The following is a 56142-nucleotide window of genomic DNA, read 5'->3' as shown; positions in this document are numbered from 1 at the left end:
TATTCCTTCACCCCGGTGGTCGAGTTGACGATGTTGTTGAGCGCCACGGTGATCGGCTGCGTGCCGGCCTGGCTGAAGGACACGCCGAACAGGAAGTCGTTCCAGATCTGGGTGAACTGCCAGATGATCGTGACCACGATGATGGGCAGCGACAGCGGCAGGAAGATCGACCAGAAGATCCGGAAGAACCCTGCGCCATCGACCTTGGCGGCTTTTGTCAGCTCGGACGGGATGGTGACGTAGTAGTTGCGGAAAAAGAGCGTCGTGAACCCCAGCCCGTAGATCACGTGCACGAAGATCAGCCCCGGGATGGTTCCGGCGATCCCCATCAGGCCCAGCAGGCGCGCCATCGGCAGCAACACGACCTGAAAGGGAATGAAACAGCCGAACAGCATGGCCGCGAAGATCAGGTTCGCCCCCCGGAACCGCCACTGCGCCACGACATAGCCGTTCAGCGCGCCGATCAGCGTCGACAGCAGCACGGCCGGGACGGCGATCAGCACCGAATTCCAGAAGAACGGCCGCACCCCTTCGCACTGGATGCCCGTGCAGGCGCCGGACCATGCGGTTGCCCAGGCGTCGAAGGTCACGTCGCGGGGCAGCGACATCAGATCGCCGGTCCGGATTTCCTCAAGGCTTTTCAGCGATGTGGTGACCATCACGAAAAGCGGCATGAGGTAATAAAGCGCAAAGAGCCCTAGGATCACGTAAAGCAGCCAGCGCAGCGCGATGCGTCCCGCGCGCGACCGGCCTCGGGTTTGGGGCAAGGACATGTCAGTCATTTTTCGCCCTCAGCTCGGAATAGAGGTACGGCACCACGATGGTGAAGACGACGCCCATCATGACCATGGCCGAACTGGCCGCCTGCCCGATGTCGCCGCGCGAAAACGCCATGGCGTACATGTAGGTGGCGGGCAGGTCCGAGGCGAAGCCGGGCCCGCCGCCCGTCAGCGCGATCACCAGGTCGAAGCTTTTCACCGCCAGGTGCGACAGCACGATGAAGGCCGACAGGAAGATCGGCGCCATCGAGGGGATGATGATCGCGGTATAGACCCGCCAGGTCGGGATGCCGTCGACCTGCGCGGCGCGGATGATCTCGGTATCGACCGACCGCAGGCCCGCCAGGAACAGCGCCATCACGAAGCCGGAACTTTGCCAGATCGCGGCGATGACGATGGTATAGATCGCCATGTCGGGATCGACGAGCCAGTTGAAACTGAAGGTTTCGAACCCCCAGCCGCGCACCGTCGCCTCGATCCCCAGACCGGGGTTCAGGATCCACTTCCACGCCGTGCCGGTGACGATCATCGACAGCGCCATGGGGTATAGATAGATCGTGCGGATGGCCCCTTCGGTGCGGATGTTCTGATCCAGCAGGATCGCCAGGATCAGCCCCAGGATCATCGAGATCACGATGAAGAGCCCGCCGAAGATGAACAGGTTGTTCATCGCCACGTCCCAACGCGGCGCCGCGAACAGCCGTTCGTACTGGATCGTGCCGTGTATCTCGTACTTGGGCAGCAGCTTGGACCGGGTCAGCGACACCCAGGCGGTCCAGCCGATAAAGCCGTAGACGAAGACCAGGACCGCGATGAAGGACGGCGCGAGCACGACTTTCGGCAGGTGGTGTTCAAGCCAGCTGCCAAGCGGCCTGAGGGTCTGGGACCGGTTGGACATGGGATGCTCCGTCATGGCTGCCTGCGCCGGGATGGGCGCAGGCAGATCTTGCAGGATCAGAGGCTGTTGGCGATGGCCGCCGCCAGCTGCTCGACCGCCTCTTGCGAGGACATGTCAGAGTTGAAATGCGACGTCACAACGTCCGTGATCGCGCCCGACTGCGCCCCGCGCAGTGCCATGCCGTGGGCATAGCTGGGCAGAAGCGACCCGTTGTCCGAGCTTTCGGCCATCTCCTTGGACGACAGGTGCGCGCAGCTGTCGAAGTCGTCCAGCGCCACGTCGGTCCGCGCGGGGATCGACCCCTTGTTCAGGTTGAAGACCTTCTGGAAGCTCTGGCCGACGACCAGCTTGGCCAGCAGTTCCTGACCGGCGACGCTGTCGTCCCCGTCGACGTCGAACATGGCAAAGCTGTCGACGTTATAAAGGAACCCGTCCCCCGGCACCGAGGCACACAGGAAATCGTCGCCCGGCACCTTGCCGGCCGCCAGGAATTCGCCCTTGGCCCAGTCGCCCATGATCTGGAACGCCGCTTCGCCGTTCATCACCATCGCCGTGGCCAGGTTCCAGTCGCGGCCCGGGAAGTTCGGATCGACAAAGCCGCGCATCTTCCGCATCTGATCGAAGACCGCGATCATCTCGGGCGAGGTCAGCGTGGCCTCGTCCAGGTCGACAAAGGCCTTGCGGAACCCGTCGGGGCCGAGGATGCCAAGCGCGACGGCTTCGAACACCGTGGCGTCCTGCCAGGCCTGCCCGCCATGAGCCAGCGGGATGATGCCCGCCGCCTGCAGCTTCTCGGCCGCGGCGTTGAACTCCTCCCAGGTCTGCGGCATCTCGATGCCGTTGGCCTCCAGGACGTCGGCATTGGCCCAGATCCAGTCCACGCGGTGCACGTTCACCGGTGCGGCGCACCAGGTGCCCTCGCACTTCATGTGCGCGGCGATCGAGGCGGGCAGCACATCGGCCCAGCCCTCGGCTTCCGCCACCTTCGAGATATCGGCCAGCACGCCTTCCTCGTACCACTCCTGGATCGCCGGACCCTTGAGCTGAACGGCGGTCGGCGCGTTTCCGGCCAGAACCCGGGCGCGCAGCGCGCTCATCGCGGCGTCCCCGCCCCCGCCCGCGACGGGCATGTCGGTCCAGGTGCCGCCGGCATCGGAAAATTCCTGCTGCAGCACGGCCACGGATTTCGCTTCCCCGCCCGAGGTCCACCAGTGCAGCACTTCGGCCTTGGGTTCGGCGACGGCCACGCTGGCCGCGCACAGGGCGACCGCCGACACGGCGGCAAATACGGATTTCGTCATCTTGGTTTCCTCCCAACAAGATCGGATCCGGGATCGGGTCGTTTCTCCTCAGACCGCGCCCGGACGACGTGCCCCAGTCTTGCCTTGCGCCCCCGCAGCCATGCAACCGGCGCAACCCGGCTTTTCTATTTTTGGAACGAGAAAAAGCGGCGAACTGTTACGGCATGTTACATGGGCGTTGATTCCCTTGCCTTTCGGTCCTTAGGACTTTGACAGGGGAACCGGGCCGCAACGCCCGAGGAGGGAGAGCCGGGCCGTGACCATACCGCGGATCCTTGTGGTCGATGACGATGCCGAACTGCGCCAGATGCTGACGCAGTTCCTGCAGCAGCACGGTTGCATCGCCCTGCCCGCCACCGGCGACGCGGGCATTCGCAAGCACCTGTCCTCGGGTCGGATCGACCTGATCCTGCTGGACGTGATGCTGGGCGACGAAAGCGGTGTCGACATCTGCGCCCGGCTGCGCGCGGAACAATCTGTGCCGATCATCATGATCTCGGCCCTGTCGACCGACGGCGACCGAATGGCGGGCTATGCCGTGGGGGCGGACGACTATATCGCCAAGCCCTTCAACCTCGACCTGCTGCTGGCGCGCATCCGCGCCGTGCTGGCCCGCGCGCGGCGGTCCTCCTCGCTCAGCCATCGGCGGCGGATGGCGGTCTTCCGGTTCGCGGGCTGGACCTACGATTCAAAGCGGGACGAGGTGCTGTCGCCCGATGGCTACCTCGTGACCCTGTCGCGCCGCGAAACGACGCTGCTGCAGGCGCTGCTGGCCAACCCCCGCATCCCCCTGACCCGGCAGGAGATCGCCGCCGCCCTGGATGTCACCGGCGACGCCGACCCGGCGTCGGACGCCCAGGGCCGGGCCATCGACGTTCTGGTCGGGCGGCTGCGGGCCAAGATCGAACGCGACCCGAAACACCCCGACATGCTGCGCACCGAACGGGGCGTCGGCTATGTCTTCGCGGTCGACGTCACGGCAAAGGACGACTGATGCGCGCGCTGCGCAGTCTGCGGGTCGGCGGCGTGCTGCTGGTCATGGCGGCTTTCGGGATGGGCCTTGTGTCGGCGTCGATCTGGTTTCGGTCGAACGGGCTTTGGACGGCGCATCTTGATACCGCGCGCTTCGCCGGGGCGGTGCTGTATGACAGCCTGCAATCGGGGGGTGAACCGCCCGTCGGCGTCACCGTCACCGCCCTGCCCGCACCGGATCAGGCGCGCGCGGACCAGGGACGGTTTGAGACGATCGAAGGCCTGCCCCGCCCCGTCATCGTCACCAACATGTCCATCCGCGCCGGGCTGGACGGGCCCCGCCGCGCCCGCCCCCTGACCCTGGCCATCCTGTCGCCCGACCTGCGCTATCCATTGGCCGCCGTCACATCGCGGTCCGACCAGACCCCGGCCGAGGCCATGGGCACGCTGACCCGCCTGCTGGCCACCTATTGCAGCGATCCGGTGCTGGTCGCCCGGCTGGGCAACGCGCCCTGGGTCCGCATCGACGGCCGTGCGGTCTGGGGCTGTTCCGCCGCGCCGCGGGATTACCGGCTGATCGCGGCGGGCATGGCCCTTGTCGCGCTCGGGGTTTTGACGACGCTTGTTCTCAACAGCGCGGCGCGGTTCCAGGGGTTTGCCACCGCCCTGCGCCAGCGGGGCCGGATCGGCGGCCCCGAGGCCTACGAGACCGACGGGCTGACCGAGCTGCAGGAGATCGTCGCCGCGGTCAACAGCTACCTCGCCACCGAACGCGACCGGCTGGCCGATCGTGCCACCGTTCTATCCGGGGTCAGCCATGACCTGGGCACCCCCGCCACCCGGCTGAAACTGCGCGCCGCCCTGATCCCCGACGCCGAGCTGCGCCGCAAGTTCGAAGCCGACATCGACAGCATGACCGGCATCATCGACAGCGTGCTGACCTACACCCGGGCCGAGCTGGACGCCGAAGCGCCGCGCCGCCTGTCGCTGACCTCGCTGATCGAAGCCATCGTGGCCGATTATCAGGACGTCGGGCAGCCGGTCGATTTCACCGGCCCCGATCCCGTCACCGTGCAGGGCGCGCCGTCGCTGTTCATGTCGCGGCGCGGCACCGGCAGCCTGCCCGATGACGACAAGCTGATCGTCATGGCCCGCCCGGTCACGCTTGGCCGCGCGGTGTCGAACCTGATCGACAACGCCCTGAAATACGGCCGCCGCGCCACCGTTGGCCTGCAGAAGGATGCCGACCGCGCCGTCATTACCGTCGAGGACGAGGGCACGGACCTGACCGCCCCCGAAATCCGCGACCTGACCGCCCCCTACCGGCGCGGCGGCAACACGCAGCAGGTCGGCGGCTATGGGCTGGGGCTGACCATCGCCTCGACTGTCGCCGGCCTGCACGGCGGCACCTTGACGTTCGAGCCCGGGCCGCGCGGGCTGCGCGCCAAGATCACGATCCTGCGGCAGTGACCCCGATGGTCACGCGGCCGGTGCCGTCCAGTAACTGGCACACAGCATCTCGGCCTTGGTCAGCCCGATCCCCGACAGGTACTGGCGGGCGGCGATTGCCTCGCTTCGCTCGGTCGCGACATAGACGAACCGGTCCGCGGCGGGCAGCGTTTGTTCCTGCACGACCGACAGAGGGGTGAGATCGCCGCCTCGCAGGATCCAGTCCACCACGATCCCCGGCGGGTGCTGCAGATCCTGCCGGTCCGCCGCTTGGGGCACGAACAGAACCGCCCGCCCCTGCGCTGTCGCGGGCAGCCGGGCCAAGACCCGTGCCATCACTGGCACCGCCGTTTCATCCCCAACCAGCAGATACCATCCGGCCTCGCCCGGGCCCTTGCCGCCGCCCGGGCCGGTGATCGCGATCTCGGTCCCCGGGCTGACGCGGCGGGCCCAGTCGGTTGTCCGCCCGCCCTCGTGGATGAAGACGTCAAAGACGATCCGCGCCGCGCCACCGTCCCCGATATGCAATTCCCGCGCTGTATAGACGGGACGATGCCAGGCCTCGGCCCCGCCCGGCCACTGGGTCACGCCGCCCGCATCCGTCACGGGCCAGCCCGCGCCGTCGGGGCCGAACAGCAACCGGAAGTGATAGCCCCCCTCGGCCAGACGCGCCAGATCCGGGCCCTCCAGCACCAGCCGCATGTACGACGGCGACAGCCGCGTTACCTCGGTCACCGTGGCAAGGCTCTGGTTCGCGGGCCTGCGCCCGGTCAGGTCCGCGTCCCAGTCCAGCCCGGCGCCGATATCGCGCACCCGCTCCGCCAGCCCGTCGCGCAGCAGCTGCAACCCGACCTGATCGCGCGCATGGATCCGCAGGGCGGTTACCGCGCCGTCGCCGGTCAGGGTGATCGTGCCGAATTGAAAGGTCACCTTCAGTCGCCCCTCACCCTCTTCGATCGGGGTGCCGCGCGCCTCGGCGGCGGTGCGAAACGGCACGCTGGCGGTGGCAAAGGGCACCGCAAGCGCGGCAGAGGCGGAATGCTGGGTCATGGACGGGGCTTTCGACAAAGGGCCGGAAACAGGGGTCAGGCGGTCGTGGCGTCGGCCCGGGCAATATGCTGGATGGCCTTGAACCCTTCGAAGGTCGGCGCCCCCTGATGCAGCTTGCGGGTCTGCCCGGCCTTCGCATGGGCACCCCGGAACTGGTCGCTGCGCGTCCAGTCAAGGAACCGCGCCTCATCTTCCCACACCGTGTGCGAAGCATAGAGGATCACGCCGTCGACCTCGGCCCCCTTGAGCATGTGAAATTCGACGAACCCGGGCACGTCGTTCAGACGGCTTTCGCGCGACAGCCAGAGGTCTTCGAACTCGGCCGCATTTTCCAGCGGGACAGAAAAGCGGTTCATCGCAAGATACATGGGAGATTTCCTTCTGCTCGGGGTGTGGGTTCGGGCCCGCGTCCGGACTGCCCGAAAAAACGCGCGGCGCATATAGTTTATGCTTTTACTCAACTTTATTTGATGGCACAACGCGGCACGTTGTATTGTCCGATAGTTTTCGTCAGGTACACGCGCACCACTCGAAAGGCCCACCATGAAATCCCCTTGCCGTACCGCCCTTCTGGCCGGTGCCAGCACACTCGCCCTTGCCGCAGTCCCCGCCCACGCCCAGGACGACACTGACGCCGTAAGTCTTGACGCGATCGTCGTCACGGCCACCACCGACACCGCTGCTCAGGCCGATGGATACGTCGCCGACTACAACCAGTCGGCCACCAAGTCCGACACGCCTCTGGCCAGGACGCCGCAGTCCGTTTCGGTCGTCACCGCGCAGCAGATCGAGGACCAGAACGCGCAGACGCTTGGCCAGACGCTGAACTATACTGCTGGTGTGCTGGGCGAACCCTTCGGCTCGGACCCGCGCTTTGACAGCCCGACCGTGCGTGGGTTCGAGGCGCGCGGATCGCAATACGTCAACGGCCTGCGCCAGCTGCGCTACATGGGCGCCCCCGCCTACGAGACCTACGCCCTGCAACAGGTCGAGGTTCTGCGCGGCCCGAGCTCATCCCTCTACGGCGCCGGATCCCCCGCCGGGATCATCAACCAGGTGCAGAAACGCGCGCAGGGCTTCGACTTTGGCGAGGTCGGCATCGGCTTCGACAGCAACGGATCCAGCCAGCTGTTCTTCGACTTCAACGCGGCCGCGCGCGAGGACCTGTCGTTCCGCGTCACCGGGATCGCCAAGGACGCCAACACGCAGATCCGCGATCTGGGCAACGAACGCGGCTACCTTGGCCTCGCCGCCCGCTGGACCCCGTCCGATTACACCACGGTCGACGTCATCGCGTCCTACACCAACGACTCGCCGATCTCTCCGGCCGGGGTGCCCTTTGCGCTGACGGGTCAGGGCAACGACCGCTACCTGCGCGAGTTGTATACGGGCGAGCCGGGCTGGGACCGGTCGGATCGCAAGATCTTCAACCTCGGGTTCGAACTGAACCACGAACTGGACAGCGGCTGGACGCTGAGCCAGGGCTTCCGGTACGAAAAATTCGACTGGGAATACTATGGCCACTACGTGACCGGCACCGCCAATGGCGGGACCGAGATCACCCGGGGCGCCAACCGCCAGGTCGAACACAACACCGGCATCTCGCTCGACACCCGGCTGGCGGGCGAAATCGACACCGGCGCCGCGACCCACAACCTGCTGTTCGGGATCGACATCCGCCGGTTCAAGGCCGACACGGTCACCGAATTCTACAACGCGGCCACCGGCGGCGTGGGCAACCTGACCTGGGCGAACCCCACCTATGGCATCCATCCCAACGGCACCGCCTGGTACACCAGCACCCCTGCGATCACGCAGACCCAGGTCGGCGTCTATGCCCAGGACGAGGTCACGCTTGGCCGCCTCTCCGGCTCGTTCGCGCTGCGCTATGACTGGTCCAAGCAGGAGGGCACGACCTTCACCAACTTCGCGGGCGCAGGCGTCGTGAACCAAAGCGACCAGGCCCTGACCGGTCGTGCCGGCATCGGCTATGACGTGGCCCCGGGCGCCATGCTTTATGCCAACTACTCGACCTCCTTCGATCCGGAAATCGGTGTCGATGGTGGCGGCAACACGCTGAAACCGCTGACCGCACGCCAGTGGGAAGCCGGGATCAAGTATGAACCGACCGCCTTTCGCGGGCTGTTCACCGCCGCGATCTATGACCTGAAGCAGGAAAACCTGACCATCAACCTCGGCGGCGCCCTGGGCCGTCGCCAGATCGGCCAGGTGGATTCCTACGGGCTGGAACTGGAAGGCGTGGCCGAACTGGCGCGCGGGCTGAACCTGCGGGCCAGCTACAGCTACAACCAGACCAAGGTCATCGAGGCCGGCGGCGCCAACAACGGCAACGAAATGCCGAACGCTCCGGCGCATCTGGCCAGCATCTGGCTGGACCAGAGCTTTGACAACGGGCTGAGCATCGGCGGCGGCGCCCGCTATATCGGGGCGCGCAAGGGCGATCTGGCGAACACCTATTCGCTGCCGGACGTCACTGTCGTCGACCTGGGCGTCGGCTACACCCGCGACAACATGGAAGCCTCGCTCAACATCGGCAACGTCTTCGACAAGGTCTATCTGTCGAACTGCGGCAGCTTCGGCTGCTACTACGGCCAAGGCCGCACCATCACGGCCAAAGTCAGCTACACGTGGTGATCCGATCCCCCGGGCAGCGCCTGCTGTCCCGCAGATCCTTCCTGTCCGCCGCCGGTCTTGCACTGGCGGTGGGTTTGCCTTTGCGCGCCGCAACCTCCGCGCCCCGGCTGGCCGCCATCGACTGGGCCATGCTGGAAACCGCCGTCTCGATCGGCCACATGCCCGTCGCCGCCTGCGAGCTGATCCGCTTTCGCGACGACGCGCCGGAGCCGGTGATCCCGGCCGAGGTCGTGGACCTGGGCCTGCGCGGCGCCCCGAATTTCGAACTGCTGCAACTGGTGCGGCCCGACCTGATCCTGACGTCGCCCTATTACACCCGGTACGAGGCCCGGCTGGCCGAACTGGCGCCCGTGCTGAACCTGCCCTTCTACACGCGCGGCGAACCGCCCCTGCCAAACATCATCAAGGCGATGCACGGGCTGGCCCACGCCGTCGACGACCCGACAGCCGCGACACGCGCGCAAACCGCCGCCGAGGCCGAGCTTGATGCGATCCGGCGCGATCTGGCCCCGACGGCCGACCGGCCGCTGTGCATCATCAACATCGGCGACGCGCGCCACCTGCGGGCCTTCGGTTTCGACAGCCTGTTTGGCTCCACCGCCGCGCGGCTGGGACTTGCCAACGCCTGGGAGGGGCGGACGCGGTTCAGTTTCCTCGCCCCCGTCCCGATCGAACAGCTGGCCACCATGCCCGAGGCCCGCATCGTCATCGTCGGCGCGATCCCCGTGCAGGCCCGGCGGGCCCTGGCCCGGTCGCGCCTGTGGCAGGCCCTGCCGCAGGTTGCGGACGGTCGGATCCATCAGCTTGAGGAGGTCAACGCCTTCGGCGCCCTGCCCTCGGCCCTGCGCTTCGCCCGCCTGCTGCGCGACGCGCTGACCAATCCTGACGGGGCACGCCCATGACCCGCGCCACCCTGCCCCTGGCCGGCGCCGCAATGCTGTCGCTGATCCTGTGGTCCCTGTCGGCGCTGAACCAGCTGCCTTTCGCGAACTGGCCCGCATTGCCGTTCCGCGCCGCCGAGATGGACCTGACACAGATCCTGCTGGCCTTCGGCCTGATGCCGCGCGGGGTGATCGCCCTGCTGGCCGGCGCAGCGCTTGGCCTGTCCGGCGCGCTGCTGCAGACGGTGCTGCGCAACCCGGTCGCGGATCCGACGACGCTTGGCATGTCGTCGGGCGCGCAGCTGGCGCTGGTGCTGGCGACGATCCTCGCGCCCGAGCTGCTGACGACCGGGCGCTGGCCGATTGCCTTCCTCGGCGCAGGGCTGGCCACCGGCGTGGTGCTGATGGTCGGCGCGCGCCGGGCCTTCGCGCCGGTGACCATGGTGATCGTCGGCATGCTGGTCGGCATGACCGCAAGCGCCATCGCCACCGCCGTGACCCTCAGCCAGGGGCAATACCTGCTGTCTCTGGTGATCTGGAATGGCGGGTCCCTGGTGCAGCAGGACTGGACCGGCGTGCTGACCCTGCTGGGCGTTCTGACCGCCTGCACCCTTGCCGCCTTTGCCCTGGCCCGCCCGCTGCGGGTCCTGTCGCTTGGCATCGAGGGCGCGTCGGGCCTTGGGCTGAACGTGGCCGCCGTGCGCCTGTCGGCCATCGCCGTCGCCGTGGTACTGGCCGCGAGCGTATCCGCCGAACTGGGGCTGATCGGCTTTGTCGGGCTGGCCGCGCCAGCCCTGGCCCGGACGCTTGGCGCACGCAGCATCCCGCAGCGCCTGGCCCTGTCACCGGTGATCGGGGCGCTGATCCTGTCGTTGTGCGACGGCATGGTCCTGACGATCGCGGGCACCAGCGGAGAGATGTTTCCCACCGGCGTGCTCACCGGGCTGATCGGCGGGCCGCTTCTGATCTGGCTCCTGCCCCGGTTGCGCGGTTCGACCCCGCCCGGCACCGAATCCGCCGAAGGCCCCGCCCCCAGGCTGGCCCGCGCCTGGCCCCTGCTGATCGCCATGGCGGCCACGCTGGTTGCCGCCGCGCTGGTGCTTGTCTGGATCGGCCGCGTGCCCGGAGGCTGGGCGATCCTTGATACTGAGAGCTTCGCGACCTTCCTGCCGATGCGCCTGCCCCGCCTGATCGCGGCCGCATCGGCCGGGGTCGCGCTGGCGCTGGCCGGGGCGATCCTGCAACGGCTGACCGCCAACCCCCTGGCCTCGCCCGAGGTTCTGGGCGTCTCGGGCGGGGCGTCGCTTGGCTTTGCCGGGGTCATCTACCTCGCCACCGCACCGGCCGCCGCCTTGATCTACGCGGGCACCATGGCCGGAGGCGTGATCGCGCTGCTGCTTGTCGCGATCTTTGTGCTGCGCCGCGACATGCCGACCGAACGCATCCTGCTGGCGGGCATCGCGGTCTCGGCCTTCGCAACGGCGGTGCTGTCGGCCATGATGGCCTCGGGCGATGCGAAAAGCTGGACGGTGCTGGCCTGGCTCAGCGGGTCATCCTCGGCGGTGACCATGCCCGGCGCGCTTGGCCTGTTGGCGGTGGCGCTGGCGCTGTGGACCACCGCGCTCATGGCGCGCCGCTGGCTGGCGCTGTTGCCCCTGGGCCAGGGGGTCGCCTCGGGCCTTGGCCTGCCGCTGCGCCGCGCCCGGCTGGCCCTGATCATGATGGCCGGGGTCGCGACGGGCGCGGCCACGATCCTTGTCGGTCCGCTCAGCTTCGTCGGGTTGATGGCGCCGCACATGGCCCTCCGCTTCGGCCTTGCCCGGCCCGAACACCACCTGACCGGCGCCGCGCTGATCGGCGCGCTTCTCATGCTGGCCGCCGATTTCGGCGCCCGCATGGCCGGCTTCCCCTACGAACTGCCGCTTGGCCTCTTCGCGTCGCTGATCGGCGCGCCCTGGCTGCTCTGGCTGCTGATGAGATCCCGCTGATGACCCTCTTCTCGACCCAGGCCCTCTCTGTCGACGTCCCCGGGCGCCGCCTGTTGCACGACATCACGCTTGATCTGCCCGCGGGCCAGGTGATCGCGCTGATCGGGCACAACGGATCGGGCAAGTCGACCCTGCTCAAGGCCCTGGCCCGCCAGATGCCCGCGACCGGCGCAATCACCTTCGAATCCCGCGCACTTGGAGACTGGTCCGCCCGCGACTATGCCCGCCGCCTCGCCTTCCTGCCGCAGACCACGCCCCCGGCCGAAGGCATGCTGGTGCGCGAACTCGTGGCGCTTGGCCGCTATCCCTGGCACGGCGCGCTTGGCCGTTTCGGCCCCGACGATCAGGCCGCCGTCGCCCGCGCCCTGGCCGAATGCGGCGTGGAGGCCTTTGCCGACCGGTTGGTCGACACGCTGTCGGGCGGAGAGCGTCAGAGGGTCTGGCTGGCCATGATGGTGGCGCAGGAGGCCTCGACCCTGCTTCTGGACGAACCGATCTCGGCCCTCGACATCGCCCATGCGGTCGATGTCCTCACCCTTGTCCGGGCCATGTGCCACACCCAGTCCCGCAGCGCGATCATCGTGCTGCACGACGTGAACATGGCCGCCCGCTATTGCGACCACATCGTGGCCCTGAAAGCCGGACGCGTCGCATTGCAGGGCACCCCCGACACCCTGATGACCCGCGAGGCCCTGCACGAGATCTATGCGCTGGAGATGGACGTACTGGACCGCGCGGACGGAACGAAGGTCGCGGTTCCGGCGTGAGAGGGCGTCTCGCTGGTCGCCACGGGATCAGACGATCGGAAATATCAGTATTCTGGTAAAAGTGGTGCCCGGGGGCGGAATCGAACCACCGACACGAGGATTTTCAATCCACTGCTCTACCCCTGAGCTACCCGGGCACGGGTCAAGACGGGCGAACCTGTCTTCGGGTTGCGGCGTTCTATGCGGGGGCGTGGGGGTTGTCCAGCCCGATTTTCACGTTTCTCGCAGGTTATTTGCCCGCCCCTCGCGAAACCCCGGCAGGGCGCCCCGGGCGGTGCGGTCCGGGGGCGGATGCCCGCAAGGGGTGCGACAAAATTATTTGATCTGCGTCAATAGCAGCCATTGCCCGCCGATCAGAGTCATTCTAGAACCCGAATAATTCACGCCTCCAGGTCCGGGGGCGCGATGCGTTACCTACCAGCAGGAGGCAAGACATGGCTGACGCAGCCGTTCACGGCCACGATCATGAGGACAACCGCGGGTTCTTCACCCGGTGGTTCATGTCCACCAACCACAAGGACATCGGCCTTCTCTACCTCGTCGTTTCGGCGCTGGCAGGCCTGATTTCAGTCCTTTTCACCGTCTACATGCGCATGGAGCTGATGCATCCGGGCGTGCAGTACATGTGCCTAGAAGGCGCAAGGTTCATTGCCGATGCCGGCGCTGAATGTACCCCCAACGGACACCTCTGGAACGTGATGATCACCTATCACGGCGTCCTGATGATGTTCTTCGTCGTGATTCCCGCCCTCTTCGGCGGGTTCGGCAACTACTTCATGCCGCTGCAGATCGGCGCGCCGGACATGGCGTTCCCGCGGATGAACAACCTGTCGTTCTGGATGTACGTCGCCGGTGTCAGCCTCGGCGTCGCCTCGATCCTGGCACCGGGCGGCAACGGCCAGGCAGGCTCTGGCGTGGGCTGGGTGCTCTACCCGCCGCTGTCGACGACCGAAGGCGGCTATTCGATGGACCTCGCGATCTTCGCGGTCCACGTCTCGGGTGCCTCGTCGATCCTGGGCGCGATCAACATGATCACGACCTTCCTGAACATGCGCGCCCCGGGCATGACGCTCTTTAAGGTGCCGCTCTTCGCCTGGTCGATCTTCGTCACCGCCTGGCTCATCCTGCTGTCGCTGCCCGTGCTGGCCGGCGCCATCACGATGCTGCTGACCGACCGCAACTTCGGGACGACCTTCTTCGACCCGGCGGGCGGTGGTGACCCGATCCTCTACCAGCACATCCTGTGGTTCTTCGGCCACCCGGAAGTGTACATCATCATCCTGCCCGGCTTCGGCATCATCTCTCACGTGATCTCGACCTTCTCGCGCAAGCCGATCTTCGGCTACCTGCCGATGGTTCTGGCGATCATCGCGATCGGTCTGCTGGGCTTCGTCGTCTGGGCGCACCACATGTACACCGTGGGGATGTCGCTGACGCAGCAGAGCTACTTCATGCTGGCCACCATGGTCATCGCCGTTCCGACGGGCGTGAAGGTGTTCTCCTGGATCGCGACGATGTGGGGCGGCTCGATCGAGTTCAAGACGCCGATGCTCTGGGCCTTCGGCTTCCTGTTCCTCTTCACCGTGGGCGGTGTGACCGGCCTGGTGCTGAGCCAGGCACCGATCGACCGGGCGTACCATGACACCTACTATGTCGTGGCACACTTCCACTACGTGATGTCGCTTGGGGCCGTCTTCGCCATCTTCGCCGGGATCTACTTCTACTTCGGCAAGATGACCGGCCGGGCCTACCCGGAAGTCTGGGGCAAGGTGCACTTCTGGATGATGTTCATCGGGGCAAACCTGACGTTCTTCCCGCAGCACTTCCTGGGTCGCCAGGGCATGCCGCGCCGCTACATCGACTACCCGGAGGCCTTCGCCTTCTGGAACTACTGGTCGTCCATGGGCGCGTTCCTGTCCTTCGCCTCGTTCATCCTGTTCTTCGGGATCATGGCCTACTCGCTGACCCGCGGGGCCCGGATCACCCAGAACAACTACTGGAACGAATATGCCGACACGCTGGAGTGGACCCTGCCCTCTCCGCCGCCCGAGCATACCTTCGAAATCCTGCCCAAGCAGGAAGACTGGGACAAGGGCCACGCCCACTGATCCCGGACCGAAGATCGGACCATCAGGGGCCGGGGGGAAACCTCCGGCCCCTTTTCGTAAAGAGGCCCCGATGACCTATCACTGGACCGCCCACGACCGGCTAGAACTGCGCCCGCACCGGTCCCTGCCGATGACGGGCTTTGCGATCGTCATCATGACCTTCTTCGCCTTTATCACGATTCCCCTGACCGCGATGATCGGCACCGTGCTGCTGTGGGGGCTGTTGCCCTTCGCACTGATCACCATCGCCGCCCTGTGGTGGGGCCTGCGTCGCAGCTACCGCGATGCCGAGATCCTTGAGGTGCTGGAACTTGACGGCCACGACCTGGTCCTGACGCGGACCGATCCCGACGGCACGACGCGCGACTGGCGGTGCAACCTGCACTGGGTCCGGGTCACCAAGCACGACACGGGCGGACCGGTGCCGCAGTATGTCACGTTGAACGGCAATGGGCGCGAGGTCGAGATCGGCGCCTTCCTGTCGGAAGACGAACGCCCCGGGCTCTACGACGACCTCACCCGGTTCGTCGACCGGCACCGCAACCGCGGCTAGGCGTCACGACCGGTCCGGCAGGTCGTCATGATCGGTCGAGGTCATCTCTTCCAGCTCGGCCTCGCTCATGCTGTCGTACATCTCTTTCGACGCGCCCTGCAGGTCCTTGACCCTGGTCTCGCCCCGCTTGGCCGACAGGGCCGCCCCCGCCGCCTTCTGCTGAGCTTTCGATTGCGCTTTCATGCCAGGTCCTCCGTTCAAACCGAAAAACCAACCCGGGCCACAGCCGCAATGTTCCGGACGCACTCCCAAACCGCCGCACGACGGGCCGTGGCCGATGCGGCGTCCCTGCTTCAGCTTGCCGAAAATACTCCGGGGGGGCCGCAGGCCGGGGGCAGCGCCCCCTCTGCAGGACCCACCCGGCACGACCAAACCGGGGTGCCGATAAGGCCACCCCAGGCGCTGTCACCACGTCACCACAGGACGACCGGCGGCTTGTGCGCGCAAACGCCGACCCGCCCCGCCGACGGCAGGGCCAAGGCCGCTTGAGATTTCGATATCAGGCTCAGGCCATGGTCCGGCCGGACATTCAGGCCCGACCAACGGGCCCGACGTTCAGGCCAGCCGGGCTTTCACCATCGGACCGACCGATCCAAAGTCCATCTGGCCGGTATAGCGTTCCTTGAGCGCGCCCATCACCTTGCCCATGTCGCGGATCGAGGTCGCGCCGACGGCGCTGATCGCCTCGTCCACGGCCTTGCCCGCTTCCTCTTCGGTCAGCTGGCGGGGCAGGAATTCCTCGATGAAGCCGATTTCCTTCAGCTCCTGTTCGGCCAGGTCGATCCGGCCGCCTTCTTCATAGGCGCGGGCGCTTTCCTGGCGCTGCTTGACCATCTTGCCAAGGATGCCCAGCACCTCGGTATTGTCGACACCGTCTTCGCGGCCTTCACCCCGTGCGGCGATATCCCGATCCTTGATCGCGGCATTGATCAGACGCAGCGTGCTCAGCCGTTCTGCGTCCCGGTCCTTCATTGCCTGCTTCAATGCAGCCATCACTGTTTCGCGAAGTTCCATGCGGTCCTGTTCCCAGTGGTTCAAGCCCGCGACCCTACCCGCAGGTGTCGCGCCACACAACCACGCCGACGTGACGGCACCCCTATCCCGCCGTATAGGCCCAAACCCGCAGGGATCGCCCTTGACCCCCCCGTCGTGCCCCCTTAGGTAAGCGCCAATTTGCCACTCCGACCGAGGCCGCAAAATGCCCCATACATATCAGAAGAAACCGACCGCCTGCCTGGCCCTTGCCAATGGGACGATCTTCATGGGCCGAGGCTTCGGCGCAAGCGGCGTGACCGTGGCCGAGCTCTGCTTCAACACCGCCATGACCGGCTACCAGGAGATCATGACCGATCCCTCCTACGCGGGCCAGATCGTCACCTTCACCTTCCCCCACATCGGCAACGTCGGCGTGACCCCGGAAGACGACGAAACCGCCGATCCGGTGGCCGACGGCATGGTGGTGCGCTGGAACCCGACCGAACCGTCGAACTGGCGCGCCGCGTCGCAGCTGTCGGACTGGCTCGCCTCGCGCGGGCGGATCGCCATCGGCGGCGTCGACACCCGCCGTCTGACCCGTGCGATCCGGGCGCAGGGCGCACCGCACGCTGCGCTGGCCCACGACCCCGACGGCAACTTCGACATCGAGGCGCTGGTCGCCAAGGCGCGGGACTTCCCCGGCCTCGTCGGGCTGGACCTGGCCAAGAACGTGACCTGCGCCCAAAGCTATCGCTGGAACGAAACCAGATGGGCCTGGCCCGACGGGTTCGGCACCCAGAAGGCCCCGAAGCACAAGGTCGTCGCCATCGACTACGGTGCGAAACGCAACATCCTGCGCTGCCTGGCTTCGGCCGGTTGTGACGTGACCGTCCTGCCCGCCACCGCCACCACCGAAGAGGTTTTGGCCCACAATCCCGACGGCGTCTTCCTGTCGAACGGCCCGGGCGACCCGGCTGCCACCGGCGCCTATGCCGTCCCGATGATCCAGGGCATCATGGAAAAGACCGACCTGCCGATCTTCGGCATCTGCCTTGGCCACCAGATGCTGGCGCTGGCACTTGGCGGCAAGACGGTCAAGATGAACCACGGCCATCACGGTGCGAACCATCCCGTCAAGGACAAGGAAACCGGCAAGGTCGAGATCACCTCGATGAACCATGGGTTCGCGGTCGACAGCCAGTCCCTGCCCGACGGCGTGATGGAAACGCATGTATCGCTCTTTGACGGGTCGAACTGCGGCATCCGCATGACCGACCGTCCGATCTTTTCGGTGCAGCACCACCCCGAGGCAAGCCCGGGGCCGCAGGACAGTTTCTACCTGTTCGAACGCTTTGCCGCTTCGATGGATGCGCGCCACTGACATCTGCCTGAGATTTCAGGGAAAGGCCCGACGCACCGCGCCGGGCCTTTTGCGTTGAAAATGGTTAACGCAACACTTTGTTAACTTTGGATTAAGAGGATATTTACCTCCTCCGAGCATGATCGCCGCGACGTATATCGGGGGCGATCATGCAGTCAGACGATCTATATCAGCCGGAAACCGACCCGGCCGAACGCGATGCCACGCAAGCCGCCGTCGCCTGGCCCTTGGACGACATGATCTTTCGACTGGCCGCGGAACCTGCGCCGCCGCAGTCGCTTGCCCGGAAGACGCCCCGGGCCGAGGCTGATACCACCCGCAAGGCGTCCACGCATGGCGTGTCGCGCATCCACCTGTCCCTGACCCCGCCGGATCCGCGTCTGCGCCCGATCCTGCCGCCCGATTTCTGCCTGCGCCACGACTGCCTGCCATGGAAGCGCGAAGACGACCGGCTTTGGATCGCGACCGCCCGCCCCGAAAGCTTCGAAGCCACCGCCGCCCTGATCCGACAACGGCTGCGCGGCCGAGAGCTTGAGATCCTGCCCGCCGCCGCCACCCGCACCGAGGTTCAGGCCGAAATCGCCCGCCTGCATCGCGCGGCCCTTACCGACCGGATGCGTAGCCGCGTGCCCCTGGCCCTGTCCTGCCGGCGCTGGCGGCCCGACAGTCGCGGACGCATGGTGATCTCGGCCGCCCTGCTGGCGAGTGTCGTCGTCGCGATCGCCACGGCGCCCGATGTCATGATGACCGGCCTCATCCTGCTTGCCCTCGTCACGATGCTGATCGCCGCCGGGCTGAAGACCGCAGCCGCCATCGCCCACCTGACGCATCATCGCCCCGTGCCGCCGCACCTTGATGAGCAGGACCTCCCCCGGATCTCGATCCTCGCGCCGCTTTTCCGCGAACGTCGGATCGCCGGGCACCTGGTCAATCGGCTGGACCGGCTCGACTATCCCCGTGACCGGCTGGAGGTTCTGCTGATCCTCGAGGAAGAGGACCATGTCACCCGCGACGCGCTGGCAAAGACCGATCTGCCGCCTTGGATGCGGGTCATCACCGTGCCCGACGGCGCTCCCCGGACCAAGCCAAGGGCGATGAACTATGCGCTGGATTTCGCGGCAGGAGAGATCATCGGCGTCTACGATGCCGAAGACGAACCAGCCCCCGGTCAGTTGAAACATGTCGCTGCGGCCTTCGCCGAGGCGCCCAGGGATGTCGTGTGTCTTCAAGGGGTTCTCGATTACTACAACCCTCGGTCCTCATGGATCGCGCGCTGTTTCACCATCGAATACAGCACCTGGTTCCGACTGGTCCTGCCCGGCATGGCCCGCCTTGGCTTTGCCCTGCCGCTTGGCGGGACAACGCTGTTCTTCCGCCGCGGCCCACTGGATGAAATCGGGGCCTGGGACGCGCACAATGTGACCGAGGACGCCGATCTTGGCTTCCGCCTGGCCCGCGCCGGATACCGGACCCGGGTGATCGACACCACCACCGGCGAAGAGGCCAATGATCGCCCGTTGCCCTGGATCCGCCAACGTTCGCGCTGGCTGAAGGGCTACATCGCCACCTACCTGGTCCATATGCGCACCCCTCTGCGCCTGCTGAAGGATCTTGGGCCGTGGCAGTTCCTGGGATTTCAGGCGCATTTCGTGACCGCGCTGGCGCAATTTGCCCTGTCACCGCTGCTCTGGGTGTTCTGGATGGTCACGCTTGGCATCGACATGCCCTACACCACGCTCGACACGAACCCGTGGATTCAGGGCCTCGCCCTCGCCTTTCTGGGACAGGAGGCGCTGACCATGGGGCTGGGGGTGATCGCCAGCAGACGCGCCGGGCATGACAGGCTCTGGGCCTGGGTGCCGCTGATGCACCTCTATTGGCCGCTTGGCGCAATCGCGATGTGGAAGGCCCTGTACGAGCTTGTTTTCAAACCGTTCTACTGGGACAAGACCGCGCACGGCCATTCCCTGAAACCGGCTCAGCCGACCGTGCCGATGGCGCCGGAATCCAGCTTCAACCGCGTCACGAACGCGCGCGAGATATGATCGCGCAGCCGCTCGCCCGCCGCCTCTTCATCCCGCGCCTCGATCGCGCTGACGATGGCATCATGTTCGGCCAGGGCCACACCATCCCGCCCTTCGGCGGCCAGCGAGGTCAGCGCAAGCAGCGCCATCGACCGGTGGACCAGATCCAACTGCTGCACCAGGAACCGGTTGTGCGAGGCCAGGTGGATCTGCTTGTGAAACCGCCGGTTCGCGCGGCTCAGCGCCTTCGGGTCACCCAGAAGCTTGCGGTCCTCTTCCACCATGTCGCGCAGCACGCGCACCTCTTCGGGGGTGGCGTGGCGCGCCGCCAACCGGGCGGCCAGCGCCTCAAGCTCGGTCCGCACGACATAAAGCTCGGCCAGCTGATTGTGATCCAGCGAGGCGACGATCAGGGACCGCCCATCCCGCGCCAACAGGGATTGCGTCTCAAGCCGTTGCAAAGCCTCGCGAATTGGTGTGCGCGACACGCCGAACCGATCCGCCAGCTCACTTTCGACCAGCCGGTCACCGGGCTTGTAGATCCCCTCGTCGATCGCTTCGAGGATCAGCGTATACGCGTCTTTCTGCACCCTGGGTCATCCCGTCCGGTTGGTCATCGCGACAGCCTATCCGCCCCGCCGCCCCGCCGTAAAGCACGCAGGCTTGCGCCCATTGTCGCGCCCCCCTACACCGGGGCCATGCCGCGCGATCAGTTCTCTCATGTGACGACCTGGGTCTTCGACCTCGACAACACGCTTTACCCGCCCGCCGCCCGCCTTTTCGACCAGATCGAGGTGCGGATGACCGACTGGGTGATGCGCACGCTTGGGATCGACCGCGCCGCCGCCGACCGGTTGCGCAGCGATTACTGGCGCGACCATGGCACGACGCTGGCGGGCCTCATGCGCAATCACGGTGTCGATCCCGGCCCCTACCTGCACGAGGTTCACGACATCGATTTCTCGGTGCTTGATCCCGATCCGGCGCTGGCCGGGGCCATCACCGCCCTGCCCGGTCGCAAGATCATCTACACCAACGGCAGCGCGCCTTATGCCGAACGGGTGATCGCCGCGCGGGGGCTGTCTGGCCTATTCGATGCGATCTACGGCGTTGAACACGCGGGCTTTCACCCCAAGCCCGACGCCCAGGCTTTTGATACGGTCTTCGGCCTCGATCGGCTCGACACGGCGCGCGCCGCGATGTTCGAAGACGACCCGCGCAACTTGGCGGTCCCGCATGCGAAGGGGATGAAGACGGTGCTTGTCGGCCCGGAACCTCTCACGGCCGATCACATCCACCATCACACCGATGACCTGGCCGGGTTCCTGGCGCGGCTGGTCTGACCCGGGACGCTTTGCCGCTTTTCCCTGCGCCGCCCGCAGCCTATCTAGGGCGCAGGAGGGCCGAACATGGCTGATGTCGATATCCTGATTTCCGGCGGCGGCGTCGCCGGCCTGACCGCTGCGGCGCTGTTCGGCCGCCACGGGTTTTCCGTCCTGCTTTGCGACCCTGCCCCGCCCGTGACCGAGGCCGAGGATGCGGGGTCCGATCTGCGCACCACGGCCTTCCTGCAACCCGCCAGGGACCTTCTTGAAGATGCGGGTCTGTGGGGTCGGCTGTCGGCCCATGCGGCGCCGCTGCAGATCATGCGCATCGTCGACGCGGGCGGAGAACTGGCCGAACCGCGCGTCACCCGCGACTTCAACGCCGCCGACATCTCCTCGGGCCCCTTTGGCTGGAACCTTCCCAACTGGCTGCTGCGCCGCGAGATGGTGGCCCGGCTGGCGGATCTTCCAAACGTCGATTTTCGACCCGGCACCGGCACCCGGACGCTTCTGACGCGCGAACGCGAAGCCTTGGTCGGCCTGACCGACGGCACCCGGGTGCGCGCACGGCTTGTCATTGCCGCCGATGGCCGCAATTCCCCGATGCGCACCGCCGCCGGGATCGAGGTGAAGACGACGCGCTATGGCCAGAAGGCCCTGGCCTTCGCCGTCACCCACCCGATCCCGCATGACAATGTCTCGACTGAAATCCACCGCTCGGGCGGGCCGTTCACGCTTGTGCCCCTGCCCGACCGCGACGACATGCCCTGTTCGGCCGTCGTCTGGATGGAGGACGGCCCCGAGGCGCTCCGCCTCTCGCAGCTCGCGACAGCTGAGTTCGAAGCCGCGATGATGGACCGCTCCTGCGGCCTCTTCGGCCCGCTCAGGCTCGCCACGCGCCGGACGCTCTGGCCGATCATCACCCAGGTGGCGGACCGCATGTCTGCCGAACGCCTGGCCCTGATCGCCGAAGCCGCCCACGTGGTGCCCCCGATCGGCGCGCAGGGACTGAACATGTCGCTTGGCGATCTGCGCTGCCTGCGCGACCTGGCGCTCGCCAGCCCCGACACGCTTGGGTCGCGCGAGATGCTCGACACCTATCATCGCCGCCGCCACACCGAGGTCGTGACCCGCGCCACCGGCATCGACGCGCTCAACCGCGCCTCGCAGATCTCGGCGCAGCCGCTGCGCGATCTTCGGGCGGCGGGTCTGTCGGCCCTTTATGGCGCCGCGCCGGTCCGCAAGATGCTGATGCAGATGGGACTTGGGGCGACCGCCAAGGGTTAGGCGGCAGAGGGCTCTGCCCTCCGCACCTCCCGGAGTATTTCCGGCAAGATGAAGGCTGCGGTCTTTTTCGCCGGAAATATCCCGGGGGCGTGGCACAGGCGGGGGCAGCGCCCGCTCTGTCAGATCGGTCCGGGCAGGCGCTCTTCGCTCAGCATCACGTTCGCGTCGACGTTCGCCACCCCCGGCAGTGTCATGATCCGCCGTCGCAGCACCCGTTCGAAATCCGCGATATCGCGCGCTGTGACCCGCAGGCGATAATCATACAGCCCCAGCACATGTTCGACCGTCTGGACCTCGGGGATCGCGCTGACGGCGCGTTCGAAGTCCGCCAGGCTGACCCGGCCCTTGGTGCCCAGCTTCACGCCCAGGAACACCGTCACGCCAAAGCCAAGCGCGGCAAGGTCCAGGTCCAGCCGCGCGCCGGCCAGCACCCCCGCGTCTTCAAGTCGTTGAACCCGTCGCCATGCGGCGGGTTGCGACAGCCCGACCCTTTTGCCGAGCGCCGAGGCCGACAGCCCGGCATCTTCGCTGAGGTGCCGCAGGATCGCGCGGTCGATGTCATCAAGATCCATCATAGCGGCACCGTTTCGTCCGTCTTGATACGCGCAACATGCATCAACGCCTCAAGGTCCGAGATATGCGGCAGGGTCAGGATGCGATCCCGGTAAAGCTCTTGATAATGGGCCAGGTCACGCGCGATGAGGCCAAGGCGCACGTCGACCTGGCCCAGGAAGGTCTGGATTTCCAGCACCTCGGGGATCTGCCGCGCCTGGGCTGCGAAATCGTCGAAGGCGCGTGGCACCGTTTTGTCGAGCGTCACGCGCAAGGACACCTCGACCGAATAGCCAAGGGCGCGCCAGTCGATCACCGCCCTTGCCCCGCGCAGCACGCCACGTTCGCGCAGACGTTCCAGCCGTCGCCAGCAGGTCGCCGAATTCAGCCCCGCCCGCTCGGCCAGCTGCGCCGTGCTGACCCCAGGATGGGCCTGAAGCTGTCTTAGAATGCGTCGATCCGTGTCATCGAACATGTTTTTCTCATCAAGAAATGATATCGAGAATGATTATCTAGCAAAATCGACAGTTTTCACAAGATATGCAAAGTATCCGCCGCTGAATTGCCTATTCTGCCGCCATCCCGCCAGATCCGGCGGCCAATCGGAGGATTTATCATGCGCGTCTATTATGACCGTGACTGCGACATCAACCTGATCAAGGACATGAAGGTCGCCATTCTGGGCTATGGCTCCCAGGGGCACGCCCACGCCCTGAACCTGCGCGATTCGGGCGCGAAGAACCTGGTCGTCGCCCTGCGCGAAGGCTCGCCCTCTGCCAAGAAGGCCGAAGGCGAAGGCCTGAAGGTCATGGGCATTGCCGAGGCCGCCGCCTGGGCCGACCTGATCATGTTCACCATGCCCGATGAACTGCAGGCCGAAACATACAAGAAATACGTCCACGACAACCTGCGCGAAGGGGCTGCGATTGCCTTCGCCCATGGCCTGAACGTGCACTTCGGCCTGATCGAGCCCAAGCCCGGCGTCGACGTCATCATGATGGCGCCGAAGGGCCCCGGCCACACCGTGCGCGGCGAATACACCAAGGGCGGCGGCGTGCCCTGCCTTGTCGCTGTGAACAACGACGCCTCCGGCCGCGCGCTGGAAATCGGTCTGTCCTACTGCTCCGCCATCGGTGGCGGTCGTTCGGGCATCATCGAGACGAACTTCCGCGAAGAATGCGAAACCGACCTCTTCGGCGAACAGGCCGTGCTCTGCGGTGGTCTGGTCGAACTGATCCGCATGGGCTTCGAGACGCTGGTCGAGGCGGGCTATGCCCCCGAGATGGCCTATTTCGAATGCCTGCACGAAGTGAAGCTGATCGTCGACCTGATCTACGAAGGCGGCATCGCGAACATGAACTACTCGATCTCGAACACGGCCGAGTACGGCGAATACGTGTCCGGCCCGCGCGTCCTGCCCTACGACGAGACCAAGGCCTCGATGAAGGCGATCCTGCGCGACATCCAGACCGGCAAGTTCGTGCGTGACTTCATGCAGGAAAACGCCGTCGGCCAGCCGTTCTTCAAAGGCACCCGCCGCATCAACGACGAGCATCAGATCGAACAGGTCGGTCAGAAGCTGCGCGAAATGATGCCGTGGATTTCCGCCGGCAAGATGGTCGACAAGGAAAAGAACTGATCCCCGGATCAGTTCTGGAACACGAAAGCCCCGCCGGTTCGGCGGGGCTTTTTTGTCAGTAGCGACCGATGGTGATCTGGGTCTTCTCGCCCTTCTTGCCGTCCGCCCCGATGGCATAGAGCGTCGCCGTATAGCGGTTGCCCCGCCCGCCGGAACAGGGCGGCAGATACCCCTTCGATCCGTACTGCCCGGTCGATCGGGCCTTCTTGTGCACGCGCACCCCGCCCGGCAGCTTGTCGGTCATCCCCGGCACCGACGGCAACGTGGCCGAGGCACCCGACACCGGATACAGCAACGTGCCATGTCCGCCGCGCGATGACAGCGGTTGGAACGACTTGTCATCATATTCGACAAGGACCGCGACCGTTCCCGCGGGCAGCCCGCTGACCTTCATCGGCGGCGTCGCGCCATTGCCGCCGTGCATCTTGCACTGCTGTCCCGCCGGGATCTTGTCGCCCGTCCAGGGGGCCTGAAGCTGAACCTTGATCTCTGCAGCGGCCGGGACGGCAAGGCAGACGGCGGTCAATAGTGTTGCAACGAATTTCATGGGCCCTCCGAAGGCATTGGAAATGCCGGGATCGTAGGGATGCCGGTGCGGGACGGCAATGGTGCTGTTGCGCGTCAGCTGTCGGCGGCGGGCGCGATGCACCAGTGACCGTTGCGGACGGTATAGGTCACGTCACCGGTTTCGGCGCGAACGATGATACGCTCCTGCGTGGTCTCGTAGATCTCGGGCGAGATCATGCTGAGAAAGGCCAGCATGGCAGTCGGGGTCAGGCACATGGGTGTGCTCCTGTCGCGGCGATGCGCCAAGGATAGCACGGATGGCGTTAAAAATCAGGACTGTGCCATCGCCAGCCAGAGCCGTACCGCCTGCGCTGTTTCCGCCACGTCGTGCACCCGCAGGATCTGCGCGCCCTGCGCCACGCCCCACAGGGCCACGGCGACCGACCCCGGCATCCGATCAAGCGCCGCCTCGGCCCCGCCGATGGTGCCGATGAACCGCTTGCGCGAGGCCCCCAGCAGGATCGGCGCGCCCAGGTCATGCAGGGCCGAAAGGCCTTGTAGCAACGTCAGGTTATGCGCCTGCGTCTTGCCAAAGCCGATGCCCGGATCGCTGATGATCCGGTCGCGTGCGATGCCTGCACCCGTCGCAAAGGCGATGCGTTCCGCAAGGCTGTCCAACACTTCGGACAGCACATCGTCATAGCGCGGGTCCTGCTGCATGGTCGCCGGGTCGCCCTTGGCATGCATCAGGCAGACGGGCACGCCACGTTCGGCCACCAGATGGGCCAGATCCGGATCGAAGGTCAGGGCCGAGACATCGTTGACGATGTCGGCCCCGGCATCCAGCGCGGCTTCGGCGACGCGGGCCTTGCGGGTGTCGATGCTGATCGGGGTGGTGATCCCGGCGGCGCGCAGGGCGGCGATCACGGGCGCGGTGCGGCGGATCTCTTCGTCGATCGCCACGTCCTCGGCCCCCGGGCGGGTGGATTCACCGCCGATGTCCAGGATATCGGCCTCTGACGCCATGTCCTTCGCCTTGGCGACGGCCTGATCAAAGCCATTGTGCCGCCCGCCGTCGGAAAAGCTGTCGGGCGTGACGTTGAGGATCCCCATGATCCGGGGACGGTCCAGCGTCAGGCCGCACAGGTCGGGGCGCGCCCCGGTCAGTCGAAGGCGGTCCGCTGCGGTCAGATCGTCCAGCGCGGCAATCGCACCCCGGGCCCCATGCGTGACCTGTTCGACCTGATCGAACCGCAGATGTCCCTGCCCCGCCAGGCAGGACCCAGTGGGCTCATGCCCCGGCCGGACCAGTGGCCGCAGCCAACCGGTCACGCGCCTACCCCGACCCGACGCACGGGCACGGCACCCATGGGCGGCGTGACATCCCCCATGACAAGGAATTCGGCCGCCGACATTTCCTCGGCCAGCCAGTAGGCCAGATCCAGGGCCGAGGCCGTGACGGCGGGCGCATGCACCGCGTCCAGCACCATCTTGGAGGGCGCCCAGACGCTGATTTGGTCGTGCTTCATGGCCCAGTCGAGCTCGGTCCGCGTGTTGACCACCACGCAACGCGCATCGCGGCCCGCCAGCACCCAGGCGTTCTGTTCGATGGCCAGCAGGTCGATCCGCCGTTGCGCCAGTGCCGCCTGCGATTGCGGCGCGGCCACGTCCGCAGGCCCGCAGCACAGGATCGCCGGATGGTCGCCACCGGCGACCTCGTCCAGCAAGGACCCGAGATCCGTGCCGTGGATCACCGGATTGCCAAGGAAGATCACGCGGGGCGTCACGCCGTGGGCCGCGACCTCTTCGGCCAGGGGTTGCGCGTCGGACCGGCTGCGCATGATTTCGACCCCGAGAGCCCCGGCCACACGGTCCAGCTTTTCGATCCGTACGAAGATCCGTTCCGCCTGAGGCTCCATCAGCACCCGCGCCGCGACCCGATCCGCCAGCGTTTCCAGAAGGTTGAGCCGTTCGCTATCCAGTTCGGCCTCGATCGCTTCGGTCACGCGGTCATACGACAGGATGCGGTCCACATCGTCGGCCAGCGGCGCGTCATGCGGCACGACCTCGACCACGACGTTGAAGCGCAGGCGCTGCCGGTGCCCGCGTTCCTGCTGGAAGGCGCCGATCTCGACCTCGGTGATGTAGTCGCGCAGGGAAATGCGGTCGCGCAGTTCGGCGCCGGCCAGGGCCTCGGCCCGTTCCAGGGGATGCCCGAAGGCCTGGGAGATCCGGTCACTCATCGCTGCCGCCGTCCTGTTCACGTCACGGGCGGCTTACCGCGTTCCGCCCGGGATGGCAAAGCCCGCCCGCGGCAGTCCGGGGCCGGAATGCGTCAGCCCGCCAGTAAGTTGCCCGGCAATCAGTTGGACGACAGGCGCGTGTTGCGGCGGTAGAAATAGTGCACCCCGATCGAGGCCGTGCGCGCGAACTTGCGCGACCACTTCGGCGCAACGCCATGGGTGTGGTAATAGGTGGCGCCCTGCGTCAGGCCCCGGGGACCGCCGCGCGCCATCAGGTCCGCGACCTTCGCCACCCGCGAATAGGCGGCCTTTTCGCGGATCACTTCGGGGTTGCCATCACAGGTGTAGGTGAACTGGCAGGCATACTTGCGACCCGTGCCCTGATGGATCACGCCGCAGATCGAATTGGGAAAGATCGCGCTGTCGACACGGTTCATGATGACCTCGGCCACCGCGAACTGGCCCTTCACGCTTTCGCCGCGCGCTTCGAAATAAAGCGCTTCGGCCAGGCAGGCGGCCTGATCGGACAGCTTGGGCTTGGGCAGAGAGGCCAGGAATTTCTTCGAATACTCGATCTTAAGGCCCTTGCGCGCCTGCGGCCGGACATCGCGGATCGCTTCGGTATCAAGAAGGGCGGCCAGTTTGATCGACCCGACGGCATCAAGACCCGTCTTCTCGGCTGTCGCAATATCTTCGACGCTGCCCTCGGCAAAAGCGCCGCCTGCAGCCAGCAGCAAAATAGCACAAATCAATCCGCGCATCGTATCCCCCGGGCCGAATTGCCTGACAGTTTCATCTTTTCAACTCGGCACCGCCTAACGAAAAATAATCCGCAGGTCCAGCCTGACAAGGGTTGCAGGCCGGGCAATGCCGGGGGGCATCAGGATAGGTCGAAGTGCAAGCTATTGATAAAAATTGCTATTAATCGGCGAGAATCAGCCGGTCCCGCACGGCCAGCTGGGCCGCGGCCAACCGGGCGACGGGCACACGGAAGGGCGAACAGCTGACGTAATCGAACCCTGCAGCCCGGCAAAAGGCGATTGATTCGGGATTACCACCGTGTTCGCCGCAGATCGAAAGTACAAGGTCCTTTCGTGCGCCCCGACCGCGATCCGCCCCGATCTGCAGCAACTCTCCCACACCTTCAGCATCGAGCATGTGGAAGGGATCTTCGGGGAACACCCCCTGCTGCACGTAGGTCTGCATGAACCGCCCCGCGTCGTCACGCGACAGGCCATAGGTCATCTGCGTCAGGTCGTTCGTCCCGAAGGACAGAAAGGCCGCGTGGGGCGCGATTTCCCCGGCGCGCAGCGCGGCGCGCGGCGTTTCCACCATGACCCCCAGGCGATAGTCGAAGTCCCGCCCCGTCACCGTCCGCACGGCCGAGGCGATGGCCTCGACCCGCGCCTTTACCAGTTCGACCTCGCGCTTGGCCGACACCAGCGGGATCATGATCTCGGGCACGACCTGCGCGCCTTCCTTGCTGGCTTCCAGCACCGCCTCAAAGATCGCGCGCGCCTGCATATCGTAGATCTCGGGCATGGTGATGCCCAGACGCACCCCGCGCAGACCCAGCATCGGGTTGTATTCCGCCAGTTCCTCGATCCGCCGGGTCACGTCCGACAACGGCCGATCCAGAGCCTCGGCCAGCGACCGGATGCCATCGCGGTGCGAGGGCAGGAATTCGTGCAGCGGCGGATCCAGCAGGCGGATGCAGACCGGATGCCCCTTCATGATGCGGAACAGTTCGACAAAATCCGCCCGTTGCATCGGCAGCAGCTGATCCAGCGCGGCCCGACGATCCACGCCATGTTCGGCAAAGATCATCTCGCGCATCACGGTCAGGCGGCCGGGATCGAAGAACATATGCTCGGTCCGGCAAAGCCCAATGCCTTCCGCGTTGAAATCACGGGCAATCTGCGCGTCCGCCGGGGTGTCGGCATTGGCCCGCACCCCGATGTCGCGGAATTCGTCGGCCCAGCTCATCAGGTCGCGAAACTCGTCATCCTGCGCGGCTTCCAGAAGCGCCGCCTCGCCCGCGATAACCACGCCGTTGGTCCCGTCGACGGTGACCGCATCACCTTCACGCAGGGTCCGGCCATCGGCCATGGCGACCGTGTTGCGCCGCAGGTTCACCTTCATCTCGGACGCGCCCACGACGCAAGGCAGCCCCAGCCCCCGCGCGATCACCGCCGCATGGCTGGTGATCCCGCCACGTTCCGTCAGCACCGCGACCGAGGCATGCATGCCCCGGATATCCTCGGGCGTGGTTTCCCGGCGGATCAGAACGCAGCTTTCCCCGCGCGAGGCCGCCGCCTGCGCTGCCGTCGAGGAAAAGACGATCTTGCCCGAGGCCGCGCCGGGGCTGGCCGCGATGCCCGAGGCGATGACTTCGCGCGGACAATCCGGGTCGATCTGGCGGTGCAGCATTTCGGTGGCGGCGCGCGGTTCGACCCGCAGGATCGCCTCTTCCTTCGGGATGATGCCATCCTTGGCCAGCGCCACGGCGATGCGCACGGCCGCACGCGAACTGCGCCGGATCCGGACACCGTCCAGAACATGCACTTCGCCGTTCTCGATGGTGAATTCGGTCTGCATTTCCTCGCGCAGGCGGATCCGCATCTGCCGGGTATAATCGATCAGCTGGGCGAAGGCCTCGGGCGCGAGTTCTTCCAGCGACGGGCCGCGGTCATCGCGGGCCAGGTAGATCGACGCGCCTTCCTTGCTCAGGGCATCGCGGCCCTGGCTCTGACTGCGGTAACGCCCCGTGATCTTCGGCAGGCCGGTGGTCGAACTGACCAGCTGGATCACGCCCGAACCGCATTCACCAAGCCCCAGCCCAAGGGACATTTCCTGCACGACAAGGCCCAGCCCCGCATCGGCCGGCGCCCCCTTGGCCTGCCGCAGCAGCCGCGCGGTCGTGCCTTCCCAGGCGCGGGCCATCGACCGCAACACACCCGACAGCTGCACTTCGGGATCCTGCGGGAACGGCTCTTCCGTCTCTTCCTCGTAGGCGGCCAGCACCTGGCGCAGCCCTTCGCGACCCTCCAGGATCAGCCCGTCGAACATGTCGGGATCCAGACGCGCGACGTGGATCGCATAGCCCTGCACGAAGCGCATATAGACGGCCGTCGCGGCCTCGACCCCGATCCGGTCGCAGAGATCGACGTAGAGCGCATCGTTCATGCCGACGTTCATCACCGCGCCCGGACCGCCCCAATCGGGGTCTTCCGACGACGGGCGGACGCAGACAAGCGGTTGATCCCCAAAGGGTTGCAGCAAGGACTTGATGTCGGGCATCTGGCCCGAGGCGATCTCATGCACTGTATTGAACGACAGCGCGACGGTGCGCGGCACCGGCAGGTCCATCCGCACCAGCCGCTGCAGACATTTCGCCCGGCCGCCATGGGTCGCAACGTCGATCCGGGCGGTCGCGGTGATGAGTTCGGGCGTGGTGGGTTTCTGCTGCACTGCGGCGATCCTTCTGATCCGCGCAGCATAATCCTGTCGCCGCTTCGGGCAAGGAAAAGCTTGGGTCAGCCTTCCAGTTTGGTCAGGTCCGCGACGGCAAGACAGGTCGAGCGGATGGTCGACAACAGATTCAACCGGTTGCGCCGGACGATTTCCTTGTCAGAGTTCACCTGCACCGCCTCGAAGAAGGCATCGATCGGCGCGCGCAGGGCGGCCATGGCCCCCATGGAGGCGGCGAAATCCTCGGCCTTCATCGCCGCGTCGATCTGCGGGCGCGCGGCCTGCAGGGCGTCGAACAGCGCCTCTTCGGTCGGGTCTTCGGCAAACTTCTTGTCCGCGCCGAATTCATAGGACACGCCGTCCTTCTCCTCGGCCTGGGACAGGATGTTGTTGGCGCGCTTGAACCCCTGCACCAGGTTCTCCCCTTCCTCGGTCTTGAGGAAATCGCCAAGCGCCTGCGCCCGACGGGTCAGCAAGGTGATGTCGTCGTTGCCGGGCATGGCAAGGCAGGCGTCGATCACGTCGTGCCGGATGCCTTCATCGCGCAGGTGCACCTTGAGCCGGTCGTGGAAGAAGGAGAGGAGGTCATCTTCATCCGAAACGAAATTCGAAAGATCGATTTGGCCCAGTTTTTCGATGAACGTATCTTGTTGATTTTGTTTGTCCGAAGCCAAAGAAAGCTGTTCACTGACAAGCGATTGGACCTCTTTGAACTGATTGTAGCTCTTGATGCCGAACTGATGCATCGCCGTGTATTCGTCCTTGCGAATTTCTTCCAAAATTTGAAATTGCAAAGCGTTGTAGTGTTCGACGATTGCCGTCTGAACCGTTGATTTCAGCTCCAGCCGGAGCCCGTTCACCAGCAGCAGCCGGATCACCCCAAGCGCCGCGCGGCGCAGGGCAAACGGGTCTTTCGATCCGGTCGGCTTTTCGTCGATCGCCCAGAACCCGGTCAGCGTGTCCAGCTTGTCGGCCAGCGCCACGGCGACCGACACGGGCGCGGTCGGCACGGTGTCCGACGGGCCGAGCGGCGAATAATGGTCCTGGCAGGCGGCGGCGACCTCGGTCGGAAGGCCCGCGGCCTCGGCGTAGTAGCGGCCCATAAGCCCCTGAAGTTCGGGGAATTCATAGACCATTTCCGACGACAGGTCGGCCTTGGCCACCCGCGCGGCCTTTTCGGCCAGATCCGCGTCCGCACCGATCTGCGGCGCGATCTCGCGCGCAAGCGCCGCGATCCGGTCGATCCGCGCCGCCTGAGAGCCGAGCTTGTTGTGGAAGGTCACGTTGGAGAGCTGCTCTGTCCAGGTCTCCATCCCCTTCGCGGCGATGCGAAGATCGTTTTCCCAGAAGAACTTGGCATCCGACAGACGCGCCGCCAGAACCTTCTGGTTGCCCGCAAGGATGGTCGCGCCATTGTCGGCGGTTTCGCGGTTGGCCACCGTGATGAACCGTTCGATCCGGCCCGTCTTGGCATTGCGGACCGAGAAGAATTTCTGGTGTTCCTTCATCGAGGTCTGCAGAACCTCGGGCGGCAAGCCAAGGAAATCGCTGCCGATTTCCCCCATCAGCACCACCGGCCATTCAACCAGCCCGGCGACTTCGGACAACAGCCCCTTGTCCTCGACCACCTCAAGCCCGGCGGCGAAGGCCATGTTGGTTGCGTCCTGCCAGATGTGATCGGCCCGCTCCTGCGCGTCCAGCACCACGTACGCCCGCTTGAGCTTCGCGGCGTAATCCTCGAAATTCGTGACGGAAAACCGCCTGGGCGCCATGAACCGATGGCCCGCCGTGGTGTCGCCCGCCACGATGCCCTCGATCTCGAACGGCACGACCTCGGTGCCTGCCTCGGACGACAGGACGCAGAGGATGGAATGCAGCGGCCTTACCCATTTCAAACCAGAAGAGCCCCAACGCATGGATTTGGGCCAGGGAAAATTGTTGATAACCGACCCAAGCACCTCGGCCACGATTTCCGCGGCCTCGCGCCCCGGCTTTTCGATCACCGCGACATAGACCTGGCCCTTCTTGTCGTCCTGGACCTTCAGGTCCTCCTTGGCGACACCGGCACCGCGCAGGAACCCTTCGATCGCCTTTTCCGGCGCGTCGACGCGCGGGCCTTTGCGTTCTTCGCGCAGCGTCGGAGACCGCTCAAGCAGACCCTCGATCGCCAGCGTCAGGCGGCGCGGTGTGTGGAAAGCGGCAGCCCCCGCATAGGTCAGACCGGCCTCGACCAGACCATCCGTCATCCGCGCCTTCAGGTCGGCGGCGGCGCGCGCCTGCATGCGCGCGGGGATTTCTTCGGAAAAGAGTTCGATCAGAAGGTCGGGCATGGGTGTTCTCTAACCGGGCTTGCGTCAATGTCCGGAGCGAGAGACCCAAAGACCGCCCCACCCCGTCGTCGCAGGGTGGATAGCGGTCCTTGGCCACAGGGTCCAGCGGATAAGCGCCCCGGGGTCCCGGAACGCCCCCGCTGTGGCGCCTTCAGGCGGTGGCGCGGCGCAGTTCGCCTTCGGCCTTGGCCTTGGCGCGGCTGGCCAGTGTCGTGATGTCGTCCCCCGCGAGGCGCGGGATCACGCGGTAGCAGGCCTCGACAAAGCAGTAGACCGCAAAGCCGATCGTCCCGATCCCCAGAAGCCCCAGCAGGATACGCCCGAAGGGCTGTGCCCGCACGACCTCGAACGCCTTTCCGATGCCGCCTGCCTGGCCGGGATCCGATGTCTGCCCGGCGTAGAACAGGAAGACGCCGATCAGCGCGATGACCACGCCGTGGGCGACCAGCCCGGCCTTCACCGCCGGGTCAAGCTTGCGCGTCACCCGGGTCGAACGGATGTGTTCCTTGTATTTCTCGGACATGCCCTTGTAGCCATAGTAGATCCCGGCCCCGATGACGATCAGGCCGATCGCCATCACGATCATCTTGCCGTTCGGCATGGCCAGCACCTTCGAGGTCATGCTTTGCGGCGCCGACCCGTCGCCACCACTGCCCGACCCAAGCGCCATGCGCAGGACGGAAACGCCAAGACCGGCGTGGATCAGCCCGGTCACCGTCTGGCCCGTCCGGCCGATGACCCCCTTGGCGTCATGTCCCTTGTTCTCAAGATCATAGCCTGCGCAGACCAGGCGCCAGATCGCATAGGCGAGAAACCCGATGCCGATCGCGACCAGGGCAACCACGCCGAAGGGTTCGCCGCGCAGCTGGGCGAGTGCCCCCTTGGTCCCCTCGGCCTCTCCGCCTTGCCAGGCGGCCAGAACGGCCAGGCCGCCCACGATGATATAGGTCACGCCGCGCGCGCCGTAGCCCGCCTGCATGACCGGCTTGACCCAGGTTGGTGCTGTATTGTCTGACATTATCGGACCCTCCGTTGGCAAACCAACGACGGTCCGGGTCACGGGTTCCCCCGAAAACGTGAGCGCCCGTGTCGGCGCTTGCGTTACTGCGGCGGTGGCGGGCAGCCTTCCGGTGCGGGGCGACCGTCGAAAACAACCTCTCCGCAAGGGTTTATCTGGTGCCAGACATATCCGTGCCCGTCCGGAAAGATGGCCACGATCCGGTCGACGCCGTAATGCACATTTTCCACCGACAGAAAGGCCCGGGCTTTCCCGGCCTCAAGCGCCTCGCCGATGCCGTCGGCCGAATAGCAGCCGAACCAGCCCGGCGCCTCAAGCGGCACGGCGTCCTCGTAGGGCAGATAGACGGCCTCGAGCGCCTCGAGCGTCAGGTCGGTGCGGAAACACGCCCGATAGCGGATCGGAGAGCTGTCGGCATCGATCGCCTCGAACCCCTCGTAGGGGATGACTTCCTCGTGGCCGTCGATGGTGGTCAGCACGACATCGCTGCCGGTCGGCGCGACCGTGTCGTAATAGCCGTAGACCTGCAGGTAATAGATGCCGCCGCCCGCTGCCAGGGCGCAGACGACGATCATCGCGGCCAGGAACTTGCCCATCAGGCGGTGGCCTCTGCCGGGGTCCAGCCGCCCGCTTCGGTCTGCACGAAGGCATCGGCGCACATCTTCGCCAAAGCCCGGACGCGACCGATATAGGCCTGCCGTTCGGTGACCGAGATCACGCCGCGCGCGTCAAGCAGGTTGAACAGGTGCGAGGCCTTGATGCACTGGTCATAGGCGGGATGCGCCGGGATGATCCGCTTGCCGGTCTTCGGATCGTCAAAGGACGCGGACAGCAGCGCGGCGCATTCGGCCTCGGCCTCTTCGAAATGCTTGAGCAGCATGTCGGTGTTCGCCAGATCGAAGTTGTGGCGCGAATATTCCTCTTCCGTCTGGCGGAAGACATCCCCGTATTTCAGCGCAATGGGCGCCTGCGGGTCGTTGTAGGGCATGTCCATCACGTGATCGATGCCCAGCACGTACATCGCCAGACGTTCCAGACCGTAGGTCAGCTCGCCCGACACGGGATGGCAGTCATGGCCGCCGACCTGCTGGAAATAGGTGAACTGCGACACTTCCATGCCGTCGCACCAAACTTCCCAGCCCAGCCCCCAGGCGCCAAGCGTCGGGCTTTCCCAGTCGTCCTCGACAAAGCGGATGTCGTGCATCTCCATGTCGATGCCGATCGCCTCGAGCGACCCGAGGTAGAGGTCCTGCAGGTCCGGCGGCGAGGGTTTGATCAGAACCTGGTACTGGTAATAGTGCTGCAGCCGGTTCGGGTTCTCGCCATAGCGGCCATCGGTCGGGCGGCGCGATGGCTGCACGTAGGCCGCCGCCCAGGGCTTCGAGCCGAGCGAACGCAGCGTGGTCGCCGGATGGAACGTCCCCGCCCCGACTTCCATATCGTAGGGCTGCATGATCGCGCAGCCTTTGGCAGCCCAGTAGGACTGGAGCCTCAGGATGATTTCCTGGAAGGAACGGGGCTTGTCGATGCTTGTCGCCATGGTGCGTCCTGTCGTCGGGTCGGCGATGATTACCTACGGGCCACACCGGGCGGGGTCAATGCGGCGGATAACGCATTATTGGGGTGCAGTGGCGGCAGGTTTTGGTAAAACTTCCCCGCATCAAACCAGAATAAGACCGGGCAGAGGCTTTTTACATGTATTTCCAGATTTCCCGGGCTGTCTTCGCCCTGATCCTTGCGGCCAGCGTGACCGTGCGGGCCCCCATGGCCCAGGACGCCGGCCGCGTCTGGGTCCAGATCGAAGCACAGCCCTCCCTGTCGCTGGCCGAAGAGTCGATCCGTGGCTATTCCGACCGGCTTCAGGATGTGAACGGCTTTTCGCTTGGCGGCGGGTGGTACGGCATCGCGCTTGGCCCCTATTCGCCTGAAGACGCCAACCGTGTGCTGCAGGTCCTGCGGTCCGAAGGCACGATTCCGCGTGACAGCTATATCGCCTTCGACACCACCTTCCGCGACCAGTTCTGGCCGCGCGGCGTGAACCAGCTGGACGGCACCGAAACCGCCGCCCTGCCCGCCCCGACACCCCAGGAGACGCCCGAACCCCAGGCTGCCCCCGCAGATCAGGCCGATCAGACCGCCGCGGCCGACCCGGCACCCACCCCCGCCCCGCAACCCGCGGCCGAACCCGAACCTGCCCCCGAGCCCGATGAAACCCGGGCCGAGGCGCGCCGCAGCGAAAGCCTGCTGACCCGCGACGAACGGATGGAGCTGCAGGTCTGGCTGAAGTGGGCCGGCTTCTACGATGCCGCCATCGACGGCGCCTTTGGCCCCGGCACCCGTGGGTCCATGGCCGCCTGGCAGGACAAGAACGGCTTCGAGGCGACAGGCATCCTGACCACCCGCCAGCGCGCCGCCCTGCAACGTCAGTACAACGCCGTGCTGGAAGGTCTGGATCTGAAGCGCGTGGCGGACGACACCGCCGGGATCTCGATGCTGGTCCCCACGGGCGTTGTCGCGTTCGACCGTTACGAGGCGCCCTTCGCCCACTACCTTCCGACCGGCGACATTGATGCGCGGCTCATCCTGATCTCCCAAGAGGGCGACCAGACCAAGATGAACGGCCTCTATGACATCATGCAGACCCTTGCGATCGTCCCCGAGGACGGCCCCCGCGAACGGCGCCGCGACGGGTTTGTCATTGTCGGTGAAAACGGCCGGTTCGTGTCGCACACCGAGGTCACGTTGGCCAACGGCCGCATCAAGGGCTTCACGCTGGTCTGGCCCTCGGGCGATGAAGAACGCCGCTCGCGCCTGCTGGGCGAGATGCAGAAAAGCTTTGAACGGGTCGACGGCGTGGTCCTGCCCGCTGCCATGGGCGCCGACAGCGGCCAGAGCATCGACCTGCTGTCCGGCCTCGAGATCCGCAAGCCGGTCTTCTCGCGCTCGGGGTTCTATGTGAACGACCGTGGCTTTGCGGTGACCAGCGCCGAGGTCGTCGGGCAATGTGGCCGCATCACCCTGGATCGCGAAACCTCGGCCGAGGTCGTCGTGTCGGCCAACGGGATCGCCGTGCTGAAGCCGGAAGAACAGATCGCCCCGATCGGCTTTGCCCGCTTCTCGACCAGCACGCCGCGCCTGCAATCCGAAGTCGCCTCGGCCGGGTACCCCTACGAAGGCCGCCTGCCCGACCCGTCGCTGAACTTTGGCCGGCTTGAAGAACTGCAGGACCTGTCCGGCGAAACCGGGATGGCGCGGCTGTCGCTGGCTTCGGTCGCCGGTGACGCCGGTGGCCCGGTGATGGATGAAAGCGGCGCGGTGATCGGCATGATCGCGGCCACCGACATGGGCGGCCGCAAGCTGCCCGCCGGAGTGTCCTTTGCCGTCGACGGCCCGGTCCTGGTCGACATGCTGAGCCAGGCAGGCCTGTCGGCCGTCGCCGCCGACCCCGGTCCGGCGCTCGACCCCGAGGATATCACGCGCATCGGCATGGCGATGACCGTGCTGGTGTCGTGCTGGGAATGATCCAGCGCCCCGGACAGGGGTCCAAGCCCTTGCAGGATTGCGACCGGGCCAGGCCCCAAACGTCCTGACGGAACCCGAAAGCCCGGCCTCGCGCCGGGCTTTCCTGATCTACAGGGGCCTGCGTGCGAACAGCACATTGGCCCCGCCGCACCTGTCATCGCCGTGAACGAAGGCGTCGACCTCGACCCCGTGACGGGACAGGATCGCGCGATATTCTGCGTCGGACAGGCTGGCGTGATAGACAACCTGTCCGTCGACGTGGCCGTGCCCCTCGCCCTCTTCGAGGCCAAGCGTCATCATCAGCACCCCACCGGGCCTCAGATACGCCAGAACCTTCGGCAAGGCGACGCGCTGCGCCGCCACGGTCAGGTGAAAGAAGCTGTGCCAGGCGATGATCCCGTCGAAGGTCCGCCCCAGATCAAGATGCCGCATGTCGGCCTGCACCCAGTCGGCCTGCGGCAGGGACGCCCGCGCCAATGCCAGCATCCCCGGCGCAAAATCTGCCCCCGTGACCCGGCAGCCGTGTTCCAGCAGCAGCCGCGCAACCGGCTGGCCAGATCCGCAGCCCAGGTCCAGCACCTCTGCCCTGGCGGGCAAGGCGTCGGCAAACCGGGCGACCCAGCCTGACTCCATCCCGCTGTCGCGTCGCTGGTGGTCAAAGGCGACGGCCACACGGTCATAGACCGCCTGCACGTCCTCGGGATCAGGTTTGGGATCGGGGCTCATGCCCGCCAGAACTGCACCGTCAGGATCGCGTAGACGGCCATCAGCTCAAGCCGGCCACACAGCATCCCGAAGCTCAGCAGCCACTTCGCGGTCGGGTTCAGCGGACCGAAGTTGCCCGCCGGGCCGATGGTGTCGCCCAGCCCCGGGCCGATATTGGCGATCGCCGTCGCCGCGCCCGAGATCGAGGTGACGAAATCCAGCCCCGTCAGCGCCAGCGCAACCGCAAGCAGGCCGAGCGAGACGACGAAAAAGACGAAGAAGCTCATCACCGATCCCATGACATCCGCCGGAATCGCCCGCCCGTCGAACTTGGGCTGGAACCGGCCATGCGGCATGTGGATGCGCTTGATCTGGCTGCGGATGGCCGCGATCAGGATCTGGTAGCGGAAGATCTTGACCGAACAGGCGGTCGACCCCGCGCAGCCCCCGACCAGCCCGACGAAGAAGAAGATGGTGATCAGGAACGGCCCCCACCCCATGTAGTCGACCGAGGCATAGCCCGTCCCCGACATGATCGAGGTGATGTTGAACAGCGCCTCGCGCAGCGATGTTTCCCAGTGGTGCGGGAAGATGTAGAGCAGCGCGAAGAAGCTGACCCCGACGAAGGCCCCGATCGTGTACATGAACGCCCGTACCTGGCTGTCCTGGAAGATGGCCCGCTGGTTGCCGTTCAGCAGCTGCACATACCGCACGAAGGGCAGCGCGGCGAGGATCATGTAAAAGGACGCGGCATATTCCATCGGCCCCGAGAAGGCCCCGAAGGACGCATCCTTGGTCGAAAAGCCGCCCGTCGAAATCGTCGTCAACGCATGCACCGTTGCGTCGAAGGCATCCATCCCGAGGAACAGGTAGGTCAGCGCACACAGCACCGTCAGCCCGACATAGACGACCGAGATCTGCGATGCGATCGAGGCCGCGCGGGGCAGGATCTTGCCCATGGTGTCGAAGGCTTCGGACCGGAAGATCTGCATCCCGCCCACGCGCAGTTCAGGCAGGAAGACCATCGCCACGACAATGATGCCGACGCCGCCCAGCCACTGCAGCATACCCCGCCACAGCAACAGCCCGCGCGGCAGGCTGTCGAGCCCGGAAAACACCGTCGATCCGGTGGTGGTCATCCCCGACATCGCCTCGAAGAAGGCGTCCGTGAAGGTCGCGTTCGTCTCGCCCAGCATGAAGGGCAGCGCGCCGAACACCGGAAGCAGCGCCCAGACGCCCGTGGTCAGCAGGAAGGTCTGCTGCAGCGACAGCGCCTCGTTGTTGCCGTTCTGGCAGGCCAGTGCGGTCAGCCCGCCGACGGCAAAGGTCAGAACCGCGCTTTCCATGAAGACCGGCCAGTGCCCCCGCCCCTCGGCCAGGTCGACCGCCAGCGGGATCAGCATCGTCAGGCCCAGACAGGCCACGAGAAGGCCGATGACATAGCCCACGGGGCGCATGTCGATGAAAGTCTGGTGGCGGGCGCGGGGAAGTGTTGGCGTCACGAAGATCGGTCCATGTGGAGCCCGGACGGGGGCGGGTAGCGCGGGCCGATATCGCACGGCCCGACGCGGACACTATGTCAGTCCGCCCGAAGAGTCAGGTGGTTTCGACCTGCGGCACGGCAAGGCCCCCGATCTGGGACAGAAGCGTCAGGATCCGCGGCAGCCCCTCGCCCGTCTTGAGGTTGGTGAACACGAAGGGCCGCGCACCGCGCTGCTGTTTCGCATCGCGCTCCATCACCGACAGGTCGGACCCGACATAAGGCGCCAGGTCCATCTTGTTGATGACCAGGATGTCGGACTTGGTGATCGCGGGGCCGCCCTTGCGGGGGATCTCCTCTCCGGCGGCGACGTCGATCACGTAGATCGTCATGTCGACAAGCTCGGGCGAAAAGGTTGCCGACAGGTTGTCGCCGCCCGATTCCACCAGGATCAGGTCCAGGTCGGGGAAATCGCGGTTCAACTCGGCAATGGCCGCCAGGTTGATCGAGGCATCTTCGCGGATCGCGGTATGCGGACAGCCCCCGGTTTCAACGCCCTTGATGCGGTCCGAGGGCAGAGCCTGCATCCGAACCAGCGCATCCGCGTCCTCGCGCGTGTAGATGTCGTTCGTCACCACGGCGAGCGAGACGTGATCGCGCAGCGCCCGGCAGAGCGCCGCGGTCAGGGTCGTCTTGCCGGCCCCGACCGGGCCACCAAGGCCAACGCGCAAAGGACCATGAGGGGATGGCATGGCGGTCTCCTTAACTTTGAAACAGGCGGGTGTTCAGGGTTTCGTGCCGCATCGACGCGATGTCGAGCAGGACGGCAGAGGTGCCGATCAGGTCGGTATCCCCCGGTTCGGCCTGCAGCGCCAGCCGTTCGATCAGCGGCATCAGCGCCAGGGTGATCCCCTGCCCCTCGGTCTGGCCAAGCGGCACAAGGCGGACGCAGGCCGACACGAGGTTCGCGGCGAAGGCCTGCAACGACAGCCGCAGGGTCAGCGGCAGCGGGATGTCCGACAGCCGCGCCGCGCGACCCAGGACCACCGGATAGGGCGCGTCGGGCAGATCATGGCCGTGCAGTGCGGTCAGGGCGCGGGCCAGCGCGGCCCCCATCCGGTCTGCCTCGACCAGCCGCTCGGCCGAGGGCGCCAGCGCGCGGGCCAGGTCGATCAACGCGCCCGGATCCCCGGCCTCGGCCCGCCAGGCGGCCGCCAGCAGGATCGCGTCGGACAGACCGGCGCCATGTTCAAGCGCAGTGGCAATCCAGGCCTGCGCCGATGCGGCATCCGTGATCTGCCCCTCGGCCACCGCCGTTTCCAGCCCGTGCGAATAGGAAAACGCCCCGACGGGAAAGGACGGGGACAGCCATTGGTGCAGCAGAAGCGCCGGGTCAGACGTCATCCGCCGCCTCGTCGCGCGGATCCGAATGGTCATGTCCATGACCGCCGTGCACATGCACGTGGCTGTGGTCATGCCCGTGGGTCCGACCCATGCCATAGGCGCCGCCTTCGGGAATGAAGGGTTCCGATATCGCGGCAACCTGCGCGCCAAGGCGCTGCAGCATGTCGGCCATGACCTTGTCCTGCCGGATCAGCAGGCGGTCGGGTTCGATCTGACAGGGGGTGTGACGGTTGCCGATGTGCCAGGCCAGCCGGATCAGGTCGGTGCCCCGGATCTCGATCAGGTCTTCCCTGGCCGCGATGACCTCGATCAGGGTTCCGTCTTCCAGAACGAAACAATCCCCGTGATCAAGCGAAACAGTTTCCGCAAGATCAACGAGGAAAGGCAGGTTCTGCACGGTGTGCAGGACTTTGCGTCGGAGAAACCGCGCCTCGTAGTCGAGGGTCACGAGGTCGGCGGGCCGGTCGACGCCGCGGTCTGCGACGCGTCGGATGGATCGGGCGGCGGGCGGGGTCGTCATGATCCCGCCCCTCGCCGGGTCGCCTGCAAAGGCGACAGGTCCGGTAACGTCCGGATCAGACGTAGAACATATCGCGGAAGACGTAGGCCGGGATGCCTTCGCGGCTGATGCCGATCTTCTTCAGCTCTGCGTCCGACAGTGCGTTCAGCTTGGCGATCTGGTCGGCCCGCGAACGGCGCTCCATGTAGGCGGTCATGCCGGCGCCAAAGGCCTGGAAGAAGTGTGCGATGCCGGAACGGAAGCCGGTGTCTGCGATATGCGTGGTCGTGTTTGCCATTGGGAACCTCGGTCGGGTTGTCTTCAGTTGTCTCCCTTGGCTTCCAAATTAGGTCAGCAGGCGCGACCTTACCATGATCAATAACGAAGGCCCGCCATGCGCCTGCTGCAATGCAGCAAAATTGCGGCTGTCGTGGCTGGTTATGATCCCCTGTCATGACGGTCCCCGATCAGAACATGAAATAGCGCTGCGCCATCGGCATCACCGTCGCGGGTTCGCAAGTCAGCAGCTCTCCGTCCGCGCGCACCTCGTAAGTCTCGGGATTCACTTCGACATGCGGCAACGCGTCGTTCAGCTTTAGATCCCGCTTGCCGATGGTACGGGTGTTGAGCACGGCGATCGTCTCTTTCTCGATCCCGTAACGGTCGCGCACGCCATCGGCCTGTGCAGCTGCAGAAACAAAGGTCACGGCAGAGTTCGTGACGGCCTTGCCGAAGGCGCCGAACATCGGCCGGGTATAGACCGGCTGCGGCGTTGGGATCGACGCATTGGGATCGCCCATCTGCGCCGCGACGATCGATCCGCCGATCAGCACCATCTCGGGTTTCACGCCGAAGAAGGCAGGCGACCAAAGCACCAGGTCCGCCCGCTTGCCTTCCTCGATCGACCCGATCTGATGGCCGATGCCGTGGGCGATCGCCGGGTTGATCGTGTATTTCGCAATATACCGACGGACCCGAAAATTGTCGTTGTCGCCGACCTCCTCGGCCAGCCGCCCGCGCTGCTTCTTCATCTTGTCGGCGGTCTGCCAGGTGCGGATCAGCACCTCGCCCACCCGCCCCATGGCCTGGCTGTCCGACGCGATGATCGAAAACGCGCCCATGTCGTGCAGGATATCCTCGGCCGCGATCGTTTCGCGCCGGATGCGGCTCTCGGCAAAGGCCACGTCCTCGGGGATCGACTTGTCGAGGTGGTGGCAGACCATGAGCATGTCGAGATGTTCGTCGATCGTGTTGACCGTAAAGGGCCGCGTCGGGTTGGTCGAACTGGGCAGTACGTGCGCCTCCCCACAGATCTTGATGATGTCCGGCGCATGGCCCCCGCCCGCCCCTTCGGTGTGGAAGGCGTGGATCGTCCGGCCCTTCATGGCCTTCACGGTGTTCTCGACAAAGCCGGATTCGTTCAGCGTGTCGGTATGGATCATCACCTGCACGTCATAGTCATCCGCAACCGACAGACAGCAATCGATGGCGCCCGGGGTCGTCCCCCAATCCTCGTGCAGCTTCAGCGCGCAGGCGCCCGACCGGATCTGTTCCTCCAGGGCGGCGGGTTGAGAGGCGTTGCCCTTGCCCGCGAAGGCCAGGTTCATCGGGAAGGCATCCGCCGACTGGATCATCCGCATCATGTGCCAGGGTCCCGGCGTCACGGTGGTCGCCAGGGTGCCATGCGCCGGGCCCGTGCCGCCGCCCAGCATGGTGGTCAGCCCGGAATGCAGAGCGTCTTCAATCTGTTGCGGGCAGATGAAATGAATGTGGCTGTCGAACCCGCCCGCCGTCAGGATCTTGCCCTCACCGGCAATCGCTTCGGTCCCCGGACCGACGATGATGTCGACGCCCGGCTGGGTGTCGGGGTTGCCAGCCTTGCCGATCTTGTGGATTCGCCCGTCACGCAGGCCGACGTCCGCCTTGTAGATGCCCGTCCAGTCGACGATCAGCGCATTGGTGATGACCGTATCGACGGCCCCGTCGGCGCGGGTCGTCTGCGCCTGCCCCATGCCGTCGCGGATCACCTTGCCGCCGCCGAACTTCACCTCTTCGCCATAGGTCGTCAGGTCGCGTTCGACCTCGATGATCAGGTCCGTGTCCGCCAGACGTACCCGGTCGCCGGTGGTCGGGCCGAACATCGCGGCATAGTCCGCACGTGAGATCTGGGTGGGCATGGCGGTCCTCCTGTTCGGGCGCTGCGCGCGCCCCGTCCGCGTGACTGTAATCCCCTGTCCAGATCGCTGAAAACCCCCGCGCCACTTTGGCAGGCATCACAGCTATCATGTGACCAAAAAACAGGCGGAAGTTAGCCCTTGCGAACCCGCCGCGACAGCCGTTTTCGGTTGGCACTGGCCTTGCGCTGAAGCGGACGCAGCGACGCATCTATGGCCCCGGGCGAACTTGCCCCATGCGCCAACGCCGTCGCGCCACGCATCCAGGCATCGGTGAAGGCGCTGGTTTTTTCGGTGACCATGCGCTCGGTCTCTCCGCGCGGCAGCGACCAGAGGCCCGCCATGCCTGACAGGCGCAGCGCCAGGACCACCTGCGCCTCGGCGCCAAGCCGGGCCATCGCCCAGCCGAGTTTCATCGTGTCGTAAAGGAAGGTAGTGGGGCCGATCATGGAGTTCTCCCCTCGGGCTTCCCTCATGCTGCGCCGCAGCATCCGAGTCGTCAAGCGGGAGAAATGGAATGGCAGCCTTGCGTCAGAGCGCGCCCATCACCTGCTGGTTGAAACCATAGATCACCCGCGCCCCGCCGACCGGGATCAGCTTGACCTCGCGCGACTGGCCGGGCTCGAACCGCACGGCCGTGCCCGCAGCGATGTCCAGCCGCATCCCGCGCGCCGCGGCGCGATCGAAATCCAGCGCCTCGTTCGCTTCAGCGAAGTGGTAATGCGACCCGACCTGGACCGGCCGGTCGCCGGTGTTGGCAACCATCACCGTGATCTGGTCGCGGCCTTCGTTCAGCGTGATCGTGCCGGCGGCGGTCATCACCTCTCCGGGGATCATTTGCGGCGTCCCTGTTCCACGCGCACCGGAACCGGCTGAGGTGCCGGAGCCAGCCCCAGGGCCGCTGCGATTTTTTCGATCAGTGTCATAATCTTGCCTCCCGTTCTTCGTGCGAATCCGTCAGCGGATCGGGTTGTGGACGGTCACCAGCTTGGTGCCGTCCGGAAACGTCGCTTCGACCTGCACTTCGTGGATCATCTCGGCGATGCCCTCCATGCATTGATCGACCGTGATCACCTGCGCGCCTTCCTGCATCAGGGTGGCGACGGACTTGCCGTCGCGCGCGCCTTCGACCACCGCGTCGGTGATCAGGGCGATGGCTTCGGGATGGTTCAGCTTGACCCCGCGCGACAGCCGCTTGCGCGCGACCTCCGCCGCCATGGAGATCAGAAGCTTGTCCTTTTCACGAGGGGTCAGTTGCATGGGTCACAAAGTCCAGGTCTTGGGAATGTCGGCGCCCGAAAGCGCCTGAATCGCAGGGATAATATGGCGGCGCAAAGCAAATCCGTCCACCGCCACCGCACGCGCGAACAGCACACCGGGCCGGATCACGCTGGCCCCGCCCGAAGGACCAAGCGCCGCGCGCAGCCGATCAAGGTATCGATCCGCATCCGGGGCGACCAGCAACAGGCTTGCCATGGCCCGGGCACCCTGCGCGACGGCGGCACGATCCAGCGTGGCCTGCAGGTCGCCCGAAAGCATCAGGTTGTCGGCAAAGATCAACTCGCCGCCGAAATTGATCCGCCAACGGTCCAGAAAATGTCCGGAATGCACAACTTCCCCCATGGCGCCACGACCGAAGATCAGTGGCTCGACCACCAGCAGACGGGCGTCCGGTGCAACCTCGGCCTCCAGCCGCCGGTCCAGCGCGCAATGATCGAAAAGGATGGTTTCCTGTGGCAGCCAGTCGACCCGCGCCCCTGCCGCAACGCGCAGCATCGTGCGCACCTGCCCGACCTCGCCCGGCTGGGCGCGATAGATCCGTTCGGCGGCCTGCGTGGTCAGGACCAGATGCGCACCCGCCTGGGCCTCGGCGGTCAGGGCAAACTGGTCGCCCCCCGTGACACCGCCGGCCGTGTTCAGCATCACCGCCTGCAGCGCGGTGGACGATCCGTGGGGGAACAATGCCTTGAGCGATCCGGACTGGTGCAGATCAGATATCCGCGACCGCCCGGCCCGCAACTTGGCCGACACCAGCATCCGCCCGCGCGCACGGGGCTGTGCGGGTCGCGCGGTCATCTCGCCGCGGGGCAATGTGGCCAGATCCTTGATATCCATCCCTCCCAGACCCGCCAAGATTAGCGGCTTTGCCGGTGCGCGCGACGAAAAAGCGCCACGGCGGGGGAAATCCGCCGTGGCGCCGGGCGATTGCACAAAACTAGCGCAGCCTCAGCGGATGTGATGCAGCGTCCCGAACAGGCGCGGGTCAAGGCTCGCCTGTTCGAAGGTCGGGCCTTCGGTCAGGATCGACACGGCGTCATGGCTGTGCAGGCTTTCCTGATGGCTTGCCACGATGCGGAAATCGCCGATCCGGTCGTCGCTTTCCAGCTGTTGCGCGAACAGGCGCGCCGCGTCTTCGACAAAGATCGGGTTGGCGGCGTTCAGCTCGGCAAAGGCCTGTTCGTCCTCGCGCTTCACCATCACCTGCGTCTCCGTCGGCACGGCTTCGCGGCACATTTCGATCAGGTCTTCGAACCACAGCCGATTGCCCCGGTTCAGCACGACCGAGATCCGCGCCACAGACCGCTGCGAATGCGGCGTCGCCAGCTGGCCCCGATCACGGCGAGCATGTTCCGACAGTTCAAGCGAGCACGGGCAGGTCGAGGAATAGACGTAATCCAGGTGCACAACGCGCAGACGTTCGCCAGCGGTTTCAACCAGTTCCAGCGAGATGTCGTAGTACTGGTACCCGGACAGGCCGGACCGCAGGCTTTCGACCTTGAGAGGATAGGAGAACCGCATCTGGATCCGCGCGTCCAAGCTGTCCAGATCCGCCTTGTAGTCGTCCAGCGCGGCCTCGATCACCTCGAAGGAGAAGGTCTTTTCGGCATGGGCATAGAAGGACCGCATGATGCGGCTCATATTGATGCCCTTCTTCTCGGCCTCAAGGCTCACCGTGCCGGTGACCGAACTTTCCAGCGCCATGGCTTCGCCGTCGCGGGTGCGATAGCGGATCGGCAGGCGGAAGTTCGAAATGCCGACATGCTGGATCATCCGGCGCGAGCCGCGGATCAGGCTGGCCGGGCCGTTCTGAAGATCCGGCATCGTCGCCTTGTAGGCGGCGTCCGGCTTGAACTCTGTCGGGTATTCATTTGAAAGAAGGGGATAATCCGCCCCATCCAGCATACGCGCGATCACCGGGTCAAGCCCGTTGACCTCGGCATCCGTGGCCGTCGCGGCCCATTTGCGCAGGGTCGCCAGCGCCTCTTCCGCCGCGTTGCGGTCGGGCGAAGGCTGCATGTCTTTCGGGTGAAGGTTCATCTGGCCCCCCTTTCGGCCTCGGGACCAACCTTATATAGGTCGGTCCCCGGCACATTGCCAATTTCGTCTATTACTACGGCGAAACCGGCACAGCGGATCACTTGGGGTCAGATCTGATCAAGCGCCTGCGTCAGGTCCGCGATCAGATCGTCGGCGTGTTCCAGCCCGACCGACAGGCGCACCGTGCCGTCGCCGATACCGATCAGGTCCTTCTGGTCCTGCGGCAGACGCTGGTGCGTGGTCGTCGCCGGATGCGTCACGATCGACTTTGAATCCGCGAAGTTGTTCGAGATCGTGAAAAGCTCTAGCGCGTTCAACAGCTTGAAGCACGCCTCCTTGCCGCCCTTCACATCGAAGGCGATGACCGTGCCGCCCGCTTCGGCCTGCCGCATGGCGACGGCGTGCTGCGGATGGCTGGGCAGCTGCGGATAGCGCACGCCCGCCAGCTTGGAATGACCTTCCAGCGTCTCGGCAATTTTCAGCGCGCTTTCGGCCTGTGCGCGGACCCGCAGGTCCAGCGTATCCAGCGCCTTCAGCTGCATCCATGCGGTGAAGGGGTTCATCGCGCCGCCGGTGTGCTTCATGTAGGCCTCGATCGGGCCGCGGATCAGATCCTTGCTGCCGCAGATCATGCCGCCCAGCATCCGCCCCTGCCCGTCGACGTGCTTGGTGGTCGAGATCACGCACAGATCGGCGCCCAGACGGGCCGAGCACGAAAAGATCGGTGTCGCCATCGCATCGTCGACCACGACCAGCGCGTCATGGGCATGCGCCACCTTCACGACATGCTCCAGGTCCACGACCTCGAGCGTCGGGTTCGAGATCCCTTCCAGGAACACCAGCGCCGTGTCATCGGTGATCGCCGCGTCCCAGGCCGCGTTGTCGGTGCCATCAACCAGCGTGACCTGCACGCCGAACCGCGCCAGCACATCTTCCAGCACGTAAAGGCAGGACCCGAACAGCGCCCGCGAGGCCACGACCTGATCGCCGGCCTTCAGCAGCGCGGTCAGCGCCCCGGTGACCGCCGCCATTCCGGATGTGCAGGCAAAGCCATCCTCGTAGCCGACGATCTCGCTCAGGCGGTTTTCGAACATCCGGACGGTCGGGTTGCCATAGCGGGCATAGATGAATTCGTCATCGCCCAGGTCCTTGAACCGGGCCTCGGCGGCTTCGGCACTGTCGTACACGAAGCCCTGCGTCAGGAAGATCGCCTCGCTCACCTCGCCGTACTGCGACCGGCGGGTGCCACCGTGAACCAGGGTCGTGCGCTTGTTCCACTTGCTCATCGTCATTCTCCGGGCCGACCTCTCGGGGGCGGGTCGGCAAAAATAAAACCCCCAGACGCGGCCAAGCGTAGGGGGTCCCCGACGGCTGGCCTTTTAGCGGAATGTTTTACGTGGCCCGCAATCCGGCAACAAATCACCACGCGCGTTCTGTAACGCCGCGCCCGAGGCAGGGTCAAGCGTTACCGTCCTGTCACCAAAGCATCATCGCCCTTTTGCATCGCCGCCCTAGAAAAGCCGCGAAGGATCTGATCGGGGATGCGCCGATGGCCTTGGCCAGGATCAATGTCACCAACGGTCGGCTGGCCGAGCATCGGACGGGACGCCCCGTCGAGATCGCACTGGCGCCGCACCTGCCAGGGACCGCCCCGGTGATCGTGATGATCCACGGCTTCAAGTTCACCCCCGGTGGCGGGCGCAACTGTCCGCATGACCATATCCTGTCGCTGCGCGGCGACAATCCCTGCTGGAAGGCCCGGAGCTGGCCCGCCGGGCTGGGACTGGACACCTCCGACACGCTTGGAATTGCCTTTGGCTGGGCCGCGCGCGGGTCGATCTGGCAGGCCTATGACCGCGCGGCCGAGGCCGGACGGGCCCTGGCCCGGATGATCCGGCTGCTGCGCGACAAGGCCCCCGACCGGCCCGTCCATATCCTGGCCCATTCGCTTGGGGCACGGGTTGCCCTGTCTGCCCTGCCCTATCTACGCGCGGGCGATCTGGACCGCGTGGTTCTTTTGGCCGGGGCCGAATTTCGCGCCACCGCCCAGGATCTGACGGACACGCCGGCCGGGCGCAGGGCGCAGATCATCAGCATCACGAGCCGGGAAAACCGCCCCTATGAACGGCTGATGGAACGCCTTCTGGGCGGTCCCGCGCGCGGACGGTGCATCGGCCGCGACGCCCCCGGAACGCCCAACTGGCTGACCCTGCCACTGGATGCCGACCATGTGCTTGCGGCGCTGCGGGCGCTTGGCCACCCGATCGCCCCGCCGCAGCATTGGGTCTGTCACTGGTCCAGCTACCTGCGACCCGGTGTGTTTTCGCTTTATGCCGCGCTGCTGGCCGACCCAAGCCCGTTGCCGATCACCCGGCTGCGGCGGCTGATCGAGCGCCCGGCCCCACAGTCCGCCCGCTGGCGGCCCGATTGGTCGCAGATCCCGCTGCCCCTGCCCGGCGCTGGTCGCGCCGCCGGATGACGCCCAGGCAAAAGGGCCGATGCATCGCACCGGCCATTTTGCATTCGATCAAACAGATGTCAGCGGCGGCGGTCGCGCCGCGAGGACATGGGCTGGAACGCCACGCCCACATGCGCCTCGCAATAGGGTTTGCCCGCCTGCACCGGCAGGCCGCAGAACCAGAACTTTTCCGTCGCCGGGTCACCGACGGGCCATTTGCAGGTCCGCTCGGTCAACTCCATCAGCGACAGCTTCTTGGCCTTCTTTTCGATCTCGTTGACCTTGGCCAGCGCCTCGGGGCTGATCTCGTTGGCCGAAGGCTGCGGCGGCAGGGGCTGGCCTGCGGGCACGATGGCCTTGCGCGACGGCACGCCCGCGGGCGCGGCCGACATGGTGCGGGGCTCGTCGTCGTCCTCTTCCACCTCGGGTTCCGGGGCGGGCGCGGGCGCGACCTTGGGCGCGGCCTTTGCCTTGGGTTCGGGCTTGGGCGCCGCGGCGGGCGCCGAGGAGGCCGCCCCGCCGGTCCGGTTGGACAGGCCAAGGCGATGCACCTTGCCGATCACCGCATTGCGGGTCACGCCGCCCAGCTCCTTGGCAATCTGGCTGGCGGACTGGCCTTCGGTCCACATCTTCTTCAGCAGCTCGACGCGTTCATCGGTCCAGGACATGGACGGCATCCTCTTTTCGTATCGTTTCGCGCAGGCGGTCCCCACGACCGGCCCGGGCTATCAAGTCAAAGGCGGCACGTATCCCGTACCGCCCCCAAGTCGTCCCTATTCTAGTCACCCACCCCGGAGATACAAGGGACCGATTCGTGCACCTCTTCCTTTGCGTCGTGATTCTGCCGACAAAGGGGGGTGCAGGCCCTTGCGCCGGCCCTCACCATGACTATAACGCGCTCAATTTGCGCTGACCGGGGATGACCATGCCGAAAAGAACCGACATCAAATCGATCATGATCATCGGTGCGGGGCCCATCGTCATCGGACAGGCCTGCGAATTCGACTACTCTGGCGCCCAGGCCTGCAAGGCCCTGCGCGAAGAAGGTTACCGGGTCATCCTGGTGAACTCGAACCCGGCCACGATCATGACGGATCCGGGCCTCGCCGACGCCACCTACATCGAACCGATCACCCCGGAGGTCGTCGCCAAGATCATCGAAAAGGAACGCCCCGACGCGCTTCTGCCGACCATGGGCGGCCAAACCGGGCTGAACACCTCTCTCGCGCTGGAAGAGATGGGCGTGCTTGAGAAATTCGGGGTCGAGATGATCGGCGCCAAGCGTGAAGCCATTGAAATGGCCGAAGATCGCAAGCTGTTCCGCGAGGCGATGGACCGGATCGGCCTGGAAAACCCCAAGGCCACGATCATCACCGCGCCCAAGAAAGACGGCAAGTTCGACATCAAGGCCGGCCTCGCCGAGGCGCTGGACGCGCTTGAGGAAATCGGCCTTCCCGCGATCATTCGTCCCGCCTTCACCCTGGGCGGCACCGGCGGCGGCGTGGCCTACAACCGCGAAGACTACGAATACTATTGCCGCTCGGGCATGGAGGCCTCGCCCGTCGGCCAGATCCTCGTCGACGAATCCCTTCTGGGCTGGAAGGAGTACGAGATGGAAGTCGTGCGCGACCGCGCCGACAACGCCATCATCGTCTGTTCCATCGAAAACGTGGACCCCATGGGCGTGCATACCGGCGATTCCATCACCGTGGCCCCTGCCCTGACCCTGACCGACAAGGAATACCAGGCGATGCGCTCGGCCTCGATCGCGGTCCTGCGCGAGATCGGCGTGGAAACCGGCGGGTCGAACGTGCAGTGGGCCGTGAACCCCGCTGACGGCCGCATGGTCGTGATCGAGATGAACCCCCGCGTGTCGCGGTCCTCTGCGCTCGCGTCGAAGGCCACCGGCTTCCCGATCGCCAAGATCGCCGCGAAACTGGCCGTCGGCTACACCCTGGACGAGCTCGACAACGACATCACCAAGGTGACCCCGGCCTCGTTTGAGCCGACCATCGACTATGTGGTCACCAAGATCCCCCGCTTCGCCTTCGAGAAGTTCCCCGGATCGAAACCGCACCTGACCACCGCGATGAAATCCGTGGGCGAGGCCATGGCGATCGGCCGGTCCTTCCACGAGTCGCTGCAAAAGGCGCTGGCCTCGATGGAAACCGGGCTGACCGGTCTGGACGAGATCGAGATCGACGGCGCCCCCGACAAGGCCGCCATCGTCAAGGCGCTGAGCGAACAGACCCCCGACCGCATCCGCGTCATCGCCCAGGCCATGCGCCACGGCCTCAGCGACGACGAGATCCAGGGCGTGACCTCGTTCGACCCCTGGTTCCTGGCCCGCATCCGCGAAATCATCCGCGCCGAGGCTGAAATCAAGGTGAACGGCCTGCCGGTGACCGAGGAAGGCCTGCGCAAGTACAAGATGATGGGCTTCACCGACGCGCGTCTGGCCAAGCTGTCGGCCCGCGACGAGGACCAGGTGCGCCGTGCCCGCCACAACCTTGGCATCACCGCCGTCTTCAAGCGGATCGACACCTGCGCCGCCGAATTCGAAGCGCAGACGCCCTACATGTATTCGACCTACGAAGAGCCCATGATGGGCGAGGTCGAGGACGAGGCGCGCCCCTCGGACCGCAAGAAGGTCGTGATCCTCGGCGGCGGTCCCAACCGGATCGGCCAGGGGATCGAGTTCGACTATTGCTGCTGCCACGCCTGTTTTGCGCTGACCGACGCGGGCTATGAAACCATCATGGTCAACTGCAACCCGGAAACCGTGTCGACCGACTATGACACCTCGGACCGGCTGTATTTCGAACCGCTGACCTTCGAGCACGTGATGGAGATCCTGCGCGTCGAACAGGAAAAGGGCACGCTGCACGGTGTGATCGTCCAGTTCGGCGGCCAGACGCCGCTGAAGCTCGCCAATGCTCTTGAAGCCGAAGGCATCCCGATCCTCGGCACCACCCCCGACGCCATCGACCTGGCCGAGGACCGCGAGCGGTTCCAGGACCTGGTGAACCGCCTTGGTCTCAAGCAGCCCAAGAACGGCATCGCGCATTCCGACGCCGAGGCTTTGGAAATCGCCGAAGGCATCGGCTTCCCGCTGGTCATTCGCCCATCCTACGTGCTGGGCGGCCGCGCGATGGAGATCGTGCGCGACATGGACGGGTTGAAACGCTATATCCGCGATGCGGTGGTCGTGTCCGGCGACAGCCCCGTTCTGCTAGACAGCTATCTCGCCAATGCGACCGAACTGGACGTCGACGCGCTGTGCGACGGCACCGACGTCCATGTCGCGGGCATCATGCAGCACATCGAAGAGGCCGGCGTGCATTCGGGCGACAGCGCCTGTTCCCTGCCCCCCTATTCGCTGAGCGAAGAGATCATCGCCGAGGTGCGCCGCCAGACCGTCGCCCTGGCGAAGGAACTCAACGTCGTCGGCCTGATGAACGTGCAGTACGCAGTCAAGAACGGCGAGGTCTACCTGATCGAGGTGAACCCGCGCGCCTCGCGCACCGTGCCCTTCGTGGCCAAGGCGGTGAACAGCCCCGTCGCATCCATCGCCGCACGGGTCATGGCCGGCGAAAAGCTGGCGACCTTCGATCTGGTCGACCCGATGATCAAGCGGTTTGCGGTGAAAGAGGCCGTGCTGCCCTTCGCCCGCTTCCCCGGCGTCGACACGATCCTCGGCCCCGAAATGCGCTCGACCGGCGAGGTCATGGGATCCGACACCACCTTCGCCCGCGCCTTCCTCAAGGCGCAGTTGGGCGCCGGAAACGACCTGCCGACCGGCGGCCGCGTCTTCATCTCGATCCGGGACGAAGACAAGACCGAAGCGATGATGGAGGCGGCTCAGACGCTCGCCACCAACGGCTTCACGCTTGTCGCAACCCGCGGCACCGCCGCCTGGCTCAAGGGTGCCGGAATCGGCTGCGAACTTGTGAACAAGGTCTATGAGGGCCGCCCGAACATCGTCGACCAGCTCAAGGACGACCAGATCGCCCTGGTGCTGAACACGACCGAAGGCCAGCAGTCGATCGAGGACAGCCGTGAAATCCGGTCCGTCGCGCTTTACGACAAGATCCCGTATTTCACGACCGCCGCCGGCGCCCAGGCCGCCGCCCAGGCCATCGCCTCGCGCGATATGGACAGCCTCAAGGTGACCTCCCTGCAGGAGCTCGCGGGCGCATGATCCGCGTGACGCTCGCCTTCATCGCCCTTGCCGCGCTGGCCAGCTGCGCCGGATCTTCACTGATCCCGGGACCGCTCTGAGCACCGCAAGGCAGTGTGAAATCAAAAGGTTCCCCCTCTGAACAGGGGGGTTCCTTTCGAATGTAAAAATCTCCATAAGCAGCCGACACTCTGCATTTCTGGAGATTTGAATGAAACTGATTTCTCTTGCCTTCGCCGCGCTGGTCGCAGGCACCGTCGCCGCCCAGGCGAATACCATCCGATACACCTACGATACCGAAGCAGACCAGACACGTACTGCATTCTACCCAGTCGACATCACCTCCGGGCCAAACACCGGAAACTCCTATTACGGAACGACGGGCTATGTAAGCGGTACTCTGGACATCGACACCAGCGGTTCAGCCGACGCCATCTTGGGCTACAACCTGAACACGCGCCTGCCACACGGCTATCCCGAAGGATCGATCTCTCCGACGAGCGGGAACTTTGTGGTTAATGCAAACCTGAACCTGTCTTTCGGTGACGGCAGCATTGCAACTGTGAGCGGCGCGACGATCACACTGACCAAGATTTTCAGCTTCGACACGCGCTTCGGCCCGTCCTCGCTCATCACAAACTATGACCCGAATGATGACACGCTCTATCCGTTCGAAATGCTGCTGAATCTCGTGCGCCAAACCGACGGCAGCTACAACGTGACGCGTCTGCAAATGACCTGCAAACCAGACTATTTCCACGGTGGCGCCTGCAACAGTTACTCGCAAAGCAATTTCGCCAACTGGGACAGCACGTCCGGCGCTGCAGTCTCAGGTGTCCTGCTCTCCGAGAATCAAGGACAAACGCCCGCCGTCCCGCTGCCCGCCGGCGGCGTTCTCCTGATCACCGGCCTGGCCGCACTCGCCCTGCGCAAGCGCAAGGCCTGACCGCTTCGGCCCGGCGACCCCGCCGGGCCACCGCGCCGTCCCCTGCTTCCCCTGGGTCCATATCCCGGGTGTGAATTGGACCCGCAGGGGCCAAGAGAGGGCAGCGCCCTCTGATCTCACATCTTGTTCACGCGCGACGACAGGTCGTCGGCCGACTCGACCCGTTCGGAATAGCGGTCGACCAGGTAATCGGCCCGACCCCGCACCAGCCAGGTGAACTTGACCAGCTCCTCCATAACGTCGACCACCCTGCGATAGAACGGTCCCTCGGGCAGCCGGTCGCCTTCGTCGTATTCCAGGAAGGCGCGCGGGATCGAGGACTGGTTGGGGATCGTCACCATCCGCATCCAGCGCCCCATGATCCGCATCTGGTTCACCGCGTTGAACGACTGCGATCCGCCCGACACCTGCATCAGCGCCAGCGTCTTGCCCTGCGTCGGACGGATGCCGCCCATGCTCAGCGGCAGCCAGTCCACCTGCAGCTTCATCACCGCCGACATCGCGCCATGCTGTTCCGGCGTCGACCAGACCATGCCCTCGCACCAGACCGCCAGCTCGCGCAGCTCGACGACCTTGGGATGCTCGTCCTCTGCCGGATCGTACAGCGGCAGCCCCGAGGGGTCGAAGATCCGTGTCTCGCAGCCCAGGGCGCGCAGGATCCGCGCGGCCTCATGCACCGTCTTCTTCGAATAGCTCTGCGGCCGCAGCGCGCCGTACAGCAGCAGGATGCGCGGGGCGTGGCGCGGATCGCCGGGCGCGGCCAGCATGTCGATGTCGATCGCGGGCAGGCTGTGCGGGTCCAGCGCGGGCAGGTCGTCTTGGGTCAAGGGGGGCTCCGTTCGCAGGGTCGTGTCCCCCATCTAGGGTGATGTCGCCGCATGTGCACCCCCGGAACGCCCCATGGCGCCGATTGCCTACTGGACAGCCCTGCCGAACCCGGCCTAATTCCCCCATGGCCAAGCTCTACTTCCATTACTCCACCATGAACGCGGGCAAATCGACCGTCCTGCTTCAGGCATCGCACAACTATATCGAACGGGGCATGCAGACCTATCTGCTGACGGCCAAGCTGGACACCCGTGCCGGACAGGGCCGCATCGCCAGCCGCATCGGCATTGGTGCCAAGGCGGATACCTTCGCCCCCGACACGGACCTATTTGCCAAGATCAAACGGCGGCTGGGCGACGGCCCCTGCGCCTGCATCTTCCTGGACGAGGCGCAGTTCCTGACCCGCGATCAGGTCTGGCAGCTTGCCCGCGCCGTCGATGACCTGCGCGTGCCGGTGATGTGCTATGGTCTGCGG

The 56142-nt window shown here is 65.7% G+C and carries 54 protein-coding genes, 1 tRNA gene and 1 riboswitch (2 of these 56 only partly in view); of the genes, 18 read left to right on the top strand and 37 right to left on the bottom strand.

Going from position 1 to position 56142, the window contains the following annotated elements:
* The 3 genes in view from E4S58_RS14270 to E4S58_RS14260 are tightly spaced (at most 56 nt apart) and all read right to left on the bottom strand, a layout consistent with a single transcriptional unit that may run on beyond the window.
* On the bottom strand, positions 1 to 782 hold the 5' portion of the coding sequence (locus E4S58_RS14270) for a carbohydrate ABC transporter permease (protein WP_136637126.1). It extends 112 nt beyond the left edge of the window; only the first 782 of its 894 coding nucleotides appear in the window; it begins with the start codon at positions 780 to 782; its stop codon lies beyond the left edge, outside the window.
* On the bottom strand, positions 775 to 1677 hold the full coding sequence (locus tag E4S58_RS14265; protein ID WP_136637125.1) for a carbohydrate ABC transporter permease: 903 nt from the start codon (positions 1675 to 1677) through the stop codon (positions 775 to 777). The genes E4S58_RS14270 and E4S58_RS14265 overlap by 8 nt, the downstream gene beginning before the upstream one ends.
* Positions 1678 to 1733: 56 nt before the next feature.
* Complete coding sequence (locus tag E4S58_RS14260; protein WP_136637124.1) at positions 1734 to 2978, bottom strand: ABC transporter substrate-binding protein; 1245 nt, start codon at positions 2976 to 2978, stop codon at positions 1734 to 1736.
* 256 nt (positions 2979 to 3234) lie between these two features.
* Here E4S58_RS14260 and E4S58_RS14255 point away from each other — a divergent pair, with 256 nt between their 5' ends.
* Positions 3235 to 3972 (top strand): response regulator transcription factor, encoded by a 738-nt coding sequence (locus E4S58_RS14255; RefSeq protein ID WP_136637123.1) that lies wholly within the window; start codon positions 3235 to 3237, stop codon positions 3970 to 3972.
* Complete coding sequence (locus E4S58_RS14250; protein ID WP_136637122.1) at positions 3972 to 5420, top strand: sensor histidine kinase; 1449 nt, start codon at positions 3972 to 3974, stop codon at positions 5418 to 5420. Before E4S58_RS14255 ends, E4S58_RS14250 begins: the two co-directional genes overlap by 1 nt.
* A gap of 9 nt (positions 5421 to 5429) precedes the next feature.
* Here the strand turns inward: E4S58_RS14250 and E4S58_RS14245 are convergent, their stop codons facing one another.
* Both E4S58_RS14245 and hmuQ read right to left on the bottom strand, forming a co-directional pair.
* Positions 5430 to 6449 (bottom strand): siderophore-interacting protein, encoded by a 1020-nt coding sequence (locus E4S58_RS14245; protein ID WP_136637121.1) that lies wholly within the window; start codon positions 6447 to 6449, stop codon positions 5430 to 5432.
* A 35-nt stretch (positions 6450 to 6484) separates the two neighbouring features.
* Entirely contained in the window at positions 6485 to 6817 is a 333-nt protein-coding gene (gene hmuQ / locus E4S58_RS14240) for a heme-degrading protein HmuQ (protein WP_136637120.1), read from the bottom strand.
* Between the two features lie 175 nt (positions 6818 to 6992).
* Between hmuQ and E4S58_RS14235 the strand changes: the two genes are divergently transcribed.
* The 4 genes from E4S58_RS14235 to E4S58_RS14220 are packed head-to-tail and all read left to right on the top strand — an operon-like array spanning position 6993 to position 12740.
* Positions 6993 to 9104, top strand: a complete 2112-nt coding sequence (locus tag E4S58_RS14235) for a TonB-dependent siderophore receptor (protein WP_136637119.1) — start codon at positions 6993 to 6995, stop codon at positions 9102 to 9104.
* Positions 9101 to 10006: an ABC transporter substrate-binding protein gene (locus tag E4S58_RS14230; protein WP_240789568.1), complete on the top strand. Its 906-nt coding sequence runs from the start codon at positions 9101 to 9103 to the stop codon at positions 10004 to 10006. The genes E4S58_RS14235 and E4S58_RS14230 overlap by 4 nt, the downstream gene beginning before the upstream one ends.
* Entirely contained in the window at positions 10003 to 11973 is a 1971-nt protein-coding gene (fhuB, locus tag E4S58_RS14225; RefSeq protein ID WP_136637118.1) for a Fe(3+)-hydroxamate ABC transporter permease FhuB, read from the top strand. The genes E4S58_RS14230 and fhuB overlap by 4 nt, the downstream gene beginning before the upstream one ends.
* Positions 11973 to 12740 carry an ABC transporter ATP-binding protein gene (locus E4S58_RS14220; protein ID WP_136637117.1) on the top strand — a complete coding sequence of 256 codons (768 nt, stop codon included), beginning with the start codon at positions 11973 to 11975 and terminating at the stop codon, positions 12738 to 12740. Before fhuB ends, E4S58_RS14220 begins: the two co-directional genes overlap by 1 nt.
* A gap of 62 nt (positions 12741 to 12802) precedes the next feature.
* Here E4S58_RS14220 and E4S58_RS14215 read toward each other — a convergent pair.
* A tRNA-Phe gene (locus E4S58_RS14215) sits at positions 12803 to 12877 on the bottom strand.
* Positions 12878 to 13174: 297 nt separating this feature from the next.
* Between E4S58_RS14215 and ctaD the strand changes: the two genes are divergently transcribed.
* A complete protein-coding gene (gene ctaD / locus E4S58_RS14210; RefSeq protein WP_136637116.1) occupies positions 13175 to 14848 on the top strand; it encodes a cytochrome c oxidase subunit I in 1674 nt (557 codons plus the stop codon).
* A 70-nt stretch (positions 14849 to 14918) separates the two neighbouring features.
* Positions 14919 to 15401, top strand: coding sequence for a DUF2244 domain-containing protein (locus E4S58_RS14205; RefSeq protein WP_136637115.1), 483 nt, complete (start codon positions 14919 to 14921; stop codon positions 15399 to 15401).
* Positions 15402 to 15404: 3 nt separating this feature from the next.
* Here E4S58_RS14205 and E4S58_RS14200 read toward each other — a convergent pair whose 3' ends face one another.
* Positions 15405 to 15584 carry a DUF3008 family protein gene (locus E4S58_RS14200; RefSeq protein ID WP_136637114.1) on the bottom strand — a complete coding sequence of 60 codons (180 nt, stop codon included), beginning with the start codon at positions 15582 to 15584 and terminating at the stop codon, positions 15405 to 15407.
* Between the two features lie 372 nt (positions 15585 to 15956).
* Positions 15957 to 16415 (bottom strand): GatB/YqeY domain-containing protein, encoded by a 459-nt coding sequence (locus E4S58_RS14195; protein ID WP_136637113.1) that lies wholly within the window; start codon positions 16413 to 16415, stop codon positions 15957 to 15959.
* A gap of 184 nt (positions 16416 to 16599) precedes the next feature.
* On the opposite strand from E4S58_RS14195, the gene carA reads away from it, so the two are divergent.
* Both carA and E4S58_RS14185 read left to right on the top strand, forming a co-directional pair.
* Complete coding sequence (gene carA, locus E4S58_RS14190; protein WP_136637112.1) at positions 16600 to 17757, top strand: glutamine-hydrolyzing carbamoyl-phosphate synthase small subunit; 1158 nt, start codon at positions 16600 to 16602, stop codon at positions 17755 to 17757.
* Positions 17758 to 17906: 149 nt separating this feature from the next.
* The gene (locus tag E4S58_RS14185) at positions 17907 to 19802 is read left to right on the top strand and encodes a glycosyltransferase family 2 protein (protein WP_136637111.1); all 1896 of its coding nucleotides are present in this window, start codon (positions 17907 to 17909) and stop codon (positions 19800 to 19802) included.
* On the opposite strand, the gene E4S58_RS14180 is transcribed toward E4S58_RS14185, so the two are convergent.
* Positions 19736 to 20371, bottom strand: a complete 636-nt coding sequence (locus E4S58_RS14180; RefSeq protein ID WP_136637110.1) for a GntR family transcriptional regulator — start codon at positions 20369 to 20371, stop codon at positions 19736 to 19738. The two genes, E4S58_RS14185 and E4S58_RS14180, sit on opposite strands and share 67 nt — an antisense overlap.
* A gap of 108 nt (positions 20372 to 20479) precedes the next feature.
* Between E4S58_RS14180 and E4S58_RS14175 the strand changes: the two genes are divergently transcribed.
* Both E4S58_RS14175 and E4S58_RS14170 read left to right on the top strand, forming a co-directional pair.
* Positions 20480 to 21124 (top strand): pyrimidine 5'-nucleotidase, encoded by a 645-nt coding sequence (locus E4S58_RS14175; RefSeq protein WP_136637109.1) that lies wholly within the window; start codon positions 20480 to 20482, stop codon positions 21122 to 21124.
* Positions 21125 to 21190: 66 nt separating this feature from the next.
* Entirely contained in the window at positions 21191 to 22393 is a 1203-nt protein-coding gene (locus E4S58_RS14170) for a UbiH/UbiF family hydroxylase (protein WP_136637108.1), read from the top strand.
* A gap of 119 nt (positions 22394 to 22512) precedes the next feature.
* Here the strand turns inward: E4S58_RS14170 and E4S58_RS14165 are convergent, their stop codons facing one another.
* Complete coding sequence (locus E4S58_RS14165; RefSeq protein WP_136637107.1) at positions 22513 to 22968, bottom strand: Lrp/AsnC family transcriptional regulator; 456 nt, start codon at positions 22966 to 22968, stop codon at positions 22513 to 22515.
* Positions 22965 to 23420: an Lrp/AsnC family transcriptional regulator gene (locus E4S58_RS14160; RefSeq protein ID WP_136637106.1), complete on the bottom strand. Its 456-nt coding sequence runs from the start codon at positions 23418 to 23420 to the stop codon at positions 22965 to 22967. The genes E4S58_RS14165 and E4S58_RS14160 overlap by 4 nt, the downstream gene beginning before the upstream one ends.
* Before the next feature lie 141 nt (positions 23421 to 23561).
* On the opposite strand from E4S58_RS14160, the gene ilvC reads away from it, so the two are divergent.
* Positions 23562 to 24584, top strand: coding sequence for a ketol-acid reductoisomerase (gene ilvC / locus E4S58_RS14155; RefSeq protein WP_136637105.1), 1023 nt, complete (start codon positions 23562 to 23564; stop codon positions 24582 to 24584).
* Positions 24585 to 24639: 55 nt separating this feature from the next.
* Here the strand turns inward: ilvC and E4S58_RS14150 are convergent, their stop codons facing one another.
* The 10 genes from E4S58_RS14150 to E4S58_RS14110 form a co-directional block, all read right to left on the bottom strand.
* A complete protein-coding gene (locus E4S58_RS14150) occupies positions 24640 to 25131 on the bottom strand; it encodes a hypothetical protein (RefSeq protein WP_136637104.1) in 492 nt (163 codons plus the stop codon).
* 74 nt (positions 25132 to 25205) lie between these two features.
* Positions 25206 to 25367, bottom strand: coding sequence for a hypothetical protein (locus tag E4S58_RS17920; protein ID WP_169052676.1), 162 nt, complete (start codon positions 25365 to 25367; stop codon positions 25206 to 25208).
* A 54-nt stretch (positions 25368 to 25421) separates the two neighbouring features.
* Positions 25422 to 26423 (bottom strand): dihydropteroate synthase, encoded by a 1002-nt coding sequence (gene folP, locus E4S58_RS14145; RefSeq protein WP_240789567.1) that lies wholly within the window; start codon positions 26421 to 26423, stop codon positions 25422 to 25424.
* Positions 26420 to 27334 (bottom strand): dihydroneopterin aldolase, encoded by a 915-nt coding sequence (locus tag E4S58_RS14140; RefSeq protein WP_136637103.1) that lies wholly within the window; start codon positions 27332 to 27334, stop codon positions 26420 to 26422. Before E4S58_RS14140 ends, folP begins: the two co-directional genes overlap by 4 nt.
* A 119-nt stretch (positions 27335 to 27453) precedes the next feature.
* Positions 27454 to 28095, bottom strand: a complete 642-nt coding sequence (locus E4S58_RS14135) for a cell wall hydrolase (protein WP_136637102.1) — start codon at positions 28093 to 28095, stop codon at positions 27454 to 27456.
* 160 nt (positions 28096 to 28255) lie between these two features.
* Positions 28256 to 30805: a putative PEP-binding protein gene (locus E4S58_RS14130; RefSeq protein WP_136637101.1), complete on the bottom strand. Its 2550-nt coding sequence runs from the start codon at positions 30803 to 30805 to the stop codon at positions 28256 to 28258.
* 65 nt (positions 30806 to 30870) lie between these two features.
* A complete protein-coding gene (gene glyS, locus E4S58_RS14125) occupies positions 30871 to 33135 on the bottom strand; it encodes a glycine--tRNA ligase subunit beta (protein ID WP_136637100.1) in 2265 nt (754 codons plus the stop codon).
* Positions 33136 to 33286: 151 nt separating this feature from the next.
* Complete coding sequence (locus E4S58_RS14120) at positions 33287 to 34153, bottom strand: DUF1206 domain-containing protein (protein ID WP_136637099.1); 867 nt, start codon at positions 34151 to 34153, stop codon at positions 33287 to 33289.
* Between the two features lie 83 nt (positions 34154 to 34236).
* Positions 34237 to 34749, bottom strand: a complete 513-nt coding sequence (locus tag E4S58_RS14115) for a DUF6446 family protein (RefSeq protein WP_136637098.1) — start codon at positions 34747 to 34749, stop codon at positions 34237 to 34239.
* Entirely contained in the window at positions 34749 to 35693 is a 945-nt protein-coding gene (locus tag E4S58_RS14110) for a glycine--tRNA ligase subunit alpha (protein WP_136637097.1), read from the bottom strand. Before E4S58_RS14110 ends, E4S58_RS14115 begins: the two co-directional genes overlap by 1 nt.
* A gap of 155 nt (positions 35694 to 35848) precedes the next feature.
* Between E4S58_RS14110 and E4S58_RS14105 the strand changes: the two genes are divergently transcribed.
* Complete coding sequence (locus E4S58_RS14105) at positions 35849 to 37675, top strand: trypsin-like peptidase domain-containing protein (RefSeq protein WP_136637096.1); 1827 nt, start codon at positions 35849 to 35851, stop codon at positions 37673 to 37675.
* 108 nt (positions 37676 to 37783) lie between these two features.
* On the opposite strand, the gene E4S58_RS14100 is transcribed toward E4S58_RS14105, so the two are convergent.
* From E4S58_RS14100 to E4S58_RS14040, 14 genes are all read right to left on the bottom strand, one after another.
* Positions 37784 to 38401 carry a class I SAM-dependent methyltransferase gene (locus E4S58_RS14100; RefSeq protein WP_136637095.1) on the bottom strand — a complete coding sequence of 206 codons (618 nt, stop codon included), beginning with the start codon at positions 38399 to 38401 and terminating at the stop codon, positions 37784 to 37786.
* The gene (locus tag E4S58_RS14095) at positions 38398 to 39837 is read right to left on the bottom strand and encodes a TrkH family potassium uptake protein (RefSeq protein ID WP_136637592.1); all 1440 of its coding nucleotides are present in this window, start codon (positions 39835 to 39837) and stop codon (positions 38398 to 38400) included. The genes E4S58_RS14100 and E4S58_RS14095 overlap by 4 nt, the downstream gene beginning before the upstream one ends.
* Positions 39838 to 39976: 139 nt before the next feature.
* Complete coding sequence (ureG, locus tag E4S58_RS14090) at positions 39977 to 40612, bottom strand: urease accessory protein UreG (protein WP_136637094.1); 636 nt, start codon at positions 40610 to 40612, stop codon at positions 39977 to 39979.
* Between the two features lie 10 nt (positions 40613 to 40622).
* On the bottom strand, positions 40623 to 41264 hold the full coding sequence (locus E4S58_RS14085; RefSeq protein WP_136637093.1) for an urease accessory protein UreF: 642 nt from the start codon (positions 41262 to 41264) through the stop codon (positions 40623 to 40625).
* The gene (locus E4S58_RS14080) at positions 41254 to 41784 is read right to left on the bottom strand and encodes an urease accessory protein UreE (protein ID WP_136637092.1); all 531 of its coding nucleotides are present in this window, start codon (positions 41782 to 41784) and stop codon (positions 41254 to 41256) included. Before E4S58_RS14080 ends, E4S58_RS14085 begins: the two co-directional genes overlap by 11 nt.
* Before the next feature lie 55 nt (positions 41785 to 41839).
* Positions 41840 to 42061, bottom strand: a complete 222-nt coding sequence (locus E4S58_RS14075) for a DUF1127 domain-containing protein (RefSeq protein ID WP_136637091.1) — start codon at positions 42059 to 42061, stop codon at positions 41840 to 41842.
* 169 nt (positions 42062 to 42230) lie between these two features.
* Positions 42231 to 43940, bottom strand: a complete 1710-nt coding sequence (gene ureC, locus E4S58_RS14070; protein ID WP_136637090.1) for an urease subunit alpha — start codon at positions 43938 to 43940, stop codon at positions 42231 to 42233.
* Positions 43941 to 44071: 131 nt separating this feature from the next.
* Positions 44072 to 44386: an antifreeze protein gene (locus tag E4S58_RS14065; RefSeq protein ID WP_136637089.1), complete on the bottom strand. Its 315-nt coding sequence runs from the start codon at positions 44384 to 44386 to the stop codon at positions 44072 to 44074.
* An 82-nt stretch (positions 44387 to 44468) separates the two neighbouring features.
* The gene (locus E4S58_RS14060) at positions 44469 to 44774 is read right to left on the bottom strand and encodes an urease subunit beta (RefSeq protein WP_136637088.1); all 306 of its coding nucleotides are present in this window, start codon (positions 44772 to 44774) and stop codon (positions 44469 to 44471) included.
* Positions 44771 to 44863, bottom strand: coding sequence for a PA1414 family protein (locus E4S58_RS18120; RefSeq protein ID WP_338101529.1), 93 nt, complete (start codon positions 44861 to 44863; stop codon positions 44771 to 44773). The genes E4S58_RS14060 and E4S58_RS18120 overlap by 4 nt, the downstream gene beginning before the upstream one ends.
* A 31-nt stretch (positions 44864 to 44894) precedes the next feature.
* Entirely contained in the window at positions 44895 to 45197 is a 303-nt protein-coding gene (locus tag E4S58_RS14055; RefSeq protein WP_136637087.1) for an urease subunit gamma, read from the bottom strand.
* Positions 45198 to 45200: 3 nt separating this feature from the next.
* A complete protein-coding gene (locus E4S58_RS14050; RefSeq protein ID WP_240789566.1) occupies positions 45201 to 46052 on the bottom strand; it encodes an urease accessory protein UreD in 852 nt (283 codons plus the stop codon).
* Positions 46053 to 46163: 111 nt separating this feature from the next.
* On the bottom strand, positions 46164 to 47255 hold the full coding sequence (gene folE2, locus E4S58_RS14045) for a GTP cyclohydrolase FolE2 (RefSeq protein WP_136637085.1): 1092 nt from the start codon (positions 47253 to 47255) through the stop codon (positions 46164 to 46166).
* A gap of 107 nt (positions 47256 to 47362) precedes the next feature.
* Positions 47363 to 48541 carry an aminotransferase class V-fold PLP-dependent enzyme gene (locus E4S58_RS14040; RefSeq protein ID WP_136637084.1) on the bottom strand — a complete coding sequence of 393 codons (1179 nt, stop codon included), beginning with the start codon at positions 48539 to 48541 and terminating at the stop codon, positions 47363 to 47365.
* Positions 48542 to 48614: 73 nt separating this feature from the next.
* Positions 48615 to 48691, bottom strand: a riboswitch (SAM riboswitch).
* 113 nt (positions 48692 to 48804) lie between these two features.
* Here E4S58_RS14040 and E4S58_RS14035 point away from each other — a divergent pair.
* Complete coding sequence (locus E4S58_RS14035) at positions 48805 to 49734, top strand: alpha/beta hydrolase (RefSeq protein WP_136637083.1); 930 nt, start codon at positions 48805 to 48807, stop codon at positions 49732 to 49734.
* 59 nt (positions 49735 to 49793) lie between these two features.
* Here E4S58_RS14035 and E4S58_RS14030 read toward each other — a convergent pair whose 3' ends face one another.
* On the bottom strand, positions 49794 to 50381 hold the full coding sequence (locus E4S58_RS14030) for a GcrA family cell cycle regulator (protein WP_136637082.1): 588 nt from the start codon (positions 50379 to 50381) through the stop codon (positions 49794 to 49796).
* Positions 50382 to 50638: 257 nt separating this feature from the next.
* On the opposite strand from E4S58_RS14030, the gene carB reads away from it, so the two are divergent.
* Together carB and E4S58_RS14020 are read left to right on the top strand one after the other, a co-directional pair.
* Complete coding sequence (gene carB, locus E4S58_RS14025) at positions 50639 to 53914, top strand: carbamoyl-phosphate synthase large subunit (protein WP_136637081.1); 3276 nt, start codon at positions 50639 to 50641, stop codon at positions 53912 to 53914.
* Positions 53915 to 54104: 190 nt separating this feature from the next.
* Complete coding sequence (locus tag E4S58_RS14020) at positions 54105 to 54839, top strand: VPLPA-CTERM sorting domain-containing protein (protein WP_136637080.1); 735 nt, start codon at positions 54105 to 54107, stop codon at positions 54837 to 54839.
* Between the two features lie 116 nt (positions 54840 to 54955).
* Here E4S58_RS14020 and arsH read toward each other — a convergent pair whose 3' ends face one another.
* The gene (gene arsH, locus E4S58_RS14015) at positions 54956 to 55699 is read right to left on the bottom strand and encodes an arsenical resistance protein ArsH (protein ID WP_136637079.1); all 744 of its coding nucleotides are present in this window, start codon (positions 55697 to 55699) and stop codon (positions 54956 to 54958) included.
* 92 nt (positions 55700 to 55791) lie between these two features.
* Here arsH and E4S58_RS14010 point away from each other — a divergent pair, with 92 nt between their 5' ends.
* Positions 55792 to 56142, top strand: the 5' portion of a protein-coding gene (locus E4S58_RS14010; protein ID WP_136637078.1) for a thymidine kinase. Its footprint extends 237 nt past the window's final position; 351 of the gene's 588 nt are visible here — the first part of the coding sequence; its start codon is at positions 55792 to 55794; its stop codon lies off the right edge, out of view.

Origin of the sequence: Pseudooceanicola onchidii, assembly GCF_004959925.1 — a bacterium.
Lineage (GTDB): Bacteria > Pseudomonadota > Alphaproteobacteria > Rhodobacterales > Rhodobacteraceae > Pseudooceanicola > Pseudooceanicola onchidii.
Note: the sequence above shows the minus strand (reverse complement) of the source record. Positions and strands in the feature narration are given on the sequence as shown.

Excerpts from the sequence above, each read along its gene's own strand:
- E4S58_RS14235 (WP_136637119.1), top strand. The coding sequence starts at position 6,993 with ATGAAATCCCCTTGCCGTACCGCCCTTCTGGCCGGTGCCAGCACACTC.
- E4S58_RS18120 (WP_338101529.1), bottom strand. The coding sequence starts at position 44,863 with ATGACACTGATCGAAAAAATCGCAGCGGCCCTGGGGCTGGCTCCGGCA.
- E4S58_RS14060 (WP_136637088.1), bottom strand. The coding sequence starts at position 44,774 with ATGATCCCCGGAGAGGTGATGACCGCCGCCGGCACGATCACGCTGAAC.
- E4S58_RS14175 (WP_136637109.1), top strand. The coding sequence starts at position 20,480 with ATGCCGCGCGATCAGTTCTCTCATGTGACGACCTGGGTCTTCGACCTC.
- E4S58_RS14030 (WP_136637082.1), bottom strand. The coding sequence starts at position 50,381 with ATGTCCTGGACCGATGAACGCGTCGAGCTGCTGAAGAAGATGTGGACC.
- carB (WP_136637081.1), top strand. The coding sequence starts at position 50,639 with ATGCCGAAAAGAACCGACATCAAATCGATCATGATCATCGGTGCGGGG.
- E4S58_RS14080 (WP_136637092.1), bottom strand. The coding sequence starts at position 41,784 with ATGACGACCCCGCCCGCCGCCCGATCCATCCGACGCGTCGCAGACCGC.
- E4S58_RS14200 (WP_136637114.1), bottom strand. The coding sequence starts at position 15,584 with ATGAAAGCGCAATCGAAAGCTCAGCAGAAGGCGGCGGGGGCGGCCCTG.
- E4S58_RS14065 (WP_136637089.1), bottom strand. The coding sequence starts at position 44,386 with ATGATCGGCCCCACTACCTTCCTTTACGACACGATGAAACTCGGCTGG.
- E4S58_RS14055 (WP_136637087.1), bottom strand. The coding sequence starts at position 45,197 with ATGCAACTGACCCCTCGTGAAAAGGACAAGCTTCTGATCTCCATGGCG.
- glyS (WP_136637100.1), bottom strand. The coding sequence starts at position 33,135 with ATGCCCGACCTTCTGATCGAACTCTTTTCCGAAGAAATCCCCGCGCGC.
- E4S58_RS14220 (WP_136637117.1), top strand. The coding sequence starts at position 11,973 with ATGACCCTCTTCTCGACCCAGGCCCTCTCTGTCGACGTCCCCGGGCGC.
- E4S58_RS14075 (WP_136637091.1), bottom strand. The coding sequence starts at position 42,061 with ATGGCAAACACGACCACGCATATCGCAGACACCGGCTTCCGTTCCGGC.
- E4S58_RS14040 (WP_136637084.1), bottom strand. The coding sequence starts at position 48,541 with ATGAGCAAGTGGAACAAGCGCACGACCCTGGTTCACGGTGGCACCCGC.
- E4S58_RS14265 (WP_136637125.1), bottom strand. The coding sequence starts at position 1,677 with ATGTCCAACCGGTCCCAGACCCTCAGGCCGCTTGGCAGCTGGCTTGAA.
- folE2 (WP_136637085.1), bottom strand. The coding sequence starts at position 47,255 with ATGAACCTTCACCCGAAAGACATGCAGCCTTCGCCCGACCGCAACGCG.
- ureC (WP_136637090.1), bottom strand. The coding sequence starts at position 43,940 with ATGCCCACCCAGATCTCACGTGCGGACTATGCCGCGATGTTCGGCCCG.
- E4S58_RS14115 (WP_136637098.1), bottom strand. The coding sequence starts at position 34,749 with ATGGGCAAGTTCCTGGCCGCGATGATCGTCGTCTGCGCCCTGGCAGCG.
- arsH (WP_136637079.1), bottom strand. The coding sequence starts at position 55,699 with ATGGGGGACACGACCCTGCGAACGGAGCCCCCCTTGACCCAAGACGAC.
- E4S58_RS14260 (WP_136637124.1), bottom strand. The coding sequence starts at position 2,978 with ATGACGAAATCCGTATTTGCCGCCGTGTCGGCGGTCGCCCTGTGCGCG.
- E4S58_RS14020 (WP_136637080.1), top strand. The coding sequence starts at position 54,105 with ATGAAACTGATTTCTCTTGCCTTCGCCGCGCTGGTCGCAGGCACCGTC.
- E4S58_RS14150 (WP_136637104.1), bottom strand. The coding sequence starts at position 25,131 with ATGAAATTCGTTGCAACACTATTGACCGCCGTCTGCCTTGCCGTCCCG.
- E4S58_RS14205 (WP_136637115.1), top strand. The coding sequence starts at position 14,919 with ATGACCTATCACTGGACCGCCCACGACCGGCTAGAACTGCGCCCGCAC.
- ctaD (WP_136637116.1), top strand. The coding sequence starts at position 13,175 with ATGGCTGACGCAGCCGTTCACGGCCACGATCATGAGGACAACCGCGGG.
- hmuQ (WP_136637120.1), bottom strand. The coding sequence starts at position 6,817 with ATGTATCTTGCGATGAACCGCTTTTCTGTCCCGCTGGAAAATGCGGCC.
- ureG (WP_136637094.1), bottom strand. The coding sequence starts at position 40,612 with ATGCCATCCCCTCATGGTCCTTTGCGCGTTGGCCTTGGTGGCCCGGTC.
- E4S58_RS14085 (WP_136637093.1), bottom strand. The coding sequence starts at position 41,264 with ATGACGTCTGACCCGGCGCTTCTGCTGCACCAATGGCTGTCCCCGTCC.
- E4S58_RS14165 (WP_136637107.1), bottom strand. The coding sequence starts at position 22,968 with ATGATGGATCTTGATGACATCGACCGCGCGATCCTGCGGCACCTCAGC.
- E4S58_RS14185 (WP_136637111.1), top strand. The coding sequence starts at position 17,907 with ATGCAGTCAGACGATCTATATCAGCCGGAAACCGACCCGGCCGAACGC.
- E4S58_RS14245 (WP_136637121.1), bottom strand. The coding sequence starts at position 6,449 with ATGACCCAGCATTCCGCCTCTGCCGCGCTTGCGGTGCCCTTTGCCACC.
- E4S58_RS14050 (WP_240789566.1), bottom strand. The coding sequence starts at position 46,052 with ATGGATATCAAGGATCTGGCCACATTGCCCCGCGGCGAGATGACCGCG.
- E4S58_RS17920 (WP_169052676.1), bottom strand. The coding sequence starts at position 25,367 with ATGTGCCTGACCCCGACTGCCATGCTGGCCTTTCTCAGCATGATCTCG.
- fhuB (WP_136637118.1), top strand. The coding sequence starts at position 10,003 with ATGACCCGCGCCACCCTGCCCCTGGCCGGCGCCGCAATGCTGTCGCTG.
- E4S58_RS14250 (WP_136637122.1), top strand. The coding sequence starts at position 3,972 with ATGCGCGCGCTGCGCAGTCTGCGGGTCGGCGGCGTGCTGCTGGTCATG.
- E4S58_RS14100 (WP_136637095.1), bottom strand. The coding sequence starts at position 38,401 with ATGAGCCCCGATCCCAAACCTGATCCCGAGGACGTGCAGGCGGTCTAT.
- ilvC (WP_136637105.1), top strand. The coding sequence starts at position 23,562 with ATGCGCGTCTATTATGACCGTGACTGCGACATCAACCTGATCAAGGAC.
- E4S58_RS14095 (WP_136637592.1), bottom strand. The coding sequence starts at position 39,837 with ATGCGCCCCGTGGGCTATGTCATCGGCCTTCTCGTGGCCTGTCTGGGC.
- E4S58_RS14195 (WP_136637113.1), bottom strand. The coding sequence starts at position 16,415 with ATGGAACTTCGCGAAACAGTGATGGCTGCATTGAAGCAGGCAATGAAG.
- E4S58_RS14120 (WP_136637099.1), bottom strand. The coding sequence starts at position 34,153 with ATGTCAGACAATACAGCACCAACCTGGGTCAAGCCGGTCATGCAGGCG.
- E4S58_RS14140 (WP_136637103.1), bottom strand. The coding sequence starts at position 27,334 with ATGAGTGACCGGATCTCCCAGGCCTTCGGGCATCCCCTGGAACGGGCC.
- E4S58_RS14160 (WP_136637106.1), bottom strand. The coding sequence starts at position 23,420 with ATGTTCGATGACACGGATCGACGCATTCTAAGACAGCTTCAGGCCCAT.
- E4S58_RS14110 (WP_136637097.1), bottom strand. The coding sequence starts at position 35,693 with ATGGCGACAAGCATCGACAAGCCCCGTTCCTTCCAGGAAATCATCCTG.
- E4S58_RS14170 (WP_136637108.1), top strand. The coding sequence starts at position 21,191 with ATGGCTGATGTCGATATCCTGATTTCCGGCGGCGGCGTCGCCGGCCTG.
- carA (WP_136637112.1), top strand. The coding sequence starts at position 16,600 with ATGCCCCATACATATCAGAAGAAACCGACCGCCTGCCTGGCCCTTGCC.
- E4S58_RS14035 (WP_136637083.1), top strand. The coding sequence starts at position 48,805 with ATGGCCTTGGCCAGGATCAATGTCACCAACGGTCGGCTGGCCGAGCAT.
- E4S58_RS14105 (WP_136637096.1), top strand. The coding sequence starts at position 35,849 with ATGTATTTCCAGATTTCCCGGGCTGTCTTCGCCCTGATCCTTGCGGCC.
- E4S58_RS14135 (WP_136637102.1), bottom strand. The coding sequence starts at position 28,095 with ATGCGCGGATTGATTTGTGCTATTTTGCTGCTGGCTGCAGGCGGCGCT.